We start from the raw sequence: 57,671 nt of genomic DNA, 5'->3' as shown, positions 1-57,671 counted from the left end.
CGATAAAGGATTATCTCGTAAACATATTATCGAGGCTTGCCATGCTTCGCTTCAACGATTGCAAACGGATTATATCGATGTTTATTATGCACACCGGTTTGATGCGACCACACCACTTGAAGAAACTTTTTTGGCCTTATCCGATTTGGTGCGGCAGGGAAAGGTTCTGTATGTCGGGGTCAGTGAATGGTCTGCAGAACAGATCAAGCTTGGAGCGGCTTTGGCCAAGGAGCTCAAGGTTCCCTTCATTGCAAGTCAACCTCAATATTCCATGCTATGGCGTGTTATTGAAGCCGAAGTGATTCCCGCATGTGTGCGTGAAGGCATCGGTCAGGTGGTCTGGTCCCCTCTGGCACAAGGTATTCTTTCCGGTAAATATGCACCAGACAAGCCACTACCGGATGGCTCCCGCGCTTCTACCACAGCGGGTTCACCATTCTTCGAACGTTTGGCCGGACAGTGGCTGCGTAAAGAAGTCCTGCAGGCTGTTGAGCGAATCCGACCGATTGCCGAAGAATGCGGGTTAACGCTGCCACAGCTTGCGATTGCCTGGGTGCTACAAAACCCGCAAGTATCCTCAGCTATTATTGGCGCCTCCAAGCCCGAGCAGGTCAAGGAAAATGTAAAAGCTGCTGGTGTCTCTCTTGATCCTGAGGTCATGAGGCAAATAAATCACATTTTAAATAACGTTGTTGAGTTTGATCCCAGCAAAACCGGATAAGATCATACGGTGCTCACAAGTTTACTTGTGTGACTATCAGCCATTTCTTCTACCACTTGCAAAAAATGAGCCGGAACGGTTTCACTATTAGCTGTTTTCCAGGCTGCATAGAGAGGGACCGGCGGTGTGTCTTCGTTAAATGATCGGAATACGACACCACTGCGTTGGAAGACACAAACCGATGAGGGTACAATTGAAATGCCGATACCGGCAGCGACCAGATTTACAATGGTATACATTTGAACAGCTTCCTGTACGATATTAGGCTGAAATCCATGCTGCTCGCATACCTCCATGATGAGATCATGAAAAGAAGCCCCCATATGATGCGGAGACATAATAAAAGGTTCATTCGCTACAGAAGATAAGGAAAGAGTTGGATGTATCGCTAATGGATGCATTTCGGGTAATACGGCAACGAGTGATTCGTTAGTGCAGAGTCGAGAGGTAATACTTGGGGACGGGTCTGCCCAACGAAGGAAACCTACATGAATTTTTCCATCATGTAATGCTTTCAGTTGTTGGGCAGATGTCATTTCGGTTAGAGTAAGCTGCACATCAGGATAATGTTCCCGGAATTTCTTGACAACGTTGACCATCATACCGCCAGCTGCCGAATCTACAAATGCTATAGACAACTGTCCCACTTTCCCCTGACTCGCAAGCTGTGTTATTTTAATAGATCGCTCCAATTGAGCAACAATATTTCTGGATTCTTCCAAAAATATCGCCCCTGCTGACGTAAGTTGAACTTGTCTCTTGGTTCGCTCAAAGAGCTTCACTCCGAGATCTTCTTCAAGACCTTGAATTTGTTGGCTCAAGGGTGGTTGGGTTATGTTCAATTTTTGTGCAGCACGGTTGAAATGCAGTTCTTCTGCCACTGCTATAAAATAACGCAGTTTTTTCAAATCCATAGATACGATTTCCCTTCTTGCTTGATAAGGAGATGATGTCCCCTACTGCCATCGTACCTTATGAGGTTACTCTCAGCAAATTTTTATTAACTAATCGGTTAGGTGTCCCTTGAAAATCAAAAACAGAGTCTACACAGTATGTCGTGTAAGACTCCTTGGATGAATACCATATTGCTGGATAACGAACCATTAACGGTAATTGGTTAACATGAATTCACCATGCGTAAGCTTCAGGCGCAGGCTTGCCGGGGCCGGGAAAAATTTGATTGAGCTCGACCATCGTGTCCTCAGTCAATACGATGTCCACAGCTCTAAGGGCATTTTCAAGCTGCTCCTGAGTTCTTGGACCAATGATCGGCGCAGTTAATGCTGGATTCGCCAGAATCCATGCCAAGCCCACATTCGATTCGCTTTCTCCTAGCTCCGCACAAAGTGCTGCATAACGCTCCAATTGCGTCCGTTTAGCCTCTATCGCATTGCTTTCGTGGGATGATCTGGAGCCTTTCTGCGGATTAAGCGCATTTCCGCCAAGCAGGCCTCCTGCAAGCGGACTCCATGCCACAACCCCGATACCGTGATGCTGTGCCGACGGTAATACCTCAAGCTCCGGTTCTCTACATAATAAGCTGTATTTATGCTGCTCAGAAACCAGACCGAGAATGTGCCGTGCCTTAGCTTCGGCTTGCGCCAATGCAAGATGCCAACCTGCAAAGTTACTGGAGCCGATATAATCGACGGTTCCTTGTTGAACCAACGATTGAAACACTTCCCACAGCTCATCCCATGTAGCATTGCGTTCTATATGATGCATTTGATACAGCTCAATATGATCGGTCTGAAGCCTTTTTAAAGAGCCTGCCAGATGCCGACGAATTTTATAGGCAGACAATCCGCTCTCTGTATTGGGTCCATCGTTCGGGTCTTCCATATTGCCGTACACTTTGGTGGCCAGAACAACGCGTTCACGCCTACTGCCACCCTGGGCGAACCATCGGCCGATGATTTCTTCTGTGAATCCGCGTTTCTCGCCGCCGTATCCATTCGCCGTATCAAAAAAGTTGACTCCCGCGTCCAGTGCAGCATCCATAATACGAAACGCTTCTTTCTCTTCCGTGTTTTGACCGAAATTCATTGTACCCAAGCAAAGTCTACTTACTTTTAAACCCGTCCGTCCCAAATTTACATATTTCACTTTTTTGCCGCCTCAAATTCGTATTTTACAATAATTTAGACAATACCCATTAATTAGATATGTATCTTGATTTATTACCCTTATCATCCAGATTCTAAACACCTTAATCGAAAAATAGGAGAAAGGCGAATGATAAGCATTCTCCTTCTCCTCTTCTATAGCTTTTCCCTTGTAACTCTAGCGTGGCGACAGACATAATTGAAGCAGATCATCGACATGCGCGGTAGCCAGACAGACCACAGTATCGGCCGCACCATAATAAATCTTTACCTCACCGGTATCTTCAAGAATCATACCACCGGGGAAAATGACATTATTGCGGAAGCCGCCTTCGACCTCATAGCTGGCTTCCGGTGCAAGCAGCGGCTCCTTGTACATACCGAGGATTTTCCGGGGATTGTTGAGATCAAGCAGCATGATACCAGCACAATATCTTTTTTTCCAGGTCGGCTCCCAGCCATTTTTCCCTCTTGTCGTGTCAAGATCGACCGAATGGAACGTAGTCAGCCACCCTTTATCAGTTTTGATCGGAGGTGCAGCAGGTCCTGTCTTATCATTAGCGAAAGCAACATCCTCTACAGCCAGCAGCAAATCGGAATTTCCCCAATATTTTAAATCCGGAGACTCCGAAATCCAGGTGTCAAAGCGGTCGACCCCACCCCTGCTGTATACGGTAAATGGCCTTTCCAAACGAACATATTTATCATTGATTTTCTCAGGAAACAGCACCATATTACGCAGATCGGGAGTTGATAAGCTTAAGATTTCAAAGTTTACAAAATCATCGGTTACAGCGATACCGCCTCGAATTCCATGCTCGGTATCCACTGCAAAGCACATGTAGCAGCGGCCATCAATAACTGTAAGGCGCGGATCATAGGCACGTATGATTTCTTGATCACGCAGTTTAAAGCAAGGCTTCGGTCCGACCTCCCAATGAATCCCGTCATCACTATAAGCTATCCCAAGATCTGTAGTAGAAGCAGGTTCAATCGTTTGCTCACTTATAGAGCCGTAATCATTGCGGAAAATCATCACGTATTTGCCATTGAACTTCGTCACTCCGGCATTAAACACAAGTGCGGTTGGATACGGAACACGTGCAGCATCGAGAATCGGATTAGCCGGGTGACGATGAATGAGCTTGCTGGACGTTAAAATGCTGGATTGAGTATTGGACATAAGTGGGTACCTCCATATGGGAATTATTGTAGGTAACATTAACCTTTAAGCGAGCCTGATGTCATTTGCATAAAGGACTTGTTAGCAAAGATATAGACAACCAGGATAGGAAGAATCGACAGACAAGCGCCAGCCATCATAAAGTGGGTTTGTGAGGCTGCGGCTACTCCGTATTTTAAATTCGCCAAACCTACGGTTAATGTTTGCAGGTTGGGTTTGCTCATCGTAAAGACCAAGGGCAATAAATATTCATTCCAAGCGGCTCGGAAAGTAAATAGAGCACATACAGCAAGACCCGGTCTCATCAAAGGCAAAATCACCCTCCAATAGGTGCCACCCAGGGAACAACCGTCGATTGTGGCAGCTTCATCCAATTCTCGCGGTATTCCATTCATAAAGCTGAGCAGAATAAAAAAGATATACGCATGCGCACTAATCAAAATAAGTACAACTGCCCAAAGCGATGTGTGTAAATTCAAGCTAATCATCAATTCAAATTGCGGTCTCAATACAACTGCACCCACGGAAACAAATAAGGTGCCTCCTTGTATGGCAATGTACAGCTTTTTACCCGGAAACCCCAAACGGTCAATGACATACGCAGCCATCGAAGCAACAATGAGCGTACCGACGGTTGTGCTAATACTGACAAACAAACTGTTCCAGGTGAAGGTGGAGAAATTCGCCTGCTTCCAGGCTTGCACATAATTTTCGAACATCCAATTCGAAGGGAATATAGTGGCCCCTGTAGTCAATTCCAGATTGGTTTTGAAGGAACCGAGGATCGCGATTAATACAGGAAATATCGTTAGGAATGCAATAGCCAGCAAAAAAATCCATAAAATGATTTGCCCAAGCATGCGGGACAATGTGGATGGGTTAACGGTCGTATTCGGCCTGACAGCTGCCTGCATGTTCATGATTGGACCTCCTAAAAGTTTTCGTTAGAAAACTAACTTCGTAAGCATATGCTTTGTTTTCGTTAGAAAACTGACTTCGTAAGCATTATCTTTGTTTTCGTATCAGAAATTTTTATTAACACGTTTGGACGTATAGAAGTAAGCGAGCGTAATCACGCCGACGATCAGAGCTGTCACGAAACCGACGGCACTGCCATAGCCGATATCCTGTATGGCCTGAGCCTCACCCACAACAGGGAAGAACAGCTTATACACATACAAATACATTACTTCCGTTTTCCCTATCGGTCCCCCGCCGGTTAAGACCATGATACTTTCATAACCTTTAAGGGCATTAATTATCGCCAGCATAATAATAATTTGCAGAACAGGTCCAAGCATCGGGATGGTGATATACCAGAACTGTTGAATTTTATTAGCGCCGTCCAATGCCGAGCTTTCGTAAATATCATGGGGAATATTTTGCAGACCGGCCAGAAATAGCAGCATATAATTGCCGATAGCTCCCCACACAGCAACAAGAATAATCGTCAGCAGTGCATAGTCGGGACCGAGCCATTCGATATTTTTCGCAATGATCTGGTACTTCATGAGAAATTGATTCAGAATACCATTATAGGAATTAAAGATCGCAAAAAATACGACTGCCATAACAGCAGAGCTAATAATCGTAGGCATAAAATAAATCGCTCGCAGGAAATGCCTGCCCCGTAATCCCCTGTTAAGTACAACTGCCAGAATCAGAGCCAGAGGAAGCGACAGCAGCACCTTCCCACCTGCAAAAATAAATGTGGTGACAACTGAATCCCAAAACTGCGTATCTCCCATAATTTGTGAAAAGTTATCGAAACCGATAAATCTTTCATTGCCATAACCTTTATAATCGTAGAACATATATCTCATTGCCCAGCCAATCGGATACAATCCCAATACCACAGTCAGAATAAAGCTTGGCATCAAAAAACTATAGGCAAACCCGTACTTCCCTGCTTTATTCATGAAAATATCAACTCCTATAGCATAAATTCGGATAGAGAAGGATGGGGTGAGAACCCCATCCGAATTGGTCCCTGCATGAAATTATTTGGCGAATTGTCCCCCAAGCTTCGCTGGGTCAAAGTCAGCCATAGGGCTTGCTTTAAATTCGCCCGCTTGAACACCAGCAGCCAGTGCTTCATTATAGCGCTTGTTCAAATCTGTAATCACTTCATTCAAATCGCCACCGCTGAGCATGTATTTGAAAAATGCGTCGCTGTATTTGATTCCTTTGACATTGACGATTGGCTGGATTGGCCAAACGCCATCCACTTTGTTAGGCAGGAAGCCTTCAATTCCGCCAATATCAGGTTTTTTGGCTTTTGCAATAACGGATGGAACCATTGAGATGCCAAAGCCCTTTTCATGATACGTTTGCAATACTTCCTCTTGATACATGAAGTTAATGAATTTCCACGCTTGGTCCTTTTTGGTCGATTTGGAGCTGATCGATAGCCATTGTCCACCCAGAAAACCTGAAGCGCCTTTGATACTACCATCTATGCTTGGTACTGGGGCTGCTGCCCATTTGATCTTCGCAGGGAACTGACTTTTGTAAACACCCGGCTCCGAAGAGAAGGACATGTACATGCCAATCTTGCCTTCAGCAAACTGTGCACGAAGCGGGTCGATGTCGAGAGATTCCATTCCCGGCAGCGTACTGCCATCATCCTTCATTTGCTTGAAGGCTTCGATGATGGGCTTAAAGCCGCTGAAATCAAATTTGGCAGTTTTGAAATCATAACCAAAGCCTCCATATCCGCTGACCTCAGCGATAACGCGAGCGGAACGGCCTAACGCACTCTCCGGGCTTTTGAAGTTTTGGGCAAATCCATAAGAGCCCGTTGCTTTACCGGCTTCTGTAAGCTTTTTAGCGGTATCGACCATTTCCTTCAGCGTTGTCGGAGGATTTTTGATCCCGGCCTTTTCGAACAAATCAACATTGTATATCAAGCGCATCGTCGTTCCATAGTTTGGCAAGCTGTACATTTTACCATCAAAGCTGTTCAAATCAATCATTGCCGGGAAATTTTTCTTCTGCTCAGCAGTTAAATAGCTGTCAATTGGAGCCAGGTATTGCTTCTTGTAAAAGGTTTGAATCGTATTTTCTTTGACACGAATAATATCCGGTGTCTCCGCTGATGAAAACGACAAGTCGATCGCCTGGTTGAAGTCTTCCGTTTTAACAACGAGTTCGACCTCAATGTTATCTTTATTCGTTGTATTGAACTTTTCAATCACTTCTTTAATATAGTCCGCATCATGGCGATCTCCGGTCCAGTAGGTCAGCTTGGTTTTGGCTGCCGGCTTGGTCGCGGTATCCTTGTTGTCTGCAGGTGCAGCTCCCGGTTTATCGGCTGCCGGAGTGGTGCTGCATGCCGTCAATCCTGTTACCAGAAACAAACAAAATGCAGACAGTGCCAGTTTTTGATTCAGTTTTGTATTCATATTGATCTCCCCTTATCTATTTCGTTGTTTTAGCTTACAAATTGATTATAAGTGTTTCATGTCTGTTACATAAGGCGGTTAACCCAACATTAAGGGCAGGTTTTCATACAAAAAGGGAAGAAATTCATGATTGAATTCTTCCCTGGGATGATATTTTAAATTCAGATGGTGTCATGCCCGTATGTTTTTTGAAAATATCACTAAAATAACGCCGATGCTCATAACCAAGCTCTTGTGCGATTTCCTGAACCTGAAAATCATCAATCAGCATGTTTTTGGCCTTTTCCATCTTTTCCTGAATCACAAATTGCTGGAACGAAACGCCGAGTACCTTTTTGAACAGGTTAGAAAAATAACCTTGGCTGAGATTAATTTGCCTGGAGCAATGCTCCAACGACAAATCCATGTGCAGATTGGCCCGGATGTAATCCTTGACCTGATGAATAATCTTGATCGATTCATGCGAACGTTCTTTCTCGATCCATGCGCAGCCTTCCAGACAGAGCTCTTTCAATAAGGTTCGAAACTCCTGAAGCGTCGGCTGGCTTTTACTTTTAAACTCATTCATTTTCGTTTCCATCTGATGAACAGTCTCATAGGGGAACTTTTCCAGCATCAGCCTGAAAATTTTGGAGGATAGCTCATAGCATACATTTTCCACGTATTGTGGCTCGGGAAGCGGAACAATATCAACCAGATCGTTGAAAATTTCTTCAAGCAAATGCTGACTTTTGTCACTGTTACCCGATCGTAGGGCGAATAGGAAGTCCTGCTCCTTCGAAATTGAATAGCTCGGTATGCCTCTCTGCCCGATAGCCATATTCACACAGCTGAATACACCGTTACCTTCGGTATAAAAATGATAAGATAATGCATTCAAAGCCTGTCGGTAGGAATGAGGCAGTTCATGAATGCCGTGTACACCGAGCCCTACTCCGATAGAAACCGTAAATCGCGTATAACGGGCAATGTTCAAGCAGCAGGCTTCGGCAATTTCAGATGCTATCTGATCATCCTTACAGTTCATGACAACCACATAACGGTTGATAGCTTCACGAAAAATAATACCAGTCGTCATCGAGGTTATCGTTTCTTCCATAATATTTTGCAAACTGAACCGGATCAATTCAATTTCCTGAACAGGCAGCGCCTGATACTTGTCCATAAATTGATCGATTTCAACAATGAAAATGACAAAGTCCTTCGGCTCCAAATCGACCCCGAGAAACTCCCAGCGCTGTCTGGCACTAGCCTCTCTCGTCTGGTGATGCAGCAGCAGCGTCAAATATTCTTGCCTCAGGATCGGCAGGCTTTCCTTGATTTTCTGCTCCATTTCCTTGAGTCTGATCTGCTCTTTGTGCTCCATTTCACAAGCCAGCTTGGCTTTCAATACAACACTGACAATTTCATCGATAGCAAACGGCTTTTTTACAAAATCAAAGGCTCCTAGTCGAATGGCCTGTTGAGCATAAGAAAAATCGGAGTATGCACTCAAAATAATAATTTTGGTTCGTGGCGATGCTTCCAATATAGCCTGAGTCATTTCAAGTCCATCCATACGAGGCATGCGAATATCGGTTAAAATAATGTTGGGCTTCATCTGCTGTGCCAGACGCAGTCCAGCTTCTCCGTCCAATGCTGTACCGACGATCTCTATCTGGTGATCGAGCCAAGCTATTTTTTGTGAAATCATATCGACAACCATCTTCATATCGTCAATGACACATAATTTAATAAGGGTATGCGATTCCATCCTATTCATGGTCTCCTTTATTCATCGGAATCCACAAAGCTACTGTAGTTCCGTTCTTGTCATTATTCGTCAGTTTCATGCGACTCTCATTCCCATAGTACAGCTGCAGCCGATTCCTAATATTTCGTAATGCATAGCCTTTTTTGGTATTGCCACCAGCTGCCATTCCTTGCTCGACCTTATCCATATCTACACCTGTGCCGTTGTCTTCAACCAGGAGATGCAGCATCTGATCGTCCTCTGAGATCTGTATGCGGATCCTGCCTTCGGAAGCTTTGTCCTTAAACCCATGTAAAATACTGTTCTCAACCAGTGGTTGAAGCACAATTTTGGGTACATAATAGGCGAGCAGCTGATCATCCTCAACAATCAACTCGTACTCAAACAAACCTTCATAGCATTTCTGCTGAATCGCACAATATTGCTTGACATGCGATAATTCATCCTCCAGAGTCATCATATCCTTGCCGCCGCTCAAGCCCAACTGAAACATTTGAGATAAGGCCAGAATCAGCTCATTCACGTCGTTGTTTTCTCCCAAAACCGACTTGCAATAGATCGCATTTAACGTATTGTATAAAAAATGAGGCTCCATCTGAGCCGTTAAAGCTTTCATCTCTGCCTTTCGTTTCTCCTGCTCGCTGAACTTGACGTTGCCAATCAGTTGATTGATCTCGTCCAGCATCCGGTTGAATTGAAATCCGACCTGAGCCACTTCATCTGTATAGCGGCTTTCAAAACGAACCGAGAGCTGGTTGTCCTCGACCTTTCTCATCAATCCCTGCAGCTTAAACAAAGGCCTCAAGAGCAAAGCCGTCAAGTAATTAGACAACAGCCAGGATGTCAGCACGAAGCCCACAATGATATATAGGGTCGTCCGCTTAATACCGTTCACCTGCTGCAGCAGCAGATCCTTGGACTGTGTACCTATGAGTACCCAATCATCGGCAATTTCCAGCTTCGTATAGTTAACCAAATAATCGGCTTTATGGAATTCATGAAAAAAAGAACCCTGCAGCCCAGACCTCATTTGCTGTAAAAACAAAGCATCCTGATTGAATTGGTAAGTGTTCGGGACATCGTCTTGAATGACGTCCTCGCCTTTGGCATCAACTAATACGTAATTGCGATCCTTACTTGGCGATTTTTGGTTAATTAAGCGAACAAACTCTCTTTCCTTAATATTCACGACAACGAATACATTCAGCGGGTCACTGGACACACGTTCATGCATCCCTTTAGTAACAAAAGAGAGCACACGCTGGTTTCCTGAAAAAAAGAGATCGGCATGTCCTTTATACCAAACGCCTTTAGGGCTATTTTTGATCTTATCATACAAGTCGGAATCGTAAAATGATTGTGCTGGGTTCCGATTCTCGGATGTTGAATAAAAATCACCGATTGGCGTCGCTATCAATACATTTTGAATTAAAGGCTCGTTATAGCTGATTTGGGAAAATACAAACTGCAAAGCGGATAAATGCTTATAATAATTGAGAAAATCGTTATTCTGAACATCTCGCAGCATTTGTTCGAAGGCATCGCTGAACATCAGCGATTGAATCGATGTAGAAATATTTTTCAATCGGGTATCCATGATTTGCGCGGTCTTATTGACGGTTTCCTGGCTCGATTCAAACGCATTGTTCTGAATTTCCTTGGATGCGATCAAATATGAAATCGTACCTGCCGCGCTAATAGCCAATGTGATCAAGATGACGAAGGAAATCAGGATTCTTTGTTTAAATGGTAGACTATGGAAAAAATCATTGAACTGGGTTGTAATGCGGCTGAACCGTCTCCCCCTCATAAGCACCTTCCTCGATTTTTAAGTAGCTAAAGTATAAACGGTACGGAGACAATATGTCTATAATGAGAACATCGGATGAAAAAAAGATTACATAATAAATATTATGTAATCTTTGTATGAGACTTCTACTCAGGTTCCAGCTGTGCCTGCCTCGCTAGTTTTTAGGTTAAATACAACTAATAAATCTGTCATTCTCAACCTTGCACTGGGTATTGGAATAGGTGTTGCCATTGGGGTCGGAGTCGGGAGGAATTATAGCAAGTAATAAGAAATAGCCTTATTCATTTACTGCCAGTTACTCCTGATATTGAATAAGCTTTCTGCCGACATAGATTCCGCTGGCAGCTGCTTGAGATAATGAATGTGTTATTCCGGAGCAATCACCTATCACGTATAAATCACGAACCTCCGTCTCAAAATGGGTATCCGTCTCTATTCTCGGCGAATAGAACTTTCCATCTAACGCATATAGAAGCGTATCCTCATCAATTGGTTTATCTAACAGCTTTTCCAAAGACTCAAGGAATAAAACCACAGCTTGAATATAAGGCTCCGGAACCTCCTGTTTCAAGCTGCCATAGTCTACAGATAACGTCGGCTTGACTGTATTGCGAGACATCGTAGAAGACAAGGTTGCCCTATCACTCTTCAAATCTCCCAAGCGCTGCACTAATATGCGGTCCCTATTGTGATTAATAGCCCCAATAATCGAATGAGCATATTGGTTGGCTTCCTGCAGGGTTGAAAAGTACCGTGGAACAAACAAAGTAAAATTCAGATTAGAGGAGCCCTCATCTTGTTCCCGGTAATTCTGTCCGTCTGCCATGACAAGTCCGTCCTGAAATTTACGAATGATTCTTCCCTTTGGATTCATACAATACGTGGTGGCATGAAAGCCATCCCCCCGATATTGCAGCTTGGTTTCAAATGATCCCTGGAGTATAGGATCGAGCTGGTTGGCCGGCATCTCTACACGAATGCCAAGATCCACTCTCGTATGGTTCTGAGGGATACCTAAGGAAACACATTGATCAGACAACCAGTCGTTGCCGCTGCGGCCCGTGGCGATAATGACTTTTTTTGAATAGATGGGTGATTCTCCTGTTATTTCCAGCTCAAAGCCGTCTGTTCCTTTACGAATCAACGCTACTTCTGTATCAAATTTAAAATCCATTTGGCTGTTCAGCGCTACGAACATTTGCTGCAGCACGGATTCCGACAGACGCGTTCCCAAATGACGGACTTTCGTGGATAGAACCTCAAAACCAGCTTTTTTGGCCTTTTGAACAAGGGAAGGATTTTCGGTGCTATACATCCCCACCTGGTCTCCGCCAAATCGGCACAGCACCTGATCTACCTCCTCCATGAGCTTCAAAGCATAGTCATATCCTACCTTGGACTCCAGCTCCCCACCAAAATCGTTCGTATAGTTATATTTCCCTTCAGATTTGCCTAATCCGCCAAAGCCGATGAATTTTGCGCAGGAAACACAATGACAGCTTGCTTCTCCCCGCTCCAAAGGACAATCTCGTTCCTCCAGCCGTTTGCCCTTGTCAATCATCAAAATACGCAAGTTCCCCTGCATCAAGGTATGGGCAGCAAAAATTCCGCTTACCCCTGCCCCAATAATTGTAATATCGTACATCGTCTTTCTCCTTTTGATATCAAGGTCAAGCATGAGTCAAGCTCGCGCTCGAATTAGCCGCGATTGTTGATATTTTCAGGGTACATATCATGAGCGAACAAGCGATCTTTGGCCATTTTGGCATATTCGGTTCCTGGACGGCCATAGTTGGCGAACGGATCGATGCTAATGCCACCTCGAGGTGTAAACTTTGCCCACACCTGAATATATTTGGGGTTCATTAATCGGATCAGATCTTTCATGATGATATTAACGCAGTCTTCATGAAAGTCGCCGTGGTTTCTGAAACTGAACAAATACAGCTTGAGCGATTTGCTTTCGACCATATCAACATCAGGCATATATTGGATGTAGATGGTGGCAAAGTCAGGCTGGCCTGTCATCGGACAAAGGCTTGTAAATTCGGGACAATTGAATTTCACGAAGTAATCATTTTCCTGGTGTTTGTTCACAAAGGTTTCGAGGATGCCGGGATTGTAGCTATTCGGGTATTCAACATTTTGATTACCTAACAAGCTTACACCTTTCAGCTCGCTTTCTTTTCTTCCAAATTCCGGTTGTATGCCATCTTGTTGTGTACTCATAGTTAGAATTCCTCCATTAATTGTAGGTTACCAAATAAACAATCTGCTTATGCTAGATTAACTCTCGACTCGATACAAATCAATACCTGTGGTATAGTAATGAATGAAAACGGATGTCCATTCGTTATTCTGCACGTGCGTTTGCTTGTCTGACAGAGGCAAGAGAGGTTCGAAAACTCCCTCTATAAAAAACTAAAGAACTGATATCCAATGCTGATATTAGTTATGATCTTTGTTTGTATAGTTATTTTTGAATCTCTCTTTTTATCTCAATTTTGTAGAAAAGAGAGGAATACGACTAATGAAAAAAGAAAAAGCCATAGTAGTCTTTAGCGGCGGACAAGACAGTACCACCTGCTTATTTTGGGCTAAAGCCCGATACAGCGAGGTAGAAGCGGTCACGTTTAATTACGGACAGCGCCACAAGCTGGAGTTGGAATGTGCGGCTAGTATCGCTCAGGATCTGGGTATCAAGCATCATATTCTGGATATGTCATTATTGAATCAGCTGGCTCCGAGTGCTTTGACACGGGACGATATCGATATCAAAGAAGAAGATGGGAAGCTCCCCAATACGTTTGTAGACGGGAGGAACCATTTATTCCTCTCCTTTGCGGCGGTTTTAGCCAAGCAGGTGGGCGCGCGGCATATTATTACTGGTGTCTGTGAGACGGATTTCAGCGGTTACCCCGATTGCCGAGACATATTCATTAAATCACTCAATGTCACCTTGAATTTGTCTATGGATTACCCTTTTGTTATTGAAACACCATTAATGTGGTTAAATAAAGCAGAAACGTGGGCGTTATCAGACGAACTGGGTGCTTTTGATTATGTCCGCAGCCAAACACTTACTTGTTACAATGGAATTATCGCGGAGGGCTGTGGGGAATGTCCAGCATGCCGCCTTCGCCAACGTGGACTTGATGATTACCTGTCATTAAGAAATGATCGGGTATTGTGATGATACAACAAATATATCCCTCAGTCACCCATCCCTTCCAATTTGAACTTAATAAAGACTTCCACTTTGCAGCGGCCCATTATATACCCGCGGAAGCTGCTGGGCAATGCTCACAGATGCATGGACACACTTATTTTGCCAATATTACGATTGCTGGTAATGAACTGGACGAAACAGGTTTCCTTGTCAATTTTTCATTGATTAAGAAGCTCATACACGACCGTTTCGATCATACGCTGCTCAACAACGACAGTCAATTTGATCAGCATGATGCCTCCCGATTTCCAACAAGTGAAATCATAGCGAGAACCATATGTAATCTTGTACAAGAATATTTGGATACAACCGCGAACCGCCCTGCCTGTATTCAAGTATTTTTGCGGGAGACACCTACAAGCTATGTCATATTCCGTCCGAAGGCGGGCGTATCTTATGAATGCTAAAGGCATACCCGTTCTTGAAATATTTGGCCCTACCATACAAGGTGAAGGAATGGTCATTGGGCAAAAGACGATGTTTGTTCGTACAGCGGGCTGCGACTATTCTTGTTCATGGTGTGATTCTTCCTTTACTTGGGATGGCTCTGCTAAACAGGACATTCGATGGATGTCAGCCCGAGAGATTGAACAAGAGCTCGATGAATTAGGTACAGCTACTTGTAGTCACGTCACCATATCTGGTGGTAATCCGGCCCTGATCAAACAGCTGGGCGAATTAATCGAGGTTCTTCATGTGCGGGGAATCGAGATTGCCCTGGAGACACAAGGAAGTCGTTGGCAGGATTGGTTTATGGATATTGACGAATTAACGCTGTCACCTAAGCCCCCAAGCTCCACAATGATCACGGACTGGACTCAATTGGATCCTATTGTGGAGAAATTAACCATAGGACAAAAAAAATTCAGTTTGAAGGTCGTTATCTTCGACGATGTTGATTTGGACTACGCACGGACTGTCCATCGCCGTTATCCGCATGTTGATTTATATTTACAAGTAGGAAATCACGATGTTAGCGAGATCAACCGGGATGTGCTGCAGCAGCAACTAATGGAACGATATGTTTGGCTGATACAAACTGTGATGGCTTCAACTGATTTTAAAAAAGTGAGGGTTTTACCACAGCTGCATGCCTGGATTTGGGGAAATAAGCGCGGGGTTTAAGGGTTTGTTAAGTCACATAAAATAAGCAAAGGAGCTGCTCAGGCAGCTCCTTTATTATTTGGCGAACAAGTATCGAACGAAATGGAAATCATTTTCCCAAAGAATTAATGATTTTACCGATGGTATCCACATCAAAATTGTTGTCTGCCATTTGATACAATTCGTAGGTGAAGCCTTCATGCTCCCATAGCACGATGCCATTGGCAAAATAGACTGTTTTTCCGCCAATGGTTTCGGTTTTAACCTCATCTTGGGTGCTGATACCGTTCTTGGTATTATTTGATATCAACAGGGAAATAAACTCTCCTGTTTTTTCATATTGCAGTTCAACCATCTGGGTGCCTTGGACTACACTGTTTTTGAATTCATAATGATCTGACAACCATTTGGGAGCTGGAAAGTTGATTCCCGTAGCTGCACGAACTTCTTCCAACGTCATGTGCTTGGGCATTTCTCTCTGGATTGGTCTTGATTCGTTCGCTTGTGCTTTGTCGGCTGTACGGTTTAATTCCGGTTTGGGCAGCTCTTTGTCATATTGTGTGATTTCCATATTTCCAACTTGAAAACGTGCCAATATCGATTGAAGCATTTCCTGTGCATAGGATGTCGTCGAAAATACACCACACAAACAAATCATAGCACCTGCAATGACAACGATAGATTTCCACTTACTCTGCTTCATATAAATACCATCCTTTGTTATATCATTGTGTTGAATTGTTCCTGTTTCCAGCTTATATTTTAAACGATTGAAAATACGATCTTTATAGGGGTTATCCTCAATTTGTGTATCAGCAAGCAGGTTAGTCAAACTACCAAATTCTTCTATATTCTGTTTTTTAGTCATAGGTGAAACCTCCTATATGTAATACTTTATGAAGTTTTTTTAAGCTTCTATAGAGCACAACGCCAATATTGGAATCACTTACACCTAATAAGTCTGCAATTTCCGAGTTTTTTAGACCCGCCGCATACTTCATGGCAATAATATGACGTTCCTTGTCACTCAGCTTAGCAAGTGCCGTAAATAATGCTCGATTATTGTCATCCCGAATGACGATCTCTTCCGGAGACGACTTGTATACAACCCTATCCAAAATTGAATCGAGTGAAAAAAAAGCTCTTTTTTTCTGTGAGCGGAAGTAATCCGTCACGGCGTTTCTCGCAATTGCAAACAACCATACCTCAAATTTGGATTTTTCCGATGAGAAGCTGTCGTATTTTGAAATGACAACCTCAAACACATGACTGCATATGTCCTCTGCCGCATAGTGGTTATTAATTCGATAGCAAATATATTTATAAACTCGTCTATAATACAGATCATAGATTTGAGCGAATTGTTCGGTTGGCATGAGGCCTGCCTGGGTATGACTTTTTTGGTTTTGGTAGACTGCTGTGTTCGCTGGGGCCATCTCCAACTGCGCTTCCTCCCTTCGTTTTTTTATAAAAATAAAGTGTTAAACAAATTGCGCAATTTGTTTGTTAAATGTTACACAGGTTAATACGTAAAACGGCGTAAAGCATTAACAAGTTTATGTACTTTATTTTCGAAGCTATATCCCATGTAACATATATTAAAAAGTAATCGATATCTACTGTATATTATTGGATATATCTTGGAGTAAAGTTGAAAATGCACCCCTCGAATCTCATCGGCTTCCCAAATGGGTAGGTGCAATGTTATTCGTAAGGGTGCATTTCGGTTGAGATGGTTAGTTTTATGCTTATATGCAGCGCATTTAAGGCGCCTTTTATTCATAAGATCAGACAATCGAATTGGATTTAAGGGAAGGTACTTCCGTTCATTGGCTCAGCAAAGTCTCTTCAATGATATGGGGCTGTTTCACGGATATGTACCACTGAATGCCATTAGTCAGGTCAACCAAGCTAACAAAATAACCATGTCCAGCTCCGGTGTCGATACCGATCTTGCCGTTCCCCAACCAGACCCGCTCAGGACTGAGGCCAAACCGGAAGGTCGAGGTATGACCAAAGACGACAATCCTGCCAGCCTCAGGCGAGCTTGCATGGAACAGCTCCCTGATTTCCGTTAAATCCTCGGCGGTCTGATCAATCATCGGAACTCCAGGACGTAGTCCCGCATGTACAAAAAGAAAGGGTTCATATTCCGCCCAAAGCGGCAAATTGCTCAAAAACTCACCATATCCCCCAATCCCGTCCGAACCATCGTGAGCAGGCAAAGAAGCAGAACGAAGCCATTTGCGTTCATTGTTGCCTTGAATCGCAAGTGCTCCGGCTTGGGTCAGCTTACGGACGAGACTTAACGTACCTAGCGAATCGGGGCCTTTATTTACATAATCCCCCAACAAAAATAAACGGTCTTTACAAGCATCATAGCCGGCATGCTCCAGCAATCTTTCCAACAAATGTCCGTACCCATGAATATCCGAGACTGCCAGCACCCTAATCATCAGCATCACTGGGGCTATCGGCGTAAATCATCGTTCTTTCAGGAGGGAGAAACACGTTCAATACGCTCCCCGGCTCGATCCTCCCTTCATTAAATACATGCAATGCCTGCTGATCAGCCGTTTCCGTGATCAGCCTCCAACGGGCACCCTCATAAATCGACTGTCGAACCGTAACCATAATATGGTTAGTTTCTTCATAATCCGTACGATTGCGAATCACCAGCGATTCAGCCTGCAGCATAATGACGGCTGCTTTCCCGTCTGTTTCCGGGGTCATCAATTGACCGGTGATCGGTTTATCCTGCAGCATGACCAGCCCTGTTCGCTCATTAGCAAAACGGACCTGCAGCCTGTTATGATAACCCATCAGGCGGGCTACCCACGGGGTTGCGGGACGTTCAAACAGTTCCTGAGGCGCAGCCAATTGATCGATCCGACCTTCACGAAGCACCAGAATGCGATCCGCCAAGGTGAAGGCCTCCATCATATCATGTGTCACATACAGAGTCGCAATTGATAGATTACCCAGTAAATTTGCCAATTCATTGCGCATATCGGTACGAAGCTTAACATCAAGATTAGACAAAGGCTCGTCCATCAGCAATACCCTTGGCTCTGTTGCCAGCGCTCTGGCGATGCCAACCCGCTGCTGCTGTCCCCCAGACAACTGAGCAGGCAGCCGTTCCAGAAGCCCTTCGAGCTGAAGAAGTGCTTGCAATTGGGTAAGCCGTTCCTTGCGGGCTCCGTGATCTACCTTCCTGCGTTTCATGCCGTATTCAATATTTTCCCGCACCGACATGTGCGGCCATAGAGCATAATCCTGAAAAACCATATTGAGAGGCCGTTTCTCTGGCGGTACGTACTGGGCTCCATTTTCTACCATTCTTCCATCCATCTCTACCTCACCGCTGTCGGCACGCAGCAAACCAGCCACAATTTGAAGAAGTGTGGACTTGCCGCAGCCCGATGGCCCGAGAATACATACCCTCTCTCCTTGCTTCAGCTGAAAGGAAATGGGATGAAGTACTTGCTGGGCTCCAAAAGCTTTGGCAATGCCCCTCAACTGCAAGACAAAACTCAAAATAACAACCTCCCTCTATAATTTCGATTTTATTTCAACTACCCATTATCGACGGTCGCCGTCGATTCGACGAAATATCCAGTTGCCAGCTGCCTGCAGTACCACAATCAGCAGCACAACCATCCCTCCGCTAACGACTGTTGCAGCCGTTGCATAGCCATAGCGGCCAAATTCGAATGCCCGATCAATGACCAGCGGCATCAGCACATAATTGGGCGGCTGCAGCATAGACGCGAGCGCCAGATCGAATATACTTGTCCCAAAAGCTGTCAGAGTCGCGATCAGCAGCGATTGGCGAACGAGCGGCATTACGATCTGTGTCATGCGGTCGAACACCCCCGCTCCCTGAATAGCTGCAGCTTTGAGCATGGAACCGGACACGGATGCGAACGCTCCCAGCTGCATCCTTACTGCATAAGGAATCGAGCCGGCAACAGCTGATAGCACCAATAGTGAAGGTGAGCCATACAAATGCAAGCCTATGGGCTCCAGCCATTTTTGATTCCAGATGAAAATATACCCAATACCAAGGACGACACCCGGTACAGCGAGCGATACAATGGAAAACAGCTGAATGGCCGACTTAAATCGGGATTCTGTGAATGCGAGCACATAAGCAACTACAAAACCGATGATCATACTGAGCACCGCCGCAATCGCCGCTATGAGGAGAGAATGCAGCAACCCCTCTTTGTAGCCTAGTAATCGATGGTCCCCTCCATTTTGTCCAAATAGTGAAAAGTAGTGCTCCAATGTCAAATTCCCAATGGACAATCCTTCACCAGCATGCCTCATGAAAGAGAATAAGGTACTGGTCCCGATCGGAATCCCCAGACAAATGAGCAGAAAAACGCCTACTATCGTATTGAGCACCCAGGCATGACGGGGCTTGCGCTTTATGGTCTTGATTGCCCGGGCATTCAAGAAGTCAAACCGCGAGCGCCGCATCGCCAGCATCAGCAGGGCCATGGCCACGGTCAGGATCAACACCAGGTAAAAGGCTAGTACTCCAGCCATATCAAAACGCACAGGTGATTGATAGATTGCCGAATATATCGAATACGTCAGCGTCGGAAATTTGTATACCGTAGATAAAGCAGCAGGCAGACCGAAATCGCCGACTGTATCCATAAATACAAGCGTCCAGCCTGCTATGAAGGAGGGCGCCAGCAGCGGCAGCTGTACCGTCCTCCACACGGTGAACGGTCCTGCCCCACACAGCTGCGCTGCCTGTCCGAATTGTTTGACGTTCCATTCCATCGCTGCCACAATAGCCAAATAGGCCAATGGAAATTTGCTAAGCGCCATTACCACAACCAGACCTGATGGCTGGAAAACGGCGGTTGGCAGCCACTCCCACCCCAGCCATTGATTCATCAGGCCGTCCCGACTGGCGAACAACACCCAGCCTTGGGCCAGCATAAAGGAAGGAACAATCAACAATGCCCAGGCCGTTACATCCAGCAATCGACCGACTGCAAAGTCCCACTGCGCCCGTATCATCGCAAGAGCGCCACCAAGAACAGTACCAAGCGTTGCCACTCCAAAAGCCAGCGATACAGAGTTCCATAGCGATTGGCGCCATAACGGACGTACGAAGATATCGCCCAGCAGATTCAAGCCCTGGAACTCCACTCGACCGAAGAAAAGCCCAGGGATCACGACATTCGCCAAGACGGCAACCAGCGGTAAAAAGATCAGAATGAACAGAAGAAGGGTAACCCCTCCTCCCCAGCGAGCCTCCGATGAAATCATTTCCATTTCCCCTTATTTAACATTCTGATCTGCAAACCAAGTTTTTATCGGTGCTTCCTGTTGAGCTGCCCATTCCGCTGATGGCAGCAGAAAGCTGCCGTCCTGTCTGCGTTCCTTACGCATCTGCACACCCTGAGCCAGTGGAGTGAACAAGCTTTCTGTTGAAGGCAGTGACGTTAACATCGCTTGCGTTTCCGGCTTCATCATATATTCGACGAAGGCTTGGGCCGCAGCCGGATTTTTTGTTTTTTTACTTATGGCGATAACGCGGAGACTTCCGGGTGCACCTTCATCCGGCCAGATCACTTCTACAGGTTCGCCTGCCAGCTTTAATTCATAAGCATTGTGCTCCTGCAGCGCAGCCACATGAATCTCACCACTCACCAAAGCTTTCCCGACCGGTCCATTTTTGGGATAAACCCGCATGCCAGCTTCAAACCGCTGCTTGTACTTCTTTTTCGTTTCCTCCACTCCCCACTTCTGGAAGAAGGCAGAAACTAAGGGGTAGGCAGGTGCTGCCACCGCAGGATCGGCATGTCCTACTGGACCTGAATAGGCAAAAAATTGCTCCCAGGTTTTGGGGGCTTTATCTGCTGGTACCAGCTTCGTATTGTAGGCAATGACCGCCGCCGCATGAATGCCTACCGGATAATAGGCGTAATCCTTCGGCACGAGCGAAGCGCCATACTCGCTTAACTTAGAGAGATTGGCAGGCTTCCAGCCCTTCATCAGAAAGTCACGGTCAGCCAGACTGCGCACCGATCCATGCCCATCCATCATCAGTACATCCCACTGCGGATTGCCTTGCTCTGCCTCAATTTTCGCCAAAGCTTCTCCACCGCCATAATGAACGGCTTCCATTTTGAATCCTGTTTCACTCGTAAATTTAGGTGCTACCAGGTCGACAAAGTCATTGCCGTACAAGTAAATCGTTTTGCCTGTGTCTTCAGCCGGCTTGGGCTCGCTCTGAGACGAAACTTCCGCTCCTTTGCCTGCCAAAGACGACGAAACTTCCGTTCCACAGCCTGTCAGCAGCATTCCCACAGCTACACTCATTCCCAGAGCCATTCGCATCCAATTCCTGTTCATATGTACCTCCCTTGTTTCAGGTATCCGTCCTGGACCCTGTTACTTAAGTGTAAGCGACCATATTCATCAGAGGGTTAGCTGCGTGTTAACACAAAATTAAATAATATTAATGATATTTTTGATAAAATAGATAATATGAATGATAGGCTTATATAAGAAAAGAGGTTAATTAATGAATTTGCAGCAATTGAAAGTATTCGTGCTCGCTGTTGATTTGCAAAAACTGTACCTGGTGGCCGAGAAGTTGCAAATTACACAGCCTACTGTTACTTTTCATTTAAATAAACTACAGGACGATCTGGGGGTATCTTTGTTCAAAACCAAATCTTACCATGTCATCAAGCTGACGGAAGCAGGTAAAGATCTATATCATTATGCTTTACAGGTAAACGCCCTCTCTGTGGAAATACATAGTCTGATGGATGAACATAAAGGAATGAAGGCCGGGCGGTTATCCATCGGCAGCACACATACGCCTGCTACTTATATGATTCCCCCGCTACTGCGTGAATGGCGACAAACTTATCCCGATCTCAGCTTGTATCTTGATGTCAGGCCGGCACCTTACATTCTGGAGCAGCTGAAAAACTTTGAAATCGATATTGGTATCATTTCACACATACATATGGAGGATCCCGATCTGATCAGCGAGCCTTTAGTCAAGGACGATCTGGTCATTATCCTCGCTGCTGATCACCCTCTTGCACTTGTAGAGGAAATTACACCGGATCAACTTACTGGTTATCCCTTCGTATCTCACGAGGAAGGATCGATTAGTAGGAAGCTCGTGGATGATTGGGTGCAGCAGCAAGACATCGTATTGGATATTGTCATGGAGGTGTCCAGCTCAGAGGCATTAAAAGCGGCAGTACGTCATGGAATCGGTTATGGAATGGTTTCAGAAACATCCGTTAAAGCAGAAGAACAGGAAGGTAGTCTAGTCGTAAAACCGATCCCATACTGGTTGCCCAAACGATATATTTACGCTGTGAAGCATAAGAAAAAGCTGATTGGTCCTGCTCAACACCTATTTTGGAGAAAATTGGAGCATGCATTCCGCTCACAGGTGCCCACTTATTAAATCTCATATCCTGAACAAAATAGAACCCTCCATGTTGATAGAGGGTTCTAGCTTTTTTCGTCTAAACCTACTTTCTAATATTCTTACTTTCCTTCGGCTATGAACGTCTCGATCCGCGACTTGATCGCATCCCGAACTTCACGGAATTTATCCATGATTTCTTCTTCTGTACCTGTCGCTTTGGCAGGATCATCAAAGCCCCAATGCCATTTCACTACGTTTTTATTGGGAATCACCGGACAATGCTCATCTGCATGACCACACAAGGTAATCACATAATCAGCACGGTTTAATAAGTCAGATTCAATGACCTTGGATATGTTTTTACTAATGTCCACACCAGCTTCATTCATGACCTGAACAGCACGCGGATTAAGACCATGAGCCTCTAAGCCTGCACTTTTGACTTCATATTGCTCACTACCTAATTCATTTAAAAATCCATCAGCAATCTGGCTGCGACAAGAATTTCCTGTGCACAAAAAATAAACAAGTTTCTTTTCCATGTGTCCTATCCCCATCCTCATTTTTTATGATATCAACTTCAGCCACAAGTAAAGGCCAGTCAATGTAATCAATAGTGTAGGTATTGTAAGCACTATACCGATTTTGAAATAAGCTCCCCATGTAATAACTACACCTTTTCGAGATAAGACATGGAGCCATAATAGGGTAGCCAGTGATCCGATCGGCGTGATTTTCGGACCCAGATCAGACCCGATCACATTGGCATATATTAAAGCTTCGCGAATAACCCCCTCTGTATGCGTTGCTTGAATAGCCAGAGCATCTATCATGACCGTGGGCATGTTGTTCATAATCGAAGATAATATCGCCGCAATGAGCCCCATACCTATCGTAGCCGTGAACAAACCCTGATCCGCGACAGTCTGAATGACTGCACCCAATTGATCTGTCAGTCCGACATTGCGAAGACCATAAACGACCACATACATACCGATGGAAAATACAACTACCGCCCAAGGAGCTTCCTTGATGATCCGTTTCGTTTCAATAGCGTGGCTTCTGCGTGCAGCCAGAATAAAGAATAGGGCCGCGATACCCGCGATAATTGAAACAGGGACTTTTATAAACTCGCTTAACAGGTAAGCCACAAGAAGAACCGCCAGGATCACCCAGGATAACCGAAATAATCGGAGGTCTTTAATAGCTTCACTGGGTTGTTTGAGCTGCTGAATATCATAATTCTTTGGAATTCTTTTTCGGAAGAATAGATAGAGAACAAGAATACTTGCCCCAAGAGAAAAGAAATTGGGAACGATCATACGGCTTGCATACTCCACGAATCCAATACCGAAATAGTCTGCAGAAACGATATTGACCAGATTACTTACAACAAAAGGCAAGGAGGTGGTATCCGCAATAAATCCACTCGCCATAATAAAGGGAATGATCATCCGGTCATCAAACTTCAGCGCGCGTACCATGGCAAGCACGATCGGAGTTAAAATGAGCGCCGCACCATCATTAGCGAAAAGTGCAGCTACCGCGGCCCCGAGCAGGATCACATAGATAAACATCATCGTACCGTTGCCCTTTGCTATTCGTGCCATGTGAAGTGCTGCCCACTCGAAAAATCCGATCTCATCCAGAATCAGCGAAATCAGAATAATCGCGACAAAAGCAAGCGTTGCATTCCAGACGATAAGTGTTACATCCCAAACATCCCCCAAGCTCACCACCTGGCAGATGAGGGCCAGTACCGCACCACCCATGGCAGACCAACCAATGTTTAATCCCTTGGGCTGCCAGATCACAAAAACTAATGTCACTACAAAAATAAGAAAAGCAGCGTAAGCCATAAAACCCTCCTGAGTTAAGTACAGCAGTCGTTTTCTACACAAACAAGCGAATCCATTTTCTCCTTTTGTGAAGGTAGCTGTTTAAGAATTTCAGCAATATAAGGTTTGTCTTGCACCGTTAGGGAATAATAAACCCATTGACCCCTTTTGGTTTCTTTCACAAGACCACCATCTTTCAATTTGCGCATGTGCTGACTGATATTCGGCTGACTGGTCTGTAAAATATCCACGATCTCGCACACACATAACTCTTTTTCATTAAGTAGGGCGACAATCGTCAATCTGTTCTTATCTCCAAGCAGTTTGAGCACATCCGCTATTTCTGCGATTTGATTCATGCCTTTATCCTCCTTTTAAGCGATAGGGATATTCATCCCCTTTAGTAGATCAATCACTTTTTGCCGAATTTCGTCGCGAGCCTTTCTTACTTCATCGATCCCACAGCCTTCAATGGCTAAGGGATCTTGAATGTTCCAATCCACATTCATAATCTGGAAAGGGACGATCGGACATTGCTCTGTTACTTGCTCGCAGAGCTTCACAATAGCATTAGCTGCCATAAAAGATTTCATGTTCAGCTTTTTTGAAACATTGTTAGAAATATCAATGCCAACTTCCTTCATCGCTTCAATGGTTAAGGGATGAATGTCACTGGATTCAAGACCGGCACTTTCCGCGAAAAGATGTTCTCCGCCATAATAAGTGGCAAAGGCTTCAGCCATTTGGCTGCGACAACGGTTTTGATAGCAAAGAAAGTAAATACGGGTTACTTTTCTATTCATTCTCTCACACTCCTTTTCACTTGTAAATGATTATATAATGATATACTTATATAATAAAGTTAAGAAATTATTAATAATAACGAATAAGATTATTGATTAAGTATTCTTGTCCAGCTCCACATCGCATAAACCACAAAAAAATCTGCCTGAGCCCGTGCTCAAGCAGATTTCATGATACCGTGCAGAAAAAATGCTTATTGAACCGTCACATCATCAAATTTGGCATTGGCGCGATGAGCATTCAACCCCACCTTCCCTGACGAAAAGCTGCTGTCGGTGGTCGTAAGCTCCTTCGTCCCATTAACCCAAAGCTCCAACGTGCTTCCGTTCACGACTGCTTTCATCGTATACCAGGTACCTGTGTTAAAGGTATAGCTCTTGGAGACCAGAGTTGTCCATGTGCCTCCGACCTTCTTCTGAATTTTGATTTCTCCGCTTTGCTTGTAGTACTGGAAGTTGTACAGATTGTTGCTGTCCTGATATCTTGCGTCCAAGCCGATACCGGCAAAGGTCCCGCTATCAAAGACGTCTGCCTTGACTTTGGTGCTTATGGCATAGTTGGTCCATGCGATGCTGCCATTTAATGAATGAGTGTCCGCGGCTGTGGAATCGCTTTGCTGATACACCTTCGTTCCATCCGTTACGACTGCCCACGTTCCCGTCGTCGGTGTCCATCCTGTTGCTGTCCCTGACTCAAAGCTGTCGCTCAGTAGGACCAGGCTTTGCATGCTGACATCATCGAATTTGGCATTAGCCCGATGGGCATTTAAACCTATTTGTCCGGTTGCCAGACTACTGTCCACCACTGTGAGCTCTAATACGCCGTTGATCCAGAACTCGAGATTGCTGCCATTCACTACAGCCTTCATCGTATACCAGGTACCCGTATTGAAGGTGTAGCTTTTGGCCGCAAGGGAAGTAATGGTTCCCGCCACCTTCTTTTGAATTTTAATTTGTCCCGTCTGTTTATAATATTGAAAACTGTACGAGTTGTTACTATCCTGATACCTCGCATCCAGGCCCACACCTGCATAGCCTCCACTGTCAAAAGCATCCGCTTTCACTTTGGCGCTTACTTCATAGTTGGACCACACCGTGCTGCCGTTCAGTGCATGCGTATCGACTGCTGTGGAGTCGCTTTGCTGGTATACCTTGGTTCCATCCGTTACGATGCTCCAGTTACCTGCTGTCGGTGTCCATCCAGAAGCAGTTCCGGACTCGAAATTATCGCTTAGAGTGGGAAGTGTACTCAATAAGCTGCCGGTCTTGAAGGACACGATCACGCTGGCCGATGTGCCTCCAGCCTCGGTGAAGGTCAAAGTTTTGCTGTAATTCGTATTGCTGTTCAGTCCTGTTGTATCGATGGTATAAAAAATTTCCTGTTCACCGCGCAGATTGCCGGAGGCTGTAACCAGATTGAGCCAGCCACCTTGACCGCTGACCGTCCAGTTCGTGCTCAAGCCACCGCCTTTGTTGATCAGCTTGATTTTACGCAGCTGATCCTGATTGCCTTCACTCACCGTACCTGCATTGATAACAGGAGCCGTATACAGTTTCGGTGCCGGGATGCTGTTGATGGCGGCAATCGTGTTCGTTTCCTGAAACTTCGTCACGCTGCCCTTCGAGGTCGTCAGCTTCAACTGCAGCCAACGCGACCCAGTCAGACCGGTTGGCACTGCAAAGCTAATCGCCTGCTCAGTCTTGCCGCCGTATGGCACACTGCTGACGAAAGAGCCCGTTTGAAAGCTCGTGTACGAATTGTCTGCCGGATTCAAATAACCGGCCTCCCAGGCAACGTTGACGTTTGTCCCGTTTTGCTGCTCGTCATTGTAGACGACAATCGTCCGCGACTGGGTGCTGCCTGCGCTGACCAGTGGCAAATTAACACCGATGCGGTTATCCTTGTCACCGTTCTTATCAAAGGCGGCGACTGGCGCAAATGTATTTTTCCAATAGTCGTAGGAATCCGATTTGATAAAGGCTGGACGATTCGTATCGAATACATTGAACATCGGACGGTCGATAATTGTAGGCTTTAAGCCCGGAGCTGTCGGGTCATCCCATATCGGATACAGCGTATCCTCAAGCACCTCATAGGAGTAGCGCCAGTTGGCATAGGAACGAATATCTGCCAGACCGGCATACCTCATGGCTCTTGTCATCCGCCCTACCGCGCGATGGCGAACGGCTTGTGAGACTATGTTCGCATCCGCGTAATTATTGCCTCCGGTCGTATTGGACAATGTACCGTCCGCATTCATCAAGGGCCAGCCCTGAGACGGCGTATAGGACTCTCCTTCGCCCTTCGGCTTGGTCGTACCGTTCGTGTAAAGTCCGTACATCGTGCCGTTGTTGAGCCAGGCACCCGGATAGCCGCCCGTGTAATGAACGTTATCCTCGTCAGCGGCATTATTGCCATCGTGCATGATTGGTCTGCTGCTGTCCACAGAGCTGATCGCGTTGTTAATGGTCGGCATGTAGACACTGGCACAATTCGTATCCCAGCATTCATTGCTGCCGCTCCACATAATGACCGACGGATGATTTTTATAGCTGTTGATCCAGCGCTGCACCCATTCCGTCAAATACGTATTGGCCGGGGTGGTGATACTGTTATGCGGCTGCCATATCGGAGCCTCATCAATCACCAGCAGGCCGATTTCATCGGCATAATCATACAGCTCCTTGATTGCACCGCCGACATGAGTACGGAACGCGTTCATATTCGTGTTCTTCCACTCATCCATCAATAGCTTTACCTGCTTAATATTAGCGTCCTTATTCGTCTGCGAAGCACTGGTGGTCGGTCCATGCGTATGGAAAGCATGCCAGCCGAATTGGAGCGCATCGCCTCTCAGATTCGTTTTGACTCCGTTTAGCTGAAAATAATTCGTATTTACGTTGAACTGTCTGAATCCAAAACGTGTAACGTACGAATCGATGGTCATGGCACCCTGCACAAGCGAAGAATTCAAATTGTACAGCTTCGGATCATCGGTCCACCAATATTTGGCGTTCGTCCAGGCAACATCGGTAAGGCTAACCATTTGGCTCGAATTGGCGCCAATAGTTACCGTCTGATCTGCAAAAGATTTTTCCAGACTTCCGCCCACTAAAGTCGCATTATTTTTCAAAGTAACCGTCTGGCTGCTGCTCGTACTGTTGGTTACTGTAACTTTTAATGTAATCGTATCGTCCGAAGGGTCCGTATTTTTTTTCAAATCCGGGGTAACGAACGTATCGGAAATAAACATCTTGGGTGCGGCTGTGAGGAATACATCGCCGGAGATGCCGCGCCCCTGTCCCCATGACTGGTCGTCAACGCCATACACAAACAACGACCTGCCTCCGCTGTCTACCGCATCAGCCGGGAGCGCATATTTCCCCCAAGTCCGAATTTCGAGTGTGTTGCTGCTGCCAGCAGTCACAAGTGCGGTAATATCCAGCTTGTACGGCAGGGACATCATCACATAGCCCCCCGTCGTTTCCCCACCTACCTGAATACCGTTTACCAAAACCTTTCCGATTACGGAGATCCGGTCCAGATTCAGAAAAATCTCTTTGCCGCTCATGCTGCTTGGAACGGTAAAGCTTCTTTTGTAAACGCCAAAGTTGAGAGTCTGCCAAGCAGCTGGATACCCGAAATCCGTCTCGTCCCAATAGGAAGGAACCGTAATATTCGACGCAGTTGTACCATTGTTAGGATAAAAATCCCATACACCGTTCAAGGAAACCTGCTCCCTGCTGTAATCAACGGCCAGCACGGCTGTCGGCACAGGCAATAAGGAGAGCAGCAGACTAAGCAGCAGCAACGCCGCCAATCCTTGCTTTTTGAAATTGAAGCTGAGCATAACAATGACCTCCATTTCATTAATATGAAGCTTTAGCGGACCCTGCATATGCAACAGAAGGGTCCAACGGATCTCCGATTCAGGTGCGGCATCACCTCCTTTCATACACATCACACAAACCAATGACAACGCTTACAAATGATGAGAAATGAAACTGCTTCTTGGTAGATGGACCGACGACGGATATGATTCCGCCGTACGGCGCTGATGTTTAAGTGTCGAAGCTGACACTATGGGTATCGATCAGAATCGACTGCATGGGCACCTCCCCACAGCTCCATACCAGCTTCATCGATCGTTGGTCCAAATCCAGCTGCATTCGTTCCATAACCACTGCTGCCTCCTTCTGCCTATGCCGCTGATCCCACGCACAAGACTCTGGTATGCAGATGACGGCGATTGCCCCCATACCTGTAAAAGACCCGCTACAGCCGAGCACAGGAATCGGTTCCTTGAAGCCGTAATTGGGAGAAATCCAGCCTGATTTCACTGAATGCTCTGCGTGTGAAATTCCCTCCATTGACCATGACATCTGGAGTGTAACCTGCTCCCCATATTCGATGGTTACCTGCTGACCCAACTTATCCAGAATAAGATTGGCTGATGGAGTGAGCTGAAAGCTCTGCTCCATCTGGTGTGCACCCTCCCCTTCAAGCCAATCTACGATGAGCAGCATCGGCTGTTTTTTGCAGAGCAGCAGCCATCGACGGTGGGTGACGGGCTGCGCCAGCCGCATGTATCCGTCATGCGAGGCATCGATAAAATCATACTCGCTGTTCGTCAACCAGCGGTGTACGGTCGGCTCGGCTGCCCGTTCTCCCCATTGCTGAGTCGATACGTAAGTGGTTTGATCGCATTGATCAATCGTTACTGTGTTATGCGCCGAAGTGCCCTTAAAGTACCTACGCCAATCGCCTTCCTCGTAGGTGTATCTGCCAGGGTCAGAGAATAGAAGGCACTGCTTGAACATCCATTCAAAATGCAGCACATCAGCATGACCATGCGCACCTCCCATCGGTGCAGCGTCGAAGAACAAATGGTTGTTTCTGTCACGTATCAGGTAGTAGCCGCTGTGTGGAAACACGACCGTTTGCGGCTCCGTCCCAGCCTGCTGCTGAGCCAGGTGGGTATCGGCGGCAGCTACCGTCAAACCATTCGGCTGCTGCGATATCCGCCTGCGTTCAACCTCGCTCAGTCGCAATTGCTTGAACCGCTCTGCCCCTATCTGCCAGAGAGTCTTGTCATCTAAACGACCCGATGCGATAATCGACTCGTCCTCCAGAATGGCTCCCAGGAAGCCGATCCAACTGGGGATGTCATAGCTAACATCGGAATCCGATAGTGGACTCGTGCCCCCATCCGGTCGGACAGTCGCACAGCTGAACGTTGCCATCGATCTCAGCTTCTCCGTATAAGTACGGGAAAAGGGCCGTCCCATCTGCTTCGCCAATCCGTATGGCGTACCGAACATATGAATGCTGGCGTTGTGATAAGATGGGGTTAATTCCTCCTGAACCCCATCTTCGCGAATCTGCTTGTGCAGGCACAGCTCAAGCCGCTCGGTAGCCAGCTGCAGCCAGTAAGGCGCCTCCGGGTGCGCTTCCATAATCATTCCGATCATATGCAGACCCTGCATATGCATTGTTGCGTGATTAATCGAACAATCACCCAAGTACGACGAGAGATACCGGGCATGCTCGACCAGCCCTTCCTTCAGCTCCGCGACAAAAACCGTATCCAGAATTGGACTATCGCTCATCAGCAGCCAGCCCCATATCCATGCCTGTACTCGCAATCCAACTTCAAGCAGTCGCCACGGACCCGGTTTTTGGAAGTAGACGGATTGCTCATAAGACAAGCCAATCGGAACGGGATTTTGCATTCGCCAAGACCTGATATGCCTTACGAACGTTTCCGGGTACTTCTTGTCACCGGTTCCTGTATACGCTTTGCCCAATTCGTAAAAGTGACCATGACGGTTCAATAGCCATGTGTACTCCAGGTCCTCAGTTGGATTGTGGAGCCAGTCCGGTGTCATCCCATGCTCGACCCAGCGGTCGGCAGCCATCGTTGAGGCAAGCCTGAATCTTCCTTCGCTGCTTTCATTCGCCACTTTCCGCGTGAAGGCCTCCTGCTCCGGGAACTCCTCCCGGTACACGTCAGCCGTTATCTGCCACTCATCGCGTGTCAATAACAAACGCATAACCTGATCCCTCTCCGTTCGTGCTTACAATGCTACTATCGCTGAAATCCTCTCAATCAAATTAACCCTTAACCGATCCCGCTGTGACCTGCATGAAAGACTTGTTCGCAAATATATACACGATCAGAATCGGCAAAATCGATAGGCAGGCACCCGCCATAATCAAATGATTTTGTGCTGCTCCCCCCGAGCCGTAACGCAGGTTAGCCAGCCCCACCGTTAACGGCTGAAGCTTGGGACTCGAAAGGGTGAATACAAATGGTAAAATATATTCGTTCCAGGCCGCTTTAAAGGTGAACAATGCCGCTACGCCAAGTCCGGGCCGCAACAGGGGCAATATAATCCGCCAATAGATGGAGTAAAAATTACAGCCGTCTATTAACGCCGATTCGTCGAGCTCCCGCGGAATTCCCTTGAAAAAACCGATTAGAATAAAAAATATCGAGGCGTGCGCACTAATCAGTATAATGATGACGCCCCAAAGCGATTTTTGCAGATGAAGCTGCACCATCAGATCGAACTGAGGACGAAGCACAACGGCACCGATTGAAATAAACAGCGTTGAGGCTTGAATGGCTATATACACTTTTTTCAAAAGAAACTCTCTGCGATCTACCGCATAAGCCGCTGTCGAGGCGATGATCAAGGTACCGATGGTTACCGTTAATCCAAGAAATAAACTGTTCACGGAGAAGGTCGAAAAATTACCTTTCTGCCAAGCTTCAACATAGTTCGCAAAATGCCACGTAGTTGGTAATAAGGTGCCTCCTCCGGTAATTTCGGCATTCGTCTTAAATGAATCCAATAACGTAATGGCTACGGGAAACAGCAGCAGCAAAGCCGTAATTAACAAAAACAACCACTGGCACACATCCGCCAGCTTCCTGCGAATCAACAAGGATTGCTGCGTCACGGCAGGATTCAAGCTTTTTTCTATTTGCATTCCGCTTCGCCCTCTTTAATAAATTTTACTCATCCGTCTCGAAGCATAAAAGTAGACACCCGTGATGAGCCCAACAATCAACGCAGCAGCAAATCCAGTTGCACTGCCGTATCCAAAATCCTGCATAATCTGACCACCGCCCGACGTCGAAATCGGGAAAAAGAATTGATACACATACAAATACATAACGTTGGTTTTCCCGAAAGGACCGCCTTCGGTGATGAGCAGGATGCTTTCATAGCCCTTGAGCGAAACAGTGATCGCCAGCATAATAATCATCTGCATAACCGGACCGAGCAGCGGCAGCGTAATTCTTGTGAATTGCTGGTAGCGGTTCGCCCCGTCAATCATCGCACTCTCATATATATCCCGCGGTATATTTTGCAATCCGGCCAGAAACAGCAGCATGTAGTTGCCGATCGCTCCCCAGGCCGCAACCATAATCATCGTCAACATCGCATATCGTGGTCCAAGCCATTCCACACTTTCCGACACCACGCCATACTTTATGAGCAGCTGGTTTAAAATTCCGTTGTATGAATTGAAAACGACATAAAACACAACCGACATCACAGCCGTACTAATAATGGTAGGCAGGAAGAAAATCGCCCTGAATATGTGGCGGCCCCTAAGGGCCCCATTCAACATAACCGCCAGAACAAGCGAAAGCGGGATCGTCAGCAGTAGCTTACCAGCGGCATATACAAATGTATTTCCTACCGAGGACCAGAACATTTCGTCATGGAGGAGCCTCTCAAAGTTAGCCAGCCCGACGAATTGCTCCTGACCGAACCCATGGTATTCGTAAAACATATAACGAATGGCCCATAGGATCGGATAAACACCCAGCACGAGCGTCAGCAGCAGGCTCGGAAGCGTCATGGTGTAAGGCTCGAGTCGAAGCTTGATTTTGTCCATCTGTGTCACCTCAGCTTTTTATTTCGTAAGCTGCCCCTGGTAGCTTTTGAAATCGAACTTCGGATCACCGGTAATTTTGGTAAGCCCTGACTGTTTGGCTTTATCGAGTGCCGTGTTGTAGCGTGTGTTCAGATCTTTGATGATGGCGTCCGCATCGCCGCCTTCAAGCAAATATTTGGTGAATATGCTGTCTACACTCATTCCTTCTGGCGCTACAGCGGGCGCAGCAGGCAGTAAAGCATCATATTTCGTGGGCAGGAACAGCTCAAAATTGGTTACGTTAGTTTTTGGCGATTGCTTTAATACGGATGGAACTGCGGACACACCTACTGCATCCTCCTGATACGATTTCAGAATTTCATCGCTGTACATGTATTCAAGGAATTTCCAGGCTTTGTCCTTATTTGCCGATTTGCTGCCCAAACCAAGGAAGGTATAGGCATTACTGAAAGCAACAGTGCCATTTATCGTTCCGTCAATTGTCGGCACCTGAGCGGCTGCCCATTTAATTTTGGCGGGGAATTGCGATTTGAATACGATCGGCTCACCTGCGTGGTTGATATACATCCCGATTTTCCCTTCAGCGAATTGGGCACGCAGCGGGTCAATATCGAGCATTTCCGATCCAGGGATAATACTGCCATCCTGTTTCATTTGTCGGAGTGCTTCCATAATCGGTTTCAGTCCGGTAAAGTCAAATTTCCCTGTTTTGTAATCAAACTGATTCGTTCCACTTAAATTACCGATTGGCAGCGCAACCCTTGAGAAGCCGTTGCCCTTGAAATTTTCGGCAAATCCGTAAGCACCGCTGGCCTTGCCTACCTCCGTAATTTTCTTGGCAGCTTCGACCATTTCCTTAAGCGTTGTCGGCGGCGATTTAATGCCCGCTTTCTCAAACAGCTCGACATTGTAAATCAATCTTTGCGTTAAGCCATAGTTGGGCAAGGAATAAATTTTGCCGTCAATCATATTCCCGTCCTCAAAGGTTAAGCCGTTGAACCGTTTCTTCAAATCTTCCGTTAAATAGGTGTTAAGCGGCTCCAGATATCCTTTTTTGGTGTAGCTGGTAAAGTTGTTGACCCGGATAATATCTGGGGCCTGATTGCTGGCGTAAGCGATTTCGAGCGACTGCTCGTAATTTTCGGCCATAATATTCACTTCAACCTCGATATTATCCTTGTTCGTTTCGTTGAACTTCTTAACCTCCGCTTTAATATGGTCCGAAGCGCCACGGTCCGGTGTCCAGAATAACAGCTTCGTTTTTTCGCCGCTTTTTTCACTGCTTTTTTCATTGCTTTTCGCGACGCTGTCTGATGCAGGCTTCGTTGCCGTTGTCTCCCCGCATGCGCTTAAAGATGCCGCCATTACAATGCTGATTCCTACTATTGGCCATTTTTTCAACATGCTTGTTTGCCCCCTGAGGATTGTTTTGGATTTCTATCCTTACTGTAACCGATTGCATTGCAAATGGGAGCGAGAGAAAACGACTGAACAAGGGGAGAAAATCACTATTTGATATAACCGGACCGAAATTCGGTTGGCGTAACTCCTGTATGCTTTTTGAACAATTCACTGAAATACCGTCGATCCTCGTACCCTACAGCAGCAGATACTTCTTGAACCTGGGCACCGGCGACAATCATCGCTTTAGCCTTCTCCATCCGCTCCATAATGAGAAATTGGGTGAACGTCATACCCGTTGTTTTCTTGAATAATCCGGCAAAATAACTCGCGCTGATGTGAACCGTTTTGGCACACTCCTGAACCGTGATATTGTCATGAAGGTGTGCTTTGATGTAATCAATCGCTTGATCGATGAACGATTGTGTGCTCGTTGCCTGGAGTTGAGTAACCAGCTTGCATCCCTCACGACACAGCTCCTTCAGCAAAAGGCGCATATCCTGCAAGGAAACCTTGCCATCGATCAATGAATCCTTAACCTTTCGGTCCAAAACAGACAGCTTGTCGTAGGGCACCTTCTCCATGAAAGCACGCAAAATCATCAGCGCCAGCTCGTAATGTACACTTTTCATATACTGGGGCTCCAGCATCGTCTCGGAATCAGCAAATTCCTGCAAAATCAATTCCAGTGCCTCTACGGCCTTATCTCCGTTACCCGAATACATCGACAGGAACAGTTCCTTCTCCTTATCCAGCGAGTACTTGAGCGTCTGCCCATGAGTGGATTCAAAATCACGAAAGCGCAGCAGCGTGTTTCCCTGCGAATAAAAGCGAAAGGAAAGCGCCGAAAGCGCCTGCTCATAAGCTGACGGCAGCTGCTCTATTCGTTCTGCCATCAGCCCCAAACCTACCGAAACCGAATATTTGGAATACTGCGTAATGTTGTCCCTGCACAAATCGGCAAGTACACTTGCTTCTTCCTCTCCATTGACATTAATAACAGCGACGAACCGATCTATCCCGTCACGAAACACAAGTCCCTTTGTGATAGGGGCTATCGACTCCTCCAAAATGTTTTGTATCGTAAAGCGGATTAATTCAACCTCATGAATCGGCAGCGAGCTGCATCGCTCGGTGAAATCGTCAATCTCGATGACCATCACAGCAAAATGCGCAGCCTCCATCTCCACCTGCAGGAAATCCCACCGCTGCTTCGCACGTTCGGAGCTCGTTGGGTAACGCAGCAGCAGCTGAAAATATTCCTGTCGCAGAATAGGCAGGCTATGCCGTATTTGGCTTTCCATCTCCCGATAATGCTCCTGGATACGATGCTGCTCCAGCAGCTCTTTTTGGGCTTGTAACACAACTTGAAGCACGGTACTCGTTGAGAAAGGCTTCGTAATGAGATCAAAAGCACCCAGCTTGAGTGCCTGCTGCGCATATTCAAAATCGGTGTAGCCGGTAATGAAAATAATTTGGCAAGCCTCGGCTTGCTCCAGAACAGCTCTGCTCATTTCCAGCCCGTCCATCATCGGCATGCGGATATCGGTAATCACAATATCCGGTCGTAAGCTGCGGATTAGCGCAAGGCCCGCCATGCCATCCGTCGCTGTTCCGCAGACGTCTATACCGTGATCACCCCAAGGAATCGCTGTAGCGATCCCGGTTACTACATCGTCCGTATCGTCAATGATACATAAGGTAAGCCTTGCTTCTGTCATCGTATCCATGCTCCTTTTAATCCCGTCGGGATCGATTCGATAATTTCAAGCGGGATCGTCAGCGTAACCATCGTTGCCTGGTTCGGTACGCTCGTCAATTGCAGCTGAGCCTCATTGTGGTAATAAAGCAGCAGCCGGTGGTATACATTGCGCAGTGCGTAGCTCGTGCGGGTCTGTGTAGGATCGGTTACCCCGCGGTACACCAATTCTGCATCCATTCCAGCACCATTATCAGTCACGACGATCAACAGCTTATCATCTTGCTGAGTGACCCTGATTGTGATTGTGCCCCCTCTCTGTATGTTTTTGAAGCCATGGAGAATCGAATTTTCCACCAAGGGCTGGAGCAGCAGCTTTAGAATGGGAAGACGCAGTAATCCATCATCCTCGCATTCAACCGAATAGTCGAAGGTCCCAGGGTAGCACTTGGTTTGCAGCCGCAAATATTCGGTTACATGATTGAGTTCCTTCTCCAGCGTCGTAATCTCCATACCATTGTTAAGACCCAGCTTGAACAAGCTTGATAACGACAAAATCATTTCCTTCACATCGTCATTTTTATTCAACTCGGCCTTCCAAAACATCGTATTCAGTGTATTGTATAAAAAATGCGGATCAATCTGCGCTTGTAGCGCTTTCACTTCTGCTTTACGGCGTTCATTGCCCACTTCCTCTACCTCATGAATAAGCCCGCCAATTTCATCGAGCATCCGATTGAACTGGTAACCTACATGGGACACTTCATCCTGATACGGACTTTGGAAACGGACAGTTAAATTATTTTGTCCCACCTGCTTGATCACAGCCTGCAGCATACGTAAAGGTTTCAGCAAAAATCCGGTAAGCACATTCGATAAAACCAACGCTATCACGGCACACCCCGCTATAATCAACAGAACGACCCACTTGATCGCGTCGATATTAGAAAGTAAATCGTCCTTCGACTGGACTCCAACCACCATCCAATCCGTCATGACCGACAATTTGGCGTAGGTGACCAAATAATCCTTGTCGTTTGCCGTATAATCAAAGTAACCCGATTTGCTTGCATTCAATTGATTCAAAAATAAAGGATCAGTCTGCCACGGAAGCTCCAACTGACTGCCGACAATCGGTTTCCCCTCGTTCGTAATCAATTCATAATGCGTAAAAGAGCGCTTTATATCTTTGGTCAGATAGTCCATAATGACGCTGTCTTTAATATTGATCACAATATACATATTGCTGGCGGTCACATCGATATACGGTAAAGCCCTGATGACCATCGAAATAACCCTTTCATTTTCCATAAATAACGGATCCTCGTGGCTTTCTACAAATAGCACACCTTCCTTCTCCTGCAGACGTTTGTACAGAGACGTATCCGTAAAAGGAGTTGTCGTACGATGCTGATTTGTAGGGTAGAAATCCCCTATCGGTGTTGAAAAAAGTACAGAATCGATAATTGGCTCGTTCATTTTCATTTGGTCAAACACATTTTGCAAGGCATTCAGATCAAAGTAATAGTTCCCCTGCTGTGCCAGATTGGCATCCTTGACTGTGTTCTTGAATGAATCATTGAACATGAGCGCCAGTACGACCACCAAAATATTTTTGAGCTTCTCGTCCACGGCCTGCGACGATTTACTGATCGTGGTCTGGCTGTTTTCAAAAGCATTTTTTTGCATGGCCGAAGCTGCGATATAGTAGGTTGCTGTCCCTGTAGCCATGATCGACAGCACAATCAGACACACGAACGAAACCCAAATCCGCTTGCGAAACGATTGTTTATACATCAGTTGCTTCACACAAGTGCCCCTTCCAAATGGATATCCCAACAAGTCAATCAGCTGCTTTCCGAGCGTTCGGCCCCTTACCTTTCCTTATCTTACCAAAATGGCAAGTACCTTGGTATATTCCCTACATAAAAAAAGAGCCTCGCATTGGAGACCGGAATGTTAAGATCCTGTGAGATCACAAATCGATGCTGGCTTTAGCTGGAACAACAGATATTTTCATATTTACAATGGACGAATCGCTTGAAAATAAACAGCTTCACCTGTAAAACTCGATAGCCCGCCTGATTCATCGGTTTGAATGGAAAAGAACTCCTGGAAATCCTGCGGAACTTGCAGCATCTTTGCCTCTAACGAAGCTATTTCCTCTTTTGGAAGCCCAGATCGTTCGCACCAGTCTTGAAACTGGAAAGGTTTGGGGAAACAAACGAGCATCTCTATGCGGAAGCCTATGGTTTCCAGGAGATTGATCCATTCTGACTTTTTCCACACCCGAACATGGCTGGGGTCTCTTTGCTTTTCTATCTCATTGTAAAATTGATCGTATTGATCTAGTTGGGGAGCTACATTGTCAATTAGCAGCAGCTTGCCACCCGGCTTGACGACTCGGAACGCTTCTTCAGCGAAAGCAGGGATATTTGGAAAATGATGCGCCGCAATCCTGCACGTAACGAGCTCGAAGGAAGCATCAAGAAAAGGAAGCTGCTCGGCATCTCCCTTAACAAATTCGACGTTTGAATGACCGTTCCCACGGATAAATTCGGCGGCATTCGTTAACATTTCTTCGGTCAAATCATAGGCTGTCACTCGATGAACCAAAGGGGCAAGAGCGTTGGCTACGTGCCCACCACCCGTCGCAATGTCAAGCACATCCATATTCGTATCGGCTTTGGATAATGAGACGAGCAACGACAAATCTTCGCCTTTGGCATGACGATTACTTGTGACATATTTACTGGCGTTTTTAGCAAATTGCTTCTGCACTTGATCTTTAATCGAATCTTCCATCGTAGTTTCCTCCTAGTTTACAGATCAGAGCTTCCGAATTGCATGAGTTTCATTTAATGAAACATGATATCGCATTGTGAAACTAGATTAAATTTACCATACATTCTTGGAGCTGTAAATAGGAGGAGACCGCGAATCCGTCGCCCTCCCTTCCTTCTCCACAATCTGATGCGGGGATGGTTATTAGGTTTGTGGAGAAGCTAAGCAAATCTCTTCTTATCCTGAAATATGATATCATTAGATCATACTGCTCAGATGGGGGGACGTTGGGTGCAAGTTCAAATGCATACTCTTTTTCGGCCAAAACAAGCAAGCGGCAGAGTGGCAACCAACCGATATATGGAAATCTCGCCTTCCCTGCTGCTAGCTCCTTATGTGTCCTGCTATTGGTTGTCCGAACCGCTAAGGCAAGATCAGGATTGTTACCATCCATTCAAATTACAGCATGAAGAAGCAATCGACAGGGTTTTGCCGGATGGCTGCAATGATATTATATTTGAGCACGATCTTAAGCGTAATCAATTTAGAACTCGGTATTCGGGATTCTTTGAGGGGTCCTTTACAATTACCTATGATGAGCAGCATCCCGTTCGAAAGTTCGGCGTACGTTTTTTTCCAGGTGGGGCCCATGCATTATTAGGCGTTCCACTGCACGAATTTGCTAATTCTCTTGTGGATATAGACTTGGTTTGGCCAGGGATGCATAATGAAATCGGATACAGGGTGTTCGAAGAACCATCTTCCTATAAAAGTGTTCAGATCATGGAACAATACCTGCTCTCTTGCATGCGGACCCATAACTCTATGAATGACAGTCTTATCTATAATCTGCTTCACCACATCTTTGTAACCGAAGGAAAAACGAGTGTACAGGAATTAGCCAACAGAGAAGTGATTAGTACACGACAAATGAACCGCATCTTTTATCAATGGATCGGAACCAGCCCAAAGAGATTTTGTGAAGTAGTACGGTTTCAAGCAGTTATTGATGCCTTACAGAGCCCACGAATGATAGACGGAGCTTCGCTTGCCTTAAACCATGGGTATTTTGATCAAGCTCACATGATACGAGATTTCAAACGCTTTTACGGTGAATCACCACTTGTTGCGGCCAGAGAGTTTGGAAGCATGTCCGATTTTTACAATCCTTAGTGCTTAAAGAAGGTTAAAATAATAAAGTGAGCTGTGAAGTAAACGAAAAAGGAGGCATTATTTTGAAACCACGTATTACGGTGCTTACACTGGGTGTAGATGATCTGGAAAGATCGTTAAAGTTTTATCGCGATGGTCTTGGGCTACCGACAAAAGGGATTATCGGCACAGAGTTTGAGCATGGGGCTGTTGCTTTTTTTGACTTGGAATCAGGGCTAAAGCTTGCAATTTGGAATCGCAAGGATCTCGCACATGACGCTAGTATTACTCAGACTGGATCAAGCGCTACTGAATTTACTATCGGACACAATGTAAGCAGTAAAGAAGAAGTGGATACGGTGATGGAGGAGATCAAAAAGGCTGGTGCTACAATAACAGTCCCTGCACATGACACTTTTTGGGGAGGGTACTCCGGCTACTTTCAAGACCCGGATGGTCATTTGTGGGAAGTCGTCTGGAATCCAGAGTGGGAAGTTACCGGATAAGAACTAATCATTTTAAAAGAAGAACTCTCCACATCGGAGGGTTCTTTGTCACTTTAACAAATTCGACACGGAACACGATGTTAAATGCTGCCGCTGTCTTCTTGAGAGGCTGCCATGCTCTTGTAAAATACATTAAATTCACGCCAAGATGTTTTATGGTACGCTTCAAATACCCCATAGGTTACAATGTCCTCTTTATCGACTTCTTTATAAGGAAGCAATATTTCAACGTCCGAATGAAAAGGAAAATAGGTTAATTCGATGGTATCCTTCGTTCTCCATCTGACTTGTGATTTATTAGTAGAGTCGATTGAATAATTGAGGCCCTGTGAAAACCATTCGTATTGATCCGTTGGTGTTCCCGGTTGTTGCATACACAAAAATAATGATAGTTCATCACAAATAAGCAGCGCTCTTAAATGCTTTTGTAATGGCAACGATAGATCGTCATCAATATTTAAAAGTTTTTTAAGTGTGTTTTGTCTTACATATTCCATGTTTAAATATTCCTGAACATTCTTTTGTTTGATTCTTTCAAATAAAGTCGTATATAAGAGACTGCATAACAAAGCCGAATATTCGCTTACTTCTTGAATTTCATCAATTCCCTTTTTGTAAAATACAAACCTTGGTTTAAGCGGAAAATCACGAAACGAATACGGTTTATGTTCGGCATCATTCCAAAATGGTGCAGAATCTAAATCAATCCAGCCTCTATCGTGTTGATAAGCCGCATAAATAAACTCATCTTGTTGTGCTTTATCAATAAAAAAATCGTTTTTAAATTCGGATGCAAGCATCCCAGAAACATGCGCATGATCATGTTGGGTAATCATGACAAAAGCATTTTGTTTTTCATAAACTATCATCGTAGGAAACCATCCTTTCTATTTATAAATAACTACATTTTTTTTGAAATAAGATCTTCCAGTTCTTCGGGAGCTTGGCTCTGTATGACCACTTTGTCAAATTCACTATCTTTCAAATCGAGCATGACTACTTGAGTAGAATCGTGAAAGGATAAAAAATATTTTTGTCCCTTATGCAGGAAATTACCCGCTTTATAGCCGTATGGAACAGAAATACCCTCTCCTCTTTACCATGTTGAGATTTGTGATTGTCTAAGGTTACTTTTGTGGAACAAACATGCCGGCAAAAACTCTGGTGGTGCGTTCAGGCGTCTTTTCATGCTGATAGACTTTCTCCATACAACTATTAATAGTCAGAACCAACTCCTGAAATTCTTACTTTTCACCATAAAACAAGTTTTATGTACCCATAGGAACAAACGCCTCTTTTTATCATGACAATACCCATATGTAAAAATCGACACAGGCTGCCTGTTGTACAATTAGCGGCAGCCTGCGTCTTAATTTTGTCCCTAAATCACCTTATTTTACGAGCTTCTACCATTCCAGGATAACTCCCAGACTCGGCTCGCTCTTGTCAACAATCAACTGCCATGCCTCGTCAGCACGATTCACGGGAAAGCGATGTGTCACGAGGGAACCCGTCTGCAGCCATTGATCACGAATCCCTTCGCGCGTTGCGTCCATACGTTCCTTAGTCCATCCGGCAGGTGCATGCAGTGTTATTTCTTTGTCGCGGAGCTTCTGGATATCAATCTTTCCTGACGATCCGTAAAAACCTGCCGACACAAAATGAGCGTTATGTCTAAAGTGCGGCAAACATCCCTCGACGGCATTCAAATCACCTACTGTATCCACCAGTACAGCGATTCGGTCAGTACCAGTAAAATCGCTTACAGTTTCCATGGGTGACTGGGATCTCGTATTAACGCCAACTGCCTTTTCCGGCAAATACCGCAGACGATCATCGTGGCGCCCCAGGACCAACACCTGAGCTCCGCGATTCAGCAGCGTTTGTGCTGTCCAATGGCCTACGAGACCATCCCCGATAACGATGGCACAGTCACCATTCCTTACAGGTGCCCGCATACCGCAGTTATACCCGACCTGGGTCAGAACAAGACCACTATAATCGATGGAGCTCGCCCCTTCAGGCAGCTTCCACACCTGATCCGCAGCAGTCACTGCTGGGCTAATATGGCCACCGTATGGGTTAAACATGCCCGACACTCTACTAATGGTAGCAAATACGCGGTCACCGACCTGCAAACCCGACACCTCGGAACCCACTTGCCGGATTACACCTACCTTCTGATATCCGGCAACAATCGGGAAGGGCCAGGCTGCATTCGAATGGTAAGGTGTATCCCCGGCGATGCGTTCCCCGCGCAGATAGGACGATTCGGTCCCATTACTGATCCAGGAAACCTCCACATCGATGACAATCTCATCATGACGCGGTTCCGGAATTTCCACCTCCTGAACAGATACCTTCAATCGATCCGTAAAAACAACTGCTTTTCCTATCATTGGTCTACCCCTCTCTGGTTGCTATCCCCAAGTCCATCGGAGACAAAGTCAATACCCGGATAAAAATGCACTTTAATCGCGGTTTGGGATTTCAACAATTCAACCGCTTCCTGATACTGTGTGAATGGAACATGATGCGTTTGAATGCACTCCATGTTCAGGCCTTTACTGGCCACAGCATCGATCAACAATTCCCGATCACGCTCATTGAAACGACGGTATTGATAAGATTCTAGCTTCATGCCTTTGAACCACAAATGATCCTCGTACTGCACCGTACCTTTCAAAACGCCGAAAACAACGACATGTTGATCGACGATACGAAGCAGATTTTGCACGGACGGAGCCGCGCCCACGCAGTCGTATCCAAGATCAAAACGCCGACTGCCAAGCTCGTCGGGGTGCACAGCTTCACCGATTCCAAGTTCGTTCACATACCGGATGCGCTGTTCGTTCAGATCGACACCAATGACTTCAGAGGCACCCCAGATTCGCACCATTTGCAGCGCAAGAATACCGGCTGGCCCGAGACCAGAGACAACTATCGATTTGCCGCGCAAATCGCCGAGTTGCAAGAGCCCGATCATAACGCATTTCAGCAGTTCGAACGATACAGCCTGTTTGAACGAGATCGAATCCGGCAGCTTGATCAGCTCATGTTCACGGTAACATAAATATTCGGCATAAGCACCATTTCCTGCTATATGCTCAAGCGACGCGACGCGGTCACCCACTTGATAGCCAACCACACCGCTGCCTACCGCTTTTACAATACCTGCCGCTTCATGTCCCGGCCATCCCGGTGGAAGAGGATATTCGAGAGCTTTGGAGGCATCAAACATATGCTTTCCACCCAACATGCTCAAGTCCCAACGTGGACACGTAGCTACGATTTCAATTTCCACCAATATTTCATGACCCTTGACTTGAGGCACATCCGCATTAATGATTGTATACTCGCCGGGGCCGACAATTTGCAGCATTTTCATTTTCGTTCTCATTGGTAGCATCTCCCTCTCTTATCCCTTGGATATGATACCAGCTTATAGGGAAACGCTGTCATTGTCTTTGCATAATGTATTTGACTTCCTGACTATTAGTATGAATTATTCCGTTATCTGATCAGTCTTGCCAGCTAGGATTTGCACAAAATCGACTTTTCCACCTGTCAAGGTGATTCATAGACGCTTTTTATATGGTAAAATTTAAGGAGATTACATCATGAGCCATGAGTAAATCAACTGGGCTCATGTTCAAGGAGAGCTGCCATGTATTTGCGCAAAATCGATAAGGTAGATTTATCAGGGGTTCTGAGCAAGGAAAACGGAGGGGGCATTCATCCCTATCATGAAATTCTCTTCATCTCAGATGGCGTGGTCGCGCTTCAATGGATGGGCCAAACCTACCTGTCAGCCGCACCGGCTCTCTTCCTGCTGCCACCGAATACTCCACATATATTAGTCAAGCAATCGGAAGTCTGCCGTTTTGGATACATCGAACTGGACATGCAGGGCTCCACAGAATTTCCGAATCTTGTACATGCAAGATCATGGAATGGGAAGCAGTCCAATAAAGACCCGCAGCTCTCTGCATTCGTCCCGATTTATCAGACCGCCTCCAGGATGTGGGATAGCTACGATCCTCAGAGCCCTTATCAATCTATTGCCGAAGACCTCATGTTATTGGACATTCGTCGGCTGCTTCTACTCATTACATGTTTTCTAAAGGCTCACGGGCTTCCGGCGATATCCCCGCCTTCAGAGGCCTTCCGGGATATCGAAGATGCTAACCAACGTATTCAGAAGATCATGCGCTACATGGAATCCAACTATCAGAATACGATGACAGTCAGTCTATTAGCCTCCCAAGCTTACCTTGACGTTTCCTACTTTATTCGTTCATTTCACAAAATCGCCGGCAGAACACCGCTTCAATACCTTCATGATCTGCGCTTGAATGCAGCAGCCTGTTTTTTATCTACGACACAAATGCCCGTACAGGCAATTAGCGATGCCGTTGGCTTTCAAAGCATCCACTACTTCAGTCGGCTATTTAAGCAAAGATACGATGTGAGTCCCTCCTTGTGGAGAAAACAAAATACTTGAAACCATAAACGAGGAAAGAGGAACCATTCCCATGTCTTCCTCCTATTTCTTCTATTCAGGAAAAACCCATTTTCCGATCGGTTCAAAGACCGCTTTCAGCGGTGTGGCCGGACTTGGCAAATGAACGTCAGCAATAAGTAGTGACCCGATCACGGCAGCGGTCAGCATCAGCCCCATATACGCGATCACTTTATCTCCTTTGGAAAGCATGTTTTGAATTTGCAAATAGGACAAACCTATGACAAACATCAGGAACAATGCCATTTTTATAACCATCATTCCTCGGTCACCTTCGAACTATTTGATTCACTCAAAATCAGCTTACGCTTCCGTTTAGTAACAAGCACAATCAGAAGTATGACAAGCGGGATTATTATTTGAAATGGAACCGAATACCATTGCCATACTTTTGTTGCAAATTGGATCAACTCCGTGTTGCTTTGGTAGACAAGGAAGGAAAATTCCAGCATTAATAGACTCAAAGGAAAAAGATACGTACGATACTGTTTGCTGGAAAGTGCCCATGAAAGCGATTTGGCACATACATAAAGGCAAATACTTATTTTGATAAATCCCCCCATCATCCAGCTGAGAATCTCAATTGGTTCTATCCGATCAAAGAAATCTGCAATCGAAATGTACTGATAAGCGGTAAAGCTCGGATAAATCAACTTCGATGATAATTCTCCCAGTATTAACGTATTACGAACATTGACAAGAAGAAGCAATAAACCGGCGATTATGAGCGTCCACAGCATCGTTTTCTTCGCCTGTCCGATTATATTAATATGCGGAATAACCATCGCAAACAAAATCGTTTCGCCAAATGGAAATCCGACAAGCTCCGTCATTCCTTGAAATATTGGCCTCCAACCAAGATCCACCACAGGGAGCAGATTATCGAGTTGGAAATCTTTTCCCATAAGAATTAGAGATAATATGCCTTCTAATACCACAAAAACAACAAGGGGCACTGAGCAGCGGGAGATCACTTCGATTCCCGCATAGGTCACCCAAATCACAAGCCCCATCATCACAGCTGAGATGACAAAAGGTGGTGTCTTGTGCAGTGCGACCATCAAGATAAACTCAACAAACGCGCGCAACACAAGAAATCCGAGGTGAAAGCTGTACCACGCATAGCATAGTCCCAGAAGACGACCGACCCAAGCACCAAACAACTCCCCTCCGATTTCAACGAGAGACTTGCCAGGATATAACTGGCAAAGATGCGTATATACCCAAACAATTCCAGAGGATAAAATCATACTAAAAAGTATGGAGATCCAAGCATCGTGCCCGGCTACCGCAGCCAGCGGTACCGTTAAAGGGGTGCCAACCATAAACATTAACATTACCGCCGAAAGCCCGGTGCTTGAAATCTGCTCGACTTCACGTTCCATTTCTTCCACCTCCTTCTCAGGCAATCATCACTCGGGTTATAAAACCTGTTTAGTGGAGCCTGTGCACCGTCATTTGGTTATTTCCTGCTCTCGCAATTGCAGCGAAGGTCCCGTCATACCCGCACGTTTGACAACAAAATCTACATCTACACTGATATCCGCTTCCGCAAAACTTTCATTCCACTGTGGTTTGAGTTTTTTCCATGCTTTCTTGTTTTTCTTGTGAAGTGTGTCGCCAAAACCGAAAATATCGGATGCATACTTCTTCTGCACATTTTCTATTAGCTTCTCTGTTTCCGTGCGAATCAACTGCTCAAGCTCTTTTTCCACCAAGTGTAAATTCTTGGGGTCGGAAAAATCCAGATGGGTATTGCTTTCATCTATCGTTCCTTTTCCTTTCAAATGAATCGCGAATTTCACCTTACTTCCTTCCACCGTTGGAGCTATTACCCCTTTGGATTCGATCAGTGTGACACTTACGTTGTGTTTTTTATTTGGCAATTGAACGATAATTATACCTTGCTTTAGCTTTCCGGTCACCCAATGTAAAAGTTGTGTATCGTGATTGTCTAGATAGCCAAGCAGCTTCAAATCTTTGAAAATCGCTGTACCCGTCAAATTGAACGTTTTCTTGACTGGCTCACTCCCTTTGGGTTTCTGTGGGCTTGGCGTCAGTTCGATTGCACTTAAGACAGGCTCTATGCCTTCCCCGGAAGCAGCGTTAAACAGATCGCGGAAAGTAGCAGTCATACCCCCGCTCTGTTTCTCTATCTCACGCACTGCTTCGGAAGGCACAAATTCCATTGGGTAATCAGTCATGATCGCGTCTTTACCTTCCCCTCCTTTGACTATTAGCACATACGTACGGAGACGCGACAATGAGTTACGGCTAAAATGATCAATAATATCGTTGATCCCTTTTCTAGCAAGCTTCTCTCCAATAAACAGCACACGTCGTTGTGAGATGAATAATTTGCGGGATAGCTTAGGTTGTTCATGCTGAACAATTTCCTGCACATTAATCCCTATTCCTGATTCAACATAATAACTTTTAGTTGCCTGCGGCGAATTGTCGATTTGGCGGCTGGGTACTGCGATTTGACTTAAACCATAATAACGGCCGTCCTCCTCCAGATCCAAGGAAGAAGCCATCATCAACGCAATATCGTTGATTTCCGCACGATCCCAGCATCCCGTACATACTACCGTGATGGCAATAAGAATAACACCAATCTTCCCTAAATAGATCATCACAGAGGACCACCCTTCTCCTTGTTTCGATCCGGAGCGGGTTTTTGTCCTGGAGGAACACGCAACGGTTCCTGATAACCCGTTAATCGCGGGCGTAGCTTCAATGCCCAATGCGGAGTACGGATCAATACGTCTTTCAATCCGTTTAGTGATAGTGGAGCCACCGGCTCAAAATACGGAATTCCAAACGAACGAAGTGAGCTCAGGTGAATCAGAATACCGAGCAATCCAACGCCAACGCCGTAAAGACCGAACGTTCCTCCCAGAAGGATCATCGGAAAACGAAGCAATCGAGTACCTATCGCCACATTAAACTTAGGTATCGCGAAATTTGCAATTCCTGTAATCGAGACAACAATGACAATTGGCGCAGAAACGAGACCAGCCTGTACCGCGGCCTGCCCAATAACAAGCGCACCCACAATGCTGACTGCAGAACCGACCTGCTTTGGCAACCGCACGCCCGCTTCACGCAGCGCCTCAAATATAATTTCCATCCCGAATGCTTCCACGATAGCCGGGAATGGATTCGTTTCACGTGCTCCTGCAAGACTCATCAACAGATTTGTCGGAATCATTTCAGGATGAAAGGTTGAAATGGCCACATAAACGGCAGGTAATAAGAGAGCGATAATAAAACATAAAAACCGTATCCAACGAATGAAAGACCCGATTATGAATCGTTCATAGTAATCTTCTGCATTTTGCAGCGCACTCCAAAATGTCATCGGTACGATGAGTACGTTAGGTGAGCCGTCAACCAGAATCGCTATCTTGCCTTCGAGCAGATTGGCCATGACAACGTCTGGCCTCTCTGTGTTCTGTACCTGCGGAAACGGAGAAAACGGCATATCTTCAATGAACTCCTCGATATAGCCAGAATCGATCACCCCGTCAATCTTGATAGTCGAAACGCGTTCCCGTACCTCCTTCACAACGGAATCGGTTGCTATCCCACTGATATAGGCGACCAATACCTTCGTTTGAGATAGTTCTCCTAAAGTAAATGATTCAATTTTCAGACGCGATGTCCGCAAGCGTTTGCGAAGCAAGATTGTATTTGTTTTAATCTCTTCGATAAAGCCTTCGCGCGGGCCACGAACAACTGGCTCCGCCTCCGGTTCTTCCACATTCCGAGAAGGAAACTTTTCCATGCCGACAATCAGCACATTCTGTGCCCCATCAAGAACAATCGCTAAACCACCATCAAGCACACCTTTAACAAGCTCGTCCGCCATATTCGTCACATGCATTCGCCCAATCGTCAGCGTCTGCTCTAATTTTTCGGCTATACTTAAGAGCTCTTTTCCTTCAAATATTCTTTCGCTGTCCAGCACTCCCTGTAATAAACTATGCGGATCAATCATTCCGTCCACATAAACCAGAACAGCTTGGTTACTACCAAACAGACTCACTGTTCGAAACACAACATCCGAACAATGGGCAAACGTCTTTTCCAATAGTAACCGCTTTGTATCTATATCCTCACCCATAGTCACTATAGGTCCAGAGAGACTTTGCAATTCCAGTATCCGTTTATTGCGACGGGATGATCCCATCAATAGTTTCATTAAACGATACATAGATGAATCCCATCCCTATTTCTTCTAAAATGAATTTGCTTATTATTAGAATTTCAAGTAATAATTATGCAAATCGTTATAATTTACCTCACGTATCTTTGTTCAAATTTAAAATTGCTATCCATCATTGTTCACCCCAACATGGATTCGAATTTTATTTATTTGGCATTCGTGCATGCACATGATTACCTTTCAATGGTATAATCGGTTTAATCAAAAATTCAAGATGTTTAGTTGGAGGTTTGTTAAAACTTGCATATCGGAATCGATTTGGACAACACCATTCTAGATGCAACTACAGCTTTTTTACATTACTATAATATCGCGTCTGGGTTATCGTTAACGCATGTAGATGTGAATGATTTTTATTTATACCGTTTATATGGGTGGGATAAAGAAGAACGCGATGCCGTTTATAATAAATACGGTCATGATATTCATTGGAATTCATCGCCCCTCCCCATGGCCGTAGAAATATTACAAAAACTATATACTCAGCACCAAATATCCATTATTACCGCACGACCCTTGCTTTTTCGCGAAGTTACCATTAACTGGCTTCAGCACCATAAGATTAATTATCACAATATTACACTGATCGAAAATAAACTCCAAGCATGTATTCAAGCTAAGGTTGATGTATTGATTGATGACGGTCCTCACTATGCAGAGGAGTTTGCCCTTGTCAATAAGCCCGTTATTTTATATGAACAGCCCTATAATGTATCCGTTGCTAATCCCTTAGTATTTCGTGCTACGAATTGGAATGAGGTAGACAAGCATGTTGATTACTTGGCCTCTAATCTAAACTTGAGTTAATAAAACAAGAACTTCTATTACGAAACGGTTACGCATCAAATGGATGACTACATAGACTCATATGGGGGATTTTGAACAGATGGAAGAACATCATCAAGACTTTTCAAAAGCAGGTACGAGGGATCCCATTAATTGGAATTCGACCGATACGATTCATAGTGACCTGCTTGCCACCAGGGATCTTGTATATAACCCTTGCAGGTTTGATTGCTCTCAACCACTCGAAGAAAAACAAAATGCTGACTATGGCGCGTATGTATTTAACTTGAATGCTCTTTCCATTAGATTTCGTGTCGCAAAAATCACACCTACAAAGATCGGACAATTTGTGACCCTATGGGAGAGAATCGGGAATGGACCCACCCAACCCTATGACATATCAGAACCAGTCGATTTCTTTGTTATTAGTACACGCCATGATAACAACTTGGGGCAGTTTATATTTCCGACATCTGTTCTATGTGATCAGGATATCGTATCCAGTCAAGGTAAAGGTGGTAAAAGAGGAATACGGGTTTACCCACCATGGGACCATCCTACAAGCCGTCAGGCTTTAAAAACTCAAGCTTGGCAGCTGGAATATTTCCTGGAAATACCTGTGAATAGACCCTTAGACAATGTTCGTGCACAAATGCTTTACGGGGTCCAGCCAACATATTAACCCAAATATACGGTATGACATTATTTTCAGATAAAAGCTGGATTTCTTACTCTAAGGAATCCAGCTTTTAGTTCCTTGATTATATGATCTCAATATATCCTTTTGCCATTAGCTTTTCTGATAAGTGCGTTAATCCAAAGACCTGATCGGTGTAATGTTCTTCAATCTGTAAATCGGTTTCAACATAGGCATATATTTTCCAGTGTAGCTCTAACGGTAGCATTCAAAGGAACCTCTCGCTGCTTATTACGTTTACCTGATCGAACAGTTAGTGTCATCTGTCTTAGACTTGTTTTTTCTTCAGGAACCAATTCGACTGGTTTTGAGGGATTGCGGCGAATGACTCCTTCCGAGTTTGCCCATTCAAAAAAACGTTTCAGTGTGATGAGACGGCGATTGATTGTAGATGGCTTCAACCGCATTGTTTTTGCATATCTTCTCGGTACCGCGTCAATGTCGGGGTAGCCACATCCTCGATCCGAAATACAGGTTTTCTCTTCCTGGTACTCCGCGGTTTCAAACCAACTAATAAACTGTTTTAAATCACCGACATATTCGCGTAACGTGTTTGGATTTAAATCTTATTGTGTCGTGAGGACATGAATGAATGCCTGAATATATTGTTCACCTTGATCTGAAATTGCCATTGTATGGCTCATCGTTCTCGGCCATCCAAACTGTTGACTTACCTTAGCGGTCATCAAGTATTCGTAAAACGTGTGCGTCAAATAGCCCCACCTCTGCTAGGTGGGGCTATTTGACGCACACAGAGCTACCTATAATGTACCAATTAAATGTCACAAACTAAGCTAATAAAGATTTGAAGCGTCTGGATAAGCCGATCATTAAGATTGTGCGTGGTTATTAGAAATAATAGTAAGGGTGATTCCGCTAGAAGACAATGAAATAATAGGATTTGTTGGTGGTATGCCAAGTGTAGGTAAAAACACACTTAGATCGTGCGACTATGAGGCGCACAAAAAAGCAGAGTCAGCATTCTCTTTAGACGATACATCGTATTGTGTAAATTATGCAACGCGAGGTCCTTGCTCATATCCGGCCATAACAAATCCGCCAACCGCCACTTGTTGAGACCCTGATCCGGGTGACAGAGGAAGAAAGCGAATAACTCCGCCGTCATTCGTGTTGGAAAGTGGACCAGCGAACCTCTCGAATTACGGACCTCGAATCCCCCCAAAACACCGAATCAAGGCAGGCTGCCCTTTTGCACGGCATCGGCGACAGGGCGATGCCGCTTTAACAGCCGGCTCGCAACCTGTTCGATTACCGTGGGTGTCACGGGCTTCAAGATGTAATCGAAGGCATAAACCTTGATTGCGTCCAGCGCATAATGCTTATGTTCCGTCATGAAGATGATTTTCGTATGCTTCGACGCCTCGTTAATCTTTTCCGCGAGCTGCAGCCCGTTCATCCTTGGCATTTCCACATCAAGGAAAGCGACATCCGGTTGAAGCTCAGGCAGGCGAGCTAACGCCTCAAGCGAGCTTGTAAACGCGCCTGTGATCGTAAAGTGCGGAACTTGTCCAATAACGCGTTTCATTAAATTTAATGTCGGTATTTCGTCCTCTACAATGACCGTTTTAAACAATCTCGCCCCTCCTCCGTTTACCTGAACCGGAATGTTCGTTTTCCTCACAGGCAAAACCATTGTTATATTATTTTCAAATCAATTTCACCTAAAAATTAACTTGCTCTCATCCAAGTTGTGACTACCTTGCTCTGTTACTTTCCGCCGACTGATACCGGCACATGAACATGATCCACGGACGCCTCTTGAATGTTCTTAAACGCCCAGTGTTGTGAAGGTACATCGCTCCACTTTGCATCGGATACAGATAACGGATCCCGGCCCGACAACTTGTTAAGCATCATCACCGCTTCAGCCCGGGTAAGGGTCTGCTCAGGACGGAACGTGCCGTCCCCGTATCCGTTAACTACTCCCGCCGCCTTCGCTTTCCCAATCGCTGCCGCTGCCCAATGACCTACGGTGTCGGAGAAGCTGCCGCTGCCTTCCGCGGCTGAACTCAAACGAGCTGCAATGCTTGCCGCTTCAGCTCGCGTAATGGTTTGCTCCGGCTTGAAGCTGCCATCCGGGTAGCCATCCATCAGTCCGCTGTCCGCTGCCAAATCGATAGCTGCATTAGCCCAATGACCAGGCGTGGTATCCGTATAGGTTTTGGCAGCTGTCTTATTGCCCTTATCCTTACCGAACAACCGGACTAACACGGTTGCCATTTCTGCACGCGTAATTGGCTTGTCAGGTCTGAATGTGCCGTCCGGATAGCCCGTCATATACGCTTGATGCACCGCTTGCGATCCTAACTGAACGACCGTAAACGTACTAAACTTGTTCACAGTAAACTGTATGCCCGGCTTGCCCGTTGAATCGTAGGAGACAATTTCCCCTCGAATCAGCTCTTTTGTGCCGTCGCTATGCTCGATGAAGATGCCCAACTCTTTAAGCTGCTGCTCGTTCAGGCCCGTGTCGGGTAGAGGCAGTACCAGCGTAACCGGACGGTTCTGCATGTTCGTCTCGATCATCATCGGACGACCCAAGACATTGACAATTGCGCTGCCAGCGGCTTCACGCACAATCTGCTCCGTTCTTGCGCGTTGTTCGATTTCACTGCGTCCGCTTTCTGTTTTGACCGGCACGATATTGAAGTAGATGTCATCCTTCCATCCTTGCAGCGATCCGTCCGGAATAACAATGCGTACATTATTCGTGCTGATCTCTAAATTCACTTTATTGTCCGCCAATTTGGCTGTTGATTCCTTCGGCAACGTTACTTTAACCTCTGAAACCTCATCCTTCGGATCGGGAATGACGATCTTGGCAGAGCTGGAACCAGCAGCTTTCAGTTGCTCAACAAGCTTGTCTGTCTGACCCGGCGTAAGGGAAAGCTCATCCTTCTTCCGTCCGTCCGCTCCAGTCGTACGATGTATGACCGCCGTGGACACAACGCCGCCGTTGCCGGTGTTTTCTACATTAACGGTGATGGTCTCACCCTGTGAAGAACCTGAAGATGAACCTGACGATGAGTTGCCCCCGCCGTTGGACGTGTTGCGTAAGGTAATCGCCGCGCTGATCGCCGGCGTTGTTATATTGCCCGCCGCATCCGTCAACTCCATGGATACTGTCTTTGCGCCGCTGCCCGGGCTCAACGCCCAAGCTTTCGTTCCAGCAATCGCTTCCCATGAGCTCCAGTCCACTTTGTCGTTAGAAAAACGCATCCGTATGCCATTCGAACCCGCACCGTCGCTCCCCGTAATCGTCAAGTTGACAGAGGTCGAGATCGTGCTCTCTGCTCCGCTGTTAATGCTCAATGTTCCCACAGGCGCCGTTTTATCGAACAATACACTGCTGCCATCTGTTGTCGTATTTACGCGCACTCCCGGGTTTCCGGACAAACTGGCGAAATCGATGGTGAACGGAACAAGCCCTTCCGTTTCATTGCCTGTAAATGAATATTCCGCTTTATAGACATTGCCGCCCAAGCTTGTCACACTGGCCGTCTGGCCTGTAAGGGTGACTGCGGGCAATTCCTTTAAGCTCTCGCTGGCTGTAAAGGTTAGAGTCACCACATCGCCTTTTTTGGCAACGGACGGGGTGGCATTACGGCTGGCGATGCCGACTTTCGTCAGCGTCGGCGGCACTGCTGGGTTCGGCTTGATGCTGGCCTCATTGGAATCGGTTATCCATCCGCCGGCATTGTATGCTTTGACTAAGAAATAGTAAGCTGTCCCGTTCGTCAAGCCGTTCACGTTGTAGGTGGTTTGCGTAACGGAAGCTTTGTAGGTTGCGTCGTAAACACTGCTTGCTGTACCCATATAAAGATTGTAGTAGGTAGCGCCTGTTACGCTGTTCCAGTTCAAGAGAGCTGTGCCGTCTCCCGCAGCCGCCTTCAAATGGAAAGCAACTTCAACTTTACCGGACTGCAGCGTTTTCGTCATTTCTTTCGCCGATGCGTCGGTAACGGTAAATTGTTCCGGATTGTTTCCCTTTAAGGTTAAGGCTTTAGCCCCGGTCATCGCCCCATCCTTAATACGGAAGGAGATCGTAAACATTTTTTGGCCTGCCGTTATGGCGGCATCGCCGCCCCTCTGATCTGCCCAAGCAGCTTTGAGCGAGCCTAAAGTATTGTCGTATATAGAATCGAAGCTGTTACCGGATTGGCCGGTTATTTTGGTCACTTCCAGTGCGGCTGTATCATAAGCGATTTCTATTCCGTAAGAGCCGACTCCTTTCGAAGCTTCGTTTACGGATACGGGCACATCGACCGTTTCGCCGGGTGCTCCGTTGGCACTGCCGATAACAATGCTCACCGTGCCAGGCGCAAGCGGATTGATGCTGACCGTACCGGCAGTGGGACTGGAAATCGTATCGAAAGTCGTACCGTCCACCGTATATTTCGCGGAGGTGAAGTTTACAATGGAATCACCCGGTACCGCGTTATCTTTGATTTTCAGTTGAACCGTAAATATCTTTTGTTTGGAACTAAGAAACCCTAAGTCGGTTAAACCCGTTGCCTCAACCTTAATCTTTCCGGCCACGGATGTATCTGCACTAAAAAGTGAGGACGGCGCTTCATCTTTTACCGCTGAATTCCCCTGGACAAGCTCAAGCACCTGGGCGTCGTAAGACAATTCCATGCTGTATCCTAAAATAAAATCATTACCTGGTGTTGTCCCTGGCTCCATGTTGACTGCCACACTTACCGTACTTCCGGCCTGGCCTGACGCCCCAACTGCTTCAGCTTTCACTCCCGCGGCAGCCTCGACGCCGGCCATTGGCACGAATGAAGCCGTCATGCATAAGACTACGATAAAAACGAGCATTTGGTGCAACCATCGTCTGGTTCCATATCGACGTTTATCCATTTATTTCACTGCCTTCCCTAAGTAAATGTTCATCATGATCGCCGCGTCTGCTGCATCCACGACTCCATCGCCGTTCATATCGGCTATTTCGAGTTGCTCTGGAGTCAAAGTGATTTTCCCCAATATATATTGATTGACAAGGAGTATATCTGCTGGCATGACCTTTCCACTGCCGGTCAGATCTCCCTTGATAAGAGTCGTAAAGCTCCATACCCCAGGGGAAGATATTCCCTCATAAGTGATGCCGTCCTGGTTCTGAAACGCCCCTGCCTCGATATATACATCATACTTGGTACTGCCCTCCAACGGTTTGGACTGAATAGTAACCGTGCTCCCTGAAATGCTCACCTTCTGCGCATCATTAACTGCGATTCTCTCCACCTCGCTGTTATCCGACGACTTGCGGATGATGATGTTTTTTCCGTTCACAGCTGTTACGTTTTCGCTGAAGGTGAGGGAGAGTCCCTTCTTCAGTGAAACGCCGGTCGCGTTCGCGGACGGGGCAAAGGTGCTTACTTGCAGTCCAAACGGAATCGCCTTGAGCACCAATTGACTCACATTCGGATTGGCAGCATCGTAAGTGCTGTATGCGGCATAAATCGCGCTGTTGTTTCCATAAAGAGGGAGATCTCCCGTGCTATTGGGAAATGCCCCATTGTTGCCGATAATCGTCCAGTTCCCGTTTACATACTGATGGATGAATGTTTTTATAACGTATTGTGAGCCCTGCATTTCAATCGTGAAATAGGATACGTATAACGAATCCTTTGCCTTTGTGAAGTTGATGTTCATGGGCGACTTTTCCGAAAAATTGGTTGCACCTACGCTTTCCCATTCGCTTCCGTTGTATTTCCGTACGTTAACATACTGAATAATTGAAGAATTTTGATGTCTGTAGGCAACATAAGGCGTTCCGTTGTCAACGTAAATCTTGGGATATTCCACGAAATCAGCATAAAAAGGGTTGTTCGACGGTAACTGAACCTGGGAAGAGCTGCCCACTACTTTCTCCCATGTATTTCCATTAAACTTCTGCGCTACAATGGAAGAGGGACTGACCTCTTGATAAACCACATAAGGTATTCCTTGGTAGACATACAGGTCGTTAGTTTGAGTTTGCTGGCCAAGCTGTGCGTTGCCGACCATATTCCAGGTCTCGTTCTCCAATTTCATAACGGTCACTTTTCCCGTCGAATAAGAAATATAAGGAACGCCTTCGTCAGCATAAAGAGAGAACATATTTCTTGCCGTGCTGCCTACATCAAAAATGCCGTTTCCTGCCATGCTCCATGAGCTTCCGTCATACTTTTTCACGTACAATTTATTAGTCAGAGACGTATGAGCCGTGTAGGCAACATAGACGATCCCTTGACTGATGCTCATTTTGACATCATAGATGTGGCTATAATTGTCGTCTGAAATGTATTCGCTGCCTACCGGTTCCCAGGTGCTTCCATTAAACTTTTTAACCTTCAGCCTGGGGGTGTTGTTTTCTTTCTGAATATAGGCGGCATAAGGACTGCCGCCGTATGCAGCGATAGTAATGCCTGATATGGATCCTCCTTCGTTAATGCTGCTTACATCCTCCCACTTGGTTGCTGCCTGCGCAGGTGCTGTCTGCAATCCGACGAATGCCCAAACCATTACCAGACTGAAGATCAGCATGCGCTTCATTAAACGCGCCATTTCTCTCACCTTTTTCTATTTTTTTATCC

The 57,671-nt window shown here is 45.9% G+C and carries 48 protein-coding genes, 1 pseudogene and 1 riboswitch (1 of these 50 only partly in view); of the genes and pseudogenes, 10 read left to right on the top strand and 39 right to left on the bottom strand.

What is annotated here, in order from left to right:
- Positions 1-721 carry the 3' portion of an aldo/keto reductase family protein gene (locus OB236_RS35615; protein ID WP_262688292.1) on the top strand. 269 nt of this gene lie to the left of the window's left edge, so the window shows 721 of its 990 coding nt (coding positions 270-990); its start codon lies beyond the left edge, outside the window; the stop codon is at positions 719-721.
- A gap of 2 nt (positions 722-723) precedes the next feature.
- Here OB236_RS35615 and OB236_RS35610 read toward each other — a convergent pair whose 3' ends face one another.
- The 10 genes from OB236_RS35610 to queF form a co-directional block, all read right to left on the bottom strand.
- On the bottom strand, positions 724-1,635 hold the full coding sequence (locus tag OB236_RS35610) for a LysR substrate-binding domain-containing protein (RefSeq protein ID WP_262688291.1): 912 nt from the start codon (positions 1,633-1,635) through the stop codon (positions 724-726).
- Between the two features lie 214 nt (positions 1,636-1,849).
- Positions 1,850-2,827, bottom strand: a complete 978-nt coding sequence (locus OB236_RS35605; RefSeq protein ID WP_262688290.1) for an aldo/keto reductase — start codon at positions 2,825-2,827, stop codon at positions 1,850-1,852.
- A gap of 177 nt (positions 2,828-3,004) precedes the next feature.
- A complete protein-coding gene (locus tag OB236_RS35600; protein ID WP_240420744.1) occupies positions 3,005-4,009 on the bottom strand; it encodes a glycoside hydrolase family 130 protein in 1,005 nt (334 codons plus the stop codon).
- 38 nt (positions 4,010-4,047) lie between these two features.
- Positions 4,048-4,869, bottom strand: coding sequence for a carbohydrate ABC transporter permease (locus OB236_RS35595; protein WP_262688345.1), 822 nt, complete (start codon positions 4,867-4,869; stop codon positions 4,048-4,050).
- 162 nt (positions 4,870-5,031) lie between these two features.
- Positions 5,032-5,928 (bottom strand): carbohydrate ABC transporter permease, encoded by an 897-nt coding sequence (locus OB236_RS35590; protein WP_076234124.1) that lies wholly within the window; start codon positions 5,926-5,928, stop codon positions 5,032-5,034.
- Positions 5,929-6,009: 81 nt separating this feature from the next.
- Positions 6,010-7,413, bottom strand: a complete 1,404-nt coding sequence (locus tag OB236_RS35585) for an ABC transporter substrate-binding protein (RefSeq protein WP_262688289.1) — start codon at positions 7,411-7,413, stop codon at positions 6,010-6,012.
- Positions 7,414-7,537: 124 nt separating this feature from the next.
- Complete coding sequence (locus tag OB236_RS35580) at positions 7,538-9,166, bottom strand: response regulator (protein WP_262688288.1); 1,629 nt, start codon at positions 9,164-9,166, stop codon at positions 7,538-7,540.
- A 1-nt stretch (position 9,167) separates the two neighbouring features.
- Positions 9,168-10,976 (bottom strand): cache domain-containing sensor histidine kinase, encoded by a 1,809-nt coding sequence (locus tag OB236_RS35575; RefSeq protein WP_262688287.1) that lies wholly within the window; start codon positions 10,974-10,976, stop codon positions 9,168-9,170.
- 295 nt (positions 10,977-11,271) lie between these two features.
- On the bottom strand, positions 11,272-12,621 hold the full coding sequence (locus tag OB236_RS35570; protein ID WP_262688286.1) for an NAD(P)/FAD-dependent oxidoreductase: 1,350 nt from the start codon (positions 12,619-12,621) through the stop codon (positions 11,272-11,274).
- Positions 12,622-12,674: 53 nt separating this feature from the next.
- The gene (gene queF / locus OB236_RS35565) at positions 12,675-13,205 is read right to left on the bottom strand and encodes a preQ(1) synthase (protein WP_076234129.1); all 531 of its coding nucleotides are present in this window, start codon (positions 13,203-13,205) and stop codon (positions 12,675-12,677) included.
- A 158-nt stretch (positions 13,206-13,363) separates the two neighbouring features.
- A riboswitch (PreQ1 riboswitch) is annotated at positions 13,364-13,407 on the top strand.
- Between the two features lie 99 nt (positions 13,408-13,506).
- Here queF and queC point away from each other — a divergent pair.
- The 3 genes from queC to queE are packed head-to-tail and all read left to right on the top strand — an operon-like array spanning position 13,507 to position 15,330.
- Positions 13,507-14,169 (top strand): 7-cyano-7-deazaguanine synthase QueC, encoded by a 663-nt coding sequence (queC, locus tag OB236_RS35560; RefSeq protein WP_262688285.1) that lies wholly within the window; start codon positions 13,507-13,509, stop codon positions 14,167-14,169.
- Positions 14,169-14,612, top strand: a complete 444-nt coding sequence (queD, locus tag OB236_RS35555; RefSeq protein ID WP_076234131.1) for a 6-carboxytetrahydropterin synthase QueD — start codon at positions 14,169-14,171, stop codon at positions 14,610-14,612. Before queC ends, queD begins: the two co-directional genes overlap by 1 nt.
- On the top strand, positions 14,602-15,330 hold the full coding sequence (queE, locus tag OB236_RS35550) for a 7-carboxy-7-deazaguanine synthase QueE (RefSeq protein WP_262688284.1): 729 nt from the start codon (positions 14,602-14,604) through the stop codon (positions 15,328-15,330). Before queD ends, queE begins: the two co-directional genes overlap by 11 nt.
- An 88-nt stretch (positions 15,331-15,418) precedes the next feature.
- Here queE and OB236_RS35545 read toward each other — a convergent pair whose 3' ends face one another.
- The 6 genes from OB236_RS35545 to OB236_RS35520 form a co-directional block, all read right to left on the bottom strand.
- Positions 15,419-16,177 carry a hypothetical protein gene (locus OB236_RS35545; RefSeq protein WP_262688283.1) on the bottom strand — a complete coding sequence of 253 codons (759 nt, stop codon included), beginning with the start codon at positions 16,175-16,177 and terminating at the stop codon, positions 15,419-15,421.
- Entirely contained in the window at positions 16,170-16,745 is a 576-nt protein-coding gene (locus OB236_RS35540) for a sigma-70 family RNA polymerase sigma factor (protein WP_262688344.1), read from the bottom strand. Before OB236_RS35540 ends, OB236_RS35545 begins: the two co-directional genes overlap by 8 nt.
- Positions 16,746-17,135: 390 nt before the next feature.
- Positions 17,136-17,771, bottom strand: coding sequence for a metallophosphoesterase (locus tag OB236_RS35535; RefSeq protein WP_262688282.1), 636 nt, complete (start codon positions 17,769-17,771; stop codon positions 17,136-17,138).
- Positions 17,758-18,846: an ABC transporter ATP-binding protein gene (locus OB236_RS35530; RefSeq protein ID WP_262688281.1), complete on the bottom strand. Its 1,089-nt coding sequence runs from the start codon at positions 18,844-18,846 to the stop codon at positions 17,758-17,760. Before OB236_RS35530 ends, OB236_RS35535 begins: the two co-directional genes overlap by 14 nt.
- A 45-nt stretch (positions 18,847-18,891) precedes the next feature.
- Positions 18,892-20,601, bottom strand: a complete 1,710-nt coding sequence (locus tag OB236_RS35525; protein ID WP_262688280.1) for an ABC transporter permease — start codon at positions 20,599-20,601, stop codon at positions 18,892-18,894.
- A gap of 12 nt (positions 20,602-20,613) precedes the next feature.
- Entirely contained in the window at positions 20,614-21,690 is a 1,077-nt protein-coding gene (locus OB236_RS35520; RefSeq protein ID WP_262688279.1) for an ABC transporter substrate-binding protein, read from the bottom strand.
- Between the two features lie 172 nt (positions 21,691-21,862).
- On the opposite strand from OB236_RS35520, the gene OB236_RS35515 reads away from it, so the two are divergent.
- Positions 21,863-22,771 (top strand): LysR family transcriptional regulator, encoded by a 909-nt coding sequence (locus OB236_RS35515; RefSeq protein ID WP_262688278.1) that lies wholly within the window; start codon positions 21,863-21,865, stop codon positions 22,769-22,771.
- A gap of 83 nt (positions 22,772-22,854) precedes the next feature.
- On the opposite strand, the gene arsC is transcribed toward OB236_RS35515, so the two are convergent.
- From arsC to OB236_RS35455, 12 genes are all read right to left on the bottom strand, one after another.
- Entirely contained in the window at positions 22,855-23,277 is a 423-nt protein-coding gene (gene arsC / locus OB236_RS35510) for an arsenate reductase (thioredoxin) (protein WP_262688277.1), read from the bottom strand.
- Positions 23,278-23,301: 24 nt separating this feature from the next.
- The gene (locus tag OB236_RS35505) at positions 23,302-24,594 is read right to left on the bottom strand and encodes an arsenic transporter (RefSeq protein ID WP_262688276.1); all 1,293 of its coding nucleotides are present in this window, start codon (positions 24,592-24,594) and stop codon (positions 23,302-23,304) included.
- A 14-nt stretch (positions 24,595-24,608) separates the two neighbouring features.
- Complete coding sequence (locus tag OB236_RS35500; RefSeq protein WP_076234140.1) at positions 24,609-24,932, bottom strand: ArsR/SmtB family transcription factor; 324 nt, start codon at positions 24,930-24,932, stop codon at positions 24,609-24,611.
- Positions 24,933-24,947: 15 nt separating this feature from the next.
- Positions 24,948-25,376 (bottom strand): arsenate reductase ArsC, encoded by a 429-nt coding sequence (locus OB236_RS35495; protein ID WP_262688275.1) that lies wholly within the window; start codon positions 25,374-25,376, stop codon positions 24,948-24,950.
- Between the two features lie 194 nt (positions 25,377-25,570).
- A complete protein-coding gene (locus OB236_RS35490; RefSeq protein WP_262688274.1) occupies positions 25,571-29,332 on the bottom strand; it encodes a family 16 glycoside hydrolase in 3,762 nt (1,253 codons plus the stop codon).
- A gap of 106 nt (positions 29,333-29,438) precedes the next feature.
- On the bottom strand, positions 29,439-31,430 hold the full coding sequence (locus OB236_RS35485) for an alginate lyase family protein (protein WP_262688273.1): 1,992 nt from the start codon (positions 31,428-31,430) through the stop codon (positions 29,439-29,441).
- Positions 31,431-31,491: 61 nt separating this feature from the next.
- On the bottom strand, positions 31,492-32,373 hold the full coding sequence (locus OB236_RS35480) for a carbohydrate ABC transporter permease (RefSeq protein WP_262688272.1): 882 nt from the start codon (positions 32,371-32,373) through the stop codon (positions 31,492-31,494).
- Positions 32,374-32,388: 15 nt separating this feature from the next.
- Positions 32,389-33,291, bottom strand: a complete 903-nt coding sequence (locus tag OB236_RS35475) for a carbohydrate ABC transporter permease (protein WP_262688271.1) — start codon at positions 33,289-33,291, stop codon at positions 32,389-32,391.
- Between the two features lie 18 nt (positions 33,292-33,309).
- Positions 33,310-34,695: an ABC transporter substrate-binding protein gene (locus tag OB236_RS35470; RefSeq protein WP_262688270.1), complete on the bottom strand. Its 1,386-nt coding sequence runs from the start codon at positions 34,693-34,695 to the stop codon at positions 33,310-33,312.
- A gap of 104 nt (positions 34,696-34,799) precedes the next feature.
- Positions 34,800-36,413 (bottom strand): response regulator, encoded by a 1,614-nt coding sequence (locus tag OB236_RS35465; protein WP_262688269.1) that lies wholly within the window; start codon positions 36,411-36,413, stop codon positions 34,800-34,802.
- Positions 36,410-38,200 (bottom strand): sensor histidine kinase, encoded by a 1,791-nt coding sequence (locus OB236_RS35460; protein WP_262688268.1) that lies wholly within the window; start codon positions 38,198-38,200, stop codon positions 36,410-36,412. The genes OB236_RS35465 and OB236_RS35460 overlap by 4 nt, the downstream gene beginning before the upstream one ends.
- A gap of 213 nt (positions 38,201-38,413) precedes the next feature.
- On the bottom strand, positions 38,414-39,196 hold the full coding sequence (locus tag OB236_RS35455) for a class I SAM-dependent methyltransferase (protein ID WP_076234147.1): 783 nt from the start codon (positions 39,194-39,196) through the stop codon (positions 38,414-38,416).
- 270 nt (positions 39,197-39,466) lie between these two features.
- Here OB236_RS35455 and OB236_RS35450 point away from each other — a divergent pair, with 270 nt between their 5' ends.
- Positions 39,467-40,348: a helix-turn-helix domain-containing protein gene (locus OB236_RS35450; RefSeq protein ID WP_262688267.1), complete on the top strand. Its 882-nt coding sequence runs from the start codon at positions 39,467-39,469 to the stop codon at positions 40,346-40,348.
- Positions 40,349-40,410: 62 nt separating this feature from the next.
- On the top strand, positions 40,411-40,833 hold the full coding sequence (locus OB236_RS35445; RefSeq protein WP_076234148.1) for a VOC family protein: 423 nt from the start codon (positions 40,411-40,413) through the stop codon (positions 40,831-40,833).
- A gap of 80 nt (positions 40,834-40,913) precedes the next feature.
- Here OB236_RS35445 and OB236_RS35440 read toward each other — a convergent pair whose 3' ends face one another.
- The 3 genes from OB236_RS35440 to OB236_RS35430 form a co-directional block, all read right to left on the bottom strand.
- Entirely contained in the window at positions 40,914-41,702 is a 789-nt protein-coding gene (locus OB236_RS35440; RefSeq protein ID WP_262688266.1) for a DUF3891 family protein, read from the bottom strand.
- 537 nt (positions 41,703-42,239) lie between these two features.
- Positions 42,240-43,232, bottom strand: a complete 993-nt coding sequence (locus tag OB236_RS35435) for an alcohol dehydrogenase catalytic domain-containing protein (RefSeq protein WP_262688265.1) — start codon at positions 43,230-43,232, stop codon at positions 42,240-42,242.
- Positions 43,229-44,233 carry a zinc-dependent alcohol dehydrogenase gene (locus OB236_RS35430; RefSeq protein WP_262688264.1) on the bottom strand — a complete coding sequence of 335 codons (1,005 nt, stop codon included), beginning with the start codon at positions 44,231-44,233 and terminating at the stop codon, positions 43,229-43,231. The genes OB236_RS35435 and OB236_RS35430 overlap by 4 nt, the downstream gene beginning before the upstream one ends.
- A gap of 267 nt (positions 44,234-44,500) precedes the next feature.
- Between OB236_RS35430 and OB236_RS35425 the strand changes: the two genes are divergently transcribed.
- On the top strand, positions 44,501-45,337 hold the full coding sequence (locus OB236_RS35425) for an AraC family transcriptional regulator (protein ID WP_262688263.1): 837 nt from the start codon (positions 44,501-44,503) through the stop codon (positions 45,335-45,337).
- 51 nt (positions 45,338-45,388) lie between these two features.
- On the opposite strand, the gene OB236_RS35420 is transcribed toward OB236_RS35425, so the two are convergent.
- From OB236_RS35420 to OB236_RS35405, 4 genes are all read right to left on the bottom strand, one after another.
- Positions 45,389-45,616, bottom strand: coding sequence for a hypothetical protein (locus tag OB236_RS35420; RefSeq protein ID WP_262688262.1), 228 nt, complete (start codon positions 45,614-45,616; stop codon positions 45,389-45,391).
- Positions 45,613-46,740, bottom strand: coding sequence for a GerAB/ArcD/ProY family transporter (locus tag OB236_RS35415; protein ID WP_262688261.1), 1,128 nt, complete (start codon positions 46,738-46,740; stop codon positions 45,613-45,615). The genes OB236_RS35420 and OB236_RS35415 overlap by 4 nt, the downstream gene beginning before the upstream one ends.
- A 69-nt stretch (positions 46,741-46,809) precedes the next feature.
- Positions 46,810-47,991: a Ger(x)C family spore germination protein gene (locus OB236_RS35410; protein ID WP_262688260.1), complete on the bottom strand. Its 1,182-nt coding sequence runs from the start codon at positions 47,989-47,991 to the stop codon at positions 46,810-46,812.
- Complete coding sequence (locus OB236_RS35405) at positions 47,991-49,574, bottom strand: spore germination protein (protein ID WP_262688259.1); 1,584 nt, start codon at positions 49,572-49,574, stop codon at positions 47,991-47,993. The genes OB236_RS35410 and OB236_RS35405 overlap by 1 nt, the downstream gene beginning before the upstream one ends.
- 252 nt (positions 49,575-49,826) lie before the next feature.
- Here OB236_RS35405 and OB236_RS35400 point away from each other — a divergent pair, with 252 nt between their 5' ends.
- Both OB236_RS35400 and OB236_RS35395 read left to right on the top strand, forming a co-directional pair.
- Positions 49,827-50,393: a 5' nucleotidase, NT5C type gene (locus tag OB236_RS35400; RefSeq protein WP_262688258.1), complete on the top strand. Its 567-nt coding sequence runs from the start codon at positions 49,827-49,829 to the stop codon at positions 50,391-50,393.
- Positions 50,394-50,472: 79 nt separating this feature from the next.
- Positions 50,473-51,054, top strand: coding sequence for a MepB family protein (locus OB236_RS35395; RefSeq protein ID WP_262688257.1), 582 nt, complete (start codon positions 50,473-50,475; stop codon positions 51,052-51,054).
- 179 nt (positions 51,055-51,233) lie between these two features.
- On the opposite strand, the pseudogene OB236_RS40260 reads toward OB236_RS35395, so the two are convergent.
- The 4 genes and pseudogenes from OB236_RS40260 to OB236_RS35380 form a co-directional block, all read right to left on the bottom strand.
- Positions 51,234-51,614 (bottom strand): annotated as a pseudogene (locus tag OB236_RS40260) (site-specific integrase); the annotation flags it as partial.
- A gap of 647 nt (positions 51,615-52,261) precedes the next feature.
- Positions 52,262-52,663 carry a LytR/AlgR family response regulator transcription factor gene (locus OB236_RS35390; protein WP_262688256.1) on the bottom strand — a complete coding sequence of 134 codons (402 nt, stop codon included), beginning with the start codon at positions 52,661-52,663 and terminating at the stop codon, positions 52,262-52,264.
- Positions 52,664-52,797: 134 nt separating this feature from the next.
- On the bottom strand, positions 52,798-55,956 hold the full coding sequence (locus tag OB236_RS35385; RefSeq protein WP_262688255.1) for an S-layer homology domain-containing protein: 3,159 nt from the start codon (positions 55,954-55,956) through the stop codon (positions 52,798-52,800).
- Positions 55,957-57,642 carry a dockerin type I domain-containing protein gene (locus OB236_RS35380; protein WP_262688254.1) on the bottom strand — a complete coding sequence of 562 codons (1,686 nt, stop codon included), beginning with the start codon at positions 57,640-57,642 and terminating at the stop codon, positions 55,957-55,959.
- Positions 57,643-57,671 lie beyond the last annotated feature (29 nt).

The organism is Paenibacillus baimaensis (assembly GCF_025567575.1).
This window is presented reverse-complemented; position numbering and strand designations above follow the sequence as displayed.

What these genes read in the sequence shown, in the direction of transcription:
- OB236_RS35575 (WP_262688287.1), bottom strand. Translation starts at nt 10,976, where the DNA reads ATGAGGGGGAGACGGTTCAGCCGCATTACAACCCAGTTCAATGATTTT.
- OB236_RS35580 (WP_262688288.1), bottom strand. Translation starts at nt 9,166, where the DNA reads ATGGAATCGCATACCCTTATTAAATTATGTGTCATTGACGATATGAAG.
- OB236_RS35415 (WP_262688261.1), bottom strand. Translation starts at nt 46,740, where the DNA reads ATGGAACGTGAAGTCGAGCAGATTTCAAGCACCGGGCTTTCGGCGGTA.
- OB236_RS35465 (WP_262688269.1), bottom strand. Translation starts at nt 36,413, where the DNA reads ATGACAGAAGCAAGGCTTACCTTATGTATCATTGACGATACGGACGAT.
- OB236_RS35410 (WP_262688260.1), bottom strand. Translation starts at nt 47,991, where the DNA reads ATGATCTATTTAGGGAAGATTGGTGTTATTCTTATTGCCATCACGGTA.
- OB236_RS35385 (WP_262688255.1), bottom strand. Translation starts at nt 55,956, where the DNA reads ATGGATAAACGTCGATATGGAACCAGACGATGGTTGCACCAAATGCTC.
- OB236_RS35545 (WP_262688283.1), bottom strand. Translation starts at nt 16,177, where the DNA reads ATGACTAAAAAACAGAATATAGAAGAATTTGGTAGTTTGACTAACCTG.
- OB236_RS35505 (WP_262688276.1), bottom strand. Translation starts at nt 24,594, where the DNA reads ATGGCTTACGCTGCTTTTCTTATTTTTGTAGTGACATTAGTTTTTGTG.
- OB236_RS35405 (WP_262688259.1), bottom strand. Translation starts at nt 49,574, where the DNA reads ATGTATCGTTTAATGAAACTATTGATGGGATCATCCCGTCGCAATAAA.
- OB236_RS35570 (WP_262688286.1), bottom strand. Translation starts at nt 12,621, where the DNA reads ATGTACGATATTACAATTATTGGGGCAGGGGTAAGCGGAATTTTTGCT.
- queF (WP_076234129.1), bottom strand. Translation starts at nt 13,205, where the DNA reads ATGAGTACACAACAAGATGGCATACAACCGGAATTTGGAAGAAAAGAA.
- OB236_RS35380 (WP_262688254.1), bottom strand. Translation starts at nt 57,642, where the DNA reads ATGGCGCGTTTAATGAAGCGCATGCTGATCTTCAGTCTGGTAATGGTT.
- queC (WP_262688285.1), top strand. Translation starts at nt 13,507, where the DNA reads ATGAAAAAAGAAAAAGCCATAGTAGTCTTTAGCGGCGGACAAGACAGT.
- OB236_RS35420 (WP_262688262.1), bottom strand. Translation starts at nt 45,616, where the DNA reads ATGATGGTTATAAAAATGGCATTGTTCCTGATGTTTGTCATAGGTTTG.
- arsC (WP_262688277.1), bottom strand. Translation starts at nt 23,277, where the DNA reads ATGGAAAAGAAACTTGTTTATTTTTTGTGCACAGGAAATTCTTGTCGC.
- OB236_RS35535 (WP_262688282.1), bottom strand. Translation starts at nt 17,771, where the DNA reads ATGCTGATGATTAGGGTGCTGGCAGTCTCGGATATTCATGGGTACGGA.
- OB236_RS35610 (WP_262688291.1), bottom strand. Translation starts at nt 1,635, where the DNA reads ATGGATTTGAAAAAACTGCGTTATTTTATAGCAGTGGCAGAAGAACTG.
- OB236_RS35600 (WP_240420744.1), bottom strand. Translation starts at nt 4,009, where the DNA reads ATGTCCAATACTCAATCCAGCATTTTAACGTCCAGCAAGCTCATTCAT.
- OB236_RS35540 (WP_262688344.1), bottom strand. Translation starts at nt 16,745, where the DNA reads ATGGCCCCAGCGAACACAGCAGTCTACCAAAACCAAAAAAGTCATACC.
- OB236_RS35590 (WP_076234124.1), bottom strand. Translation starts at nt 5,928, where the DNA reads ATGAATAAAGCAGGGAAGTACGGGTTTGCCTATAGTTTTTTGATGCCA.
- OB236_RS35480 (WP_262688272.1), bottom strand. Translation starts at nt 32,373, where the DNA reads ATGCAAATAGAAAAAAGCTTGAATCCTGCCGTGACGCAGCAATCCTTG.
- OB236_RS35500 (WP_076234140.1), bottom strand. Translation starts at nt 24,932, where the DNA reads ATGAATCAAATCGCAGAAATAGCGGATGTGCTCAAACTGCTTGGAGAT.
- OB236_RS35395 (WP_262688257.1), top strand. Translation starts at nt 50,473, where the DNA reads ATGGAAGAACATCATCAAGACTTTTCAAAAGCAGGTACGAGGGATCCC.
- OB236_RS35425 (WP_262688263.1), top strand. Translation starts at nt 44,501, where the DNA reads ATGTATTTGCGCAAAATCGATAAGGTAGATTTATCAGGGGTTCTGAGC.
- OB236_RS35470 (WP_262688270.1), bottom strand. Translation starts at nt 34,695, where the DNA reads ATGTTGAAAAAATGGCCAATAGTAGGAATCAGCATTGTAATGGCGGCA.
- OB236_RS35430 (WP_262688264.1), bottom strand. Translation starts at nt 44,233, where the DNA reads ATGAGAACGAAAATGAAAATGCTGCAAATTGTCGGCCCCGGCGAGTAT.
- OB236_RS35595 (WP_262688345.1), bottom strand. Translation starts at nt 4,869, where the DNA reads ATGCTTGGGCAAATCATTTTATGGATTTTTTTGCTGGCTATTGCATTC.
- queE (WP_262688284.1), top strand. Translation starts at nt 14,602, where the DNA reads ATGAATGCTAAAGGCATACCCGTTCTTGAAATATTTGGCCCTACCATA.
- OB236_RS35495 (WP_262688275.1), bottom strand. Translation starts at nt 25,376, where the DNA reads ATGAATAGAAAAGTAACCCGTATTTACTTTCTTTGCTATCAAAACCGT.
- OB236_RS35485 (WP_262688273.1), bottom strand. Translation starts at nt 31,430, where the DNA reads ATGCGTTTGTTATTGACACGCGATGAGTGGCAGATAACGGCTGACGTG.
- OB236_RS35455 (WP_076234147.1), bottom strand. Translation starts at nt 39,196, where the DNA reads ATGGAAGATTCGATTAAAGATCAAGTGCAGAAGCAATTTGCTAAAAAC.
- OB236_RS35435 (WP_262688265.1), bottom strand. Translation starts at nt 43,232, where the DNA reads ATGATAGGAAAAGCAGTTGTTTTTACGGATCGATTGAAGGTATCTGTT.
- queD (WP_076234131.1), top strand. Translation starts at nt 14,169, where the DNA reads ATGATACAACAAATATATCCCTCAGTCACCCATCCCTTCCAATTTGAA.
- OB236_RS35440 (WP_262688266.1), bottom strand. Translation starts at nt 41,702, where the DNA reads ATGATAGTTTATGAAAAACAAAATGCTTTTGTCATGATTACCCAACAT.
- OB236_RS35475 (WP_262688271.1), bottom strand. Translation starts at nt 33,291, where the DNA reads ATGGACAAAATCAAGCTTCGACTCGAGCCTTACACCATGACGCTTCCG.
- OB236_RS35585 (WP_262688289.1), bottom strand. Translation starts at nt 7,413, where the DNA reads ATGAATACAAAACTGAATCAAAAACTGGCACTGTCTGCATTTTGTTTG.
- OB236_RS35520 (WP_262688279.1), bottom strand. Translation starts at nt 21,690, where the DNA reads ATGAACAGGAATTGGATGCGAATGGCTCTGGGAATGAGTGTAGCTGTG.
- OB236_RS35525 (WP_262688280.1), bottom strand. Translation starts at nt 20,601, where the DNA reads ATGATTTCATCGGAGGCTCGCTGGGGAGGAGGGGTTACCCTTCTTCTG.
- OB236_RS35515 (WP_262688278.1), top strand. Translation starts at nt 21,863, where the DNA reads ATGAATTTGCAGCAATTGAAAGTATTCGTGCTCGCTGTTGATTTGCAA.
- OB236_RS35490 (WP_262688274.1), bottom strand. Translation starts at nt 29,332, where the DNA reads ATGAAAGGAGGTGATGCCGCACCTGAATCGGAGATCCGTTGGACCCTT.